The organism is Neobacillus sp. DFD-2R, assembly GCF_057747865.1.
Genome location: NZ_CM173228.1, coordinates 57,672 through 114,559 on the forward strand (window position 1 = coordinate 57,672; position 56,888 = coordinate 114,559).

The following is a 56,888-nucleotide window of genomic DNA, read 5'->3' on the forward strand; positions in this document are numbered from 1 at the left end:
TTTTAACCGTTGGTGCAGGCTTCATTGTTCTGGTTATTGCGGCGAGTTATGTTGTTTATGTCAAAAAGGATATCCATGCTGTTTAATGGAGGGGATTGGTCATGAATATATTTTTAAAAGAATTAAAGTCACATCGGAAATCGCTCCTATTTTGGAGCATTGGTGTCTTTTTAATGGTTGCATCAGGAATGGCGAAATATGCTGCGTATTCATCATCGGGCCAATCGATAAACGATCTGATGACAGATCTGCCTAAGTCGTTACGTGCCGTTTTCGGCATTAGTGCGATGGATTTATCGAAGGTTAGCGGCTATTATGCCATGCTTTTTCTTTATTTATTATTAATGGCGACAATCCATGCTGCGATGCTCGGAGCAACGATTATTGCCAAAGAAGAGCGGGACAAAACCTCTGAGTTTTTATTCGTAAAACCGGTATCAAGAAGCACGATCATTACAGCAAAATTAGTGGCAGCATTCACAAATATCGTGATTTTTAATCTCGTAACCTTTCTTTCATCGATTGTACTCATAGGCAAATACAGCAAAGGTGTGGCGCTAAATGGCGATATCGCCCTATTAATGGTCGGAATGTTCATTTTACAGCTGTTGTTTTTGGTAATCGGTAGCGCACTCGCTGCTGTAAAAAGGAAACCAAAAACGGCTGCATCACTGGCGACCGGCATCCTATTGCTCACGTATATGCTGTCGGTCGTTATTGATTTGAATGAGAACATGGACAGCTTAAAATACTTTACCCCTTTTAAATATTTTGAAGCAAAAAATATTATGTATGGCGGCGGATTGGATCGTATCTGTGTGGTCATCTCCATCGTTTTAATAACGGCACTTTCGATGGTAACCTATGTGTTTTATAAGAAGAGAGATTTGAAGGGATAATGCCAAAATAGTTTATAAAGTAAAATTAATTTCCCGGGAACGGTAAAAATTCCGCCGAACATGACGATGACAATCATGATGGCTCCGTGCCATGTTATAACCCGCTTCCACTCTATAATGTAACAAGAGGCAGCTTGACCTCCTCATTTGATTAGCCTTAACCATTCGTAACTGTCTGTCTCAATGAGGTTTTGCAGGGAAGCATTACCTCGCTTTTCTTTTACTGTTCCCATTTCCTTTTCCAGGTATAAATAGTTTATTTTGGGAACACAATAAACCGAAAGAAATAACCCATTCCAATGTAAGAAGAATCTTAAAGACCGGGATCAAGGTAACCGGTGTCATGTATACCGATGTGACAACACACCGCGATAAGGGCGGCCAGGTCGTTTAGGTGAAAAGTTATCTTTCTTAAGCTAAAAGCGCCTATTCCCCTGGGTGTGTGTTAAACGAGGTAACAATAGTGTTAATGTGATAAAATAAATTCGAATAAAGGAGGAGAAACAAATGACTCAACAAAATGAAAATAAAACATTACCGCCAAAAACGTGCTCAATTGAACGGTTAGTTACAATGGAAGAAGACGTTAAAAAAGTGCTTTCAGGAGAGAAAACCGCAACACGCAGGAACGGAAGATATGCCGATCCAGGTGAAATTATGACCCTTGAAGGACGCTCGTTTGTAGTGGAAAATGTATATTCGCAAAGCCTAGGCGAGTTAACGGATGCTGATGCGCGCCGCGAGGGCTTTGAGACGGTCGAAGACTATAAACAGTCCATTCTTTCCATTCATCCGGGAATGCCGTGGCTGCCGCAAATGAGAGTTTGGGTGCATGAATTTCGTCCTGTTCAAGATTAAATAGGTATACCATGGACATGTTCTACCGCTTTCTTGTGTATTTACATATTTTGAGTGTCATCATGTCCATTGGTCCGTTTTTTGCGTTGATTCCGATGGCTAAAAAACTGCGTAAGGCGGAAGGCGAGGTACAAAAAGTGTACCTCGATTCTTTCCGGTTTGCTGTCAGGTTAACGAAGCATGCAGGTCATATCTTAGTTGTATCAGGCATTCTTTTAGTCGCGCTGGGACCGTGGACATGGAAAACCTCTTGGATTGTCATGACCATTATCATCATGATGAGCTCGCTCTTTTTCTTGGCCCGTGCCTTCTCCCCTATTTTAAAGAAGTTTATCGATGTTGGGCATGATAGGGAACTGTTAGTAAAAAAGCTTTCTTGGACAACCATTGCCTACATCCTTCTTTTACTGTTGATGCTTTGGTTTATGGTCACAAAACCTACCCTTTGGTAGTGAACGAAGCAATAGCCTAAATTTAGTGGCTGTTGCTTTTTTATATACTAGTTTACTATTTTTTTACGTTAAAATTTGTTTAAACGCTAACGGCGAAATTATAATGAGAGTATTCCATTTCGACTTCCGAATCATTTTTAACAAGCAGGGGTGAACGATACATGAAGTTTTTATCCAAATACGCGAGGAAGTATTGGAAACTCTTTAGCGTGGCTGTATTATTTCTAACCTTCGAGGCGCTTTGTGACCTGATGCAGCCAACAATTATGTCTAAAATTATTGATATCGGCGTTGCCGGGAAGGACATCCATTATGTGTTAAAGATGGGCGGGCTTATGCTGCTCATTACCGCATTCGGTGCGGTGTCAGCTTCAACAAGAAGTGTTGTGGCCAGTATTGTTTCTCAAAATTTTGGAACGGAGCTTAGGTCCGATTTATTTAAAAAAATCCAAACCCTTTCGTTTAGTAATATTGATCAGTTTGACAGAGCCTCATTAATCACAAGGCTGACAAATGATGTGACACAGGTGCAGGTATTTGTGAATGGCTTAATGCGGGTTTTTGTGAAGGCTCCGCTTTTGGCCATTGGCGGGTTAATTATGGCATCAAGATTAAATTTACGACTATCAATTGTATTAGCGGTCGTTGTACCAATTGTTGCTTTGTTAATCATCCTTAATATGAGAATGGGATTTCCGCTTTTCTCCCGCGTTCAGAAGGCGTTAGACCGGGTAAACAGTGTAATGAGGGAATATTTATCCGGAGTTCGGGTTGTAAAGGCATTTAATCGTTTTGATGTCGAGGTTAGTAAGTTTACAAAAGCGAATAATCAATTTAGAGATCAATCAATTTCAGCTAATCGTCTAATGTCAATTTTCAGTCCCTCTATTATGCTGACCGTTAACCTTGGTATTGTGGTCGTTCTGTGGATTGGCGGCTTAGGTGTAAATACAGGCCATATTCAAGTTGGACATATCATTGCATTTACCAACTATATGACGCAAATATTATTCTCGTTAATGATGATATCGATGGTATTTAATATGTTTGTAAGAGCAAGAACGTCAGCTGTGAGAATTGGAGAAGTATTTTTGAAGGTTGATAATCAAACATGGAAAAGTGAAGCCACCTCGGTATCTACTGAAAAAGGAAGAATTGACTTTGAAAATGTCTCCTTTTCTTATGATGGAACAAGCGGTGAACCAGTATTAAAGAATATTAATCTCACCTGCTTACCGGGGGAAACGGTCGGAATTATCGGTTCAACCGGGTCAGGAAAAAGTTCGCTTGTTGGGCTAATTCCCCGCTTTTATGACGTAAGCTCCGGAACTATTAAAGTGGACGGGGAAGATATTCGTCATGTCAGTCCAAAAAGGCTAAGGGAAAAAATTGCGATTGTTCCGCAAAAAACAGTTCTTTTCACGGGAAGTGTGGAAGAAAACATTCGATGGGGAAAAGAGGATGCTAGTGAAGAAGAGGTTGTTTCAGCGGCATCCATTGCTGGAGCTCACGACTTTATTTCTGCTTCACCTGAAAGTTACAAAACAAAAATTGGTCAGGGCGGCGTTAATTTTTCCGGGGGACAAAAGCAACGGCTCTCAATCGCAAGAGCATTAGTCAAAAAACCTGAAATTTTGATTTTAGATGATAGTACAAGTGCAGTCGACGTGGCTACAGAGGCAAAAATTAAAGAAGCTTTGAAGAAATACGCAAAAGGACTCACTTGTTTACTCATTGCTCAGCGGATTACCTCTATTATCGATGCCGATAGAATAGTTGTAATGGACCAGGGGGAAATCGTTGGGGTTGGAACCCATGATGAACTAATTCACGAATGTAGGGTCTACCAGGAAATCTTCCAATCACAAATTGGTAAGGAGGTGCTATAGATGTCGAAGAGTACAGAACAAACACAAAACAATCCGCCTATGCCGGGTCCTCCGGGGAGGCCCGGTTTTGGAGGTGGAGCCTTTCGAAGAGGACCGGTTGTAAAACCAAAGAACTTTAAAGGGACATTAAGGAGATTATGGGATTATTTTGGGAAAGAAAGAAACATGCTGACATTTGTTTTTCTGTTTATTATCATCGATTCGGCACTTACCCTATCAGCACCCTACTTAATTGGTAAAGCAGTAGATGCAATGAGTTTGCATAAAGGGAAGGTTGATTTTGGATTACTCGAAATGACAATCATGACTCTAACAGCTGCCTATCTAGGAGATGCCCTTCTTACCTTTTTACAGGGTTGGTTAATGGCTGGAATATCACAACGGATTGTAAAGAACTTAAGGGATCATCTTTTTAAAAAATTGCAAAAGCTGCCCATTGCCTTTTTTGATACGCGTACACATGGGGAAATGATGAGCAGATTTACCAATGATATTGATAATGTGAGCAATACGATCTCCCAGTCAACGACACAGTTAATGTCAGGTATTATTATCATTCTTGGGTCGTTAATTATGATGATCATTTTAAGCCCCATCTTGACATTAGCCAGCATCATTACCGTCCCGCTTGTTTTTTTACTGACACGCACGATTGCTAAAAGAACAAGCGTTTTATTTAAAGGGCAGCAAGATCATTTAGGGAAATTGAATGGACATATTGAGGAAACCGTTTCGGGAATAGAGGTAGTAAAGGCATTTAATCATGAGGGGAAAGTAATTGAAGAATTTGAAGTGGCGAATACATTGCTTCGTGATGTTGGGTTAAAAGCACAAATTTGGTCAGGGTTCCTTATGCCCATCATGAATGTGATCAATAATCTTGGCTTTACCCTTGTAGCAGTTGTCGGAGGAATACTTGCTGTAAAAAGTTTGGTCACGGTTGGGGTGATTGCCAGCTTCATTACCTACTCAAGGCAGTTTGTCAGACCGCTTAATGACCTTGCGAATATTTTTAACATTTTACAATCCGGTGTGGCCGGGGCTGAGCGGGTTTTTGAGATTCTGGATGAACAAGAAGAGCCTGCCGATTTGCCGGAAGCAATTCCATTGGAATCTCCAAAAGGCCATGTCGTTTTTGAGAATGTTAGCTTTGGTTATCGGCCCGATGTGCCAATCTTAAGGAATGTTAGCTTTGAATCAATGGTCGGCAGCAGTACCGCACTTGTCGGGCCAACCGGTGCGGGAAAAACAACAATTGTGAATTTGCTAACGAGATTTTACGATGTAACGAGCGGACGAATTCTTTTGGATGGCCGTGATATCCGCGAATATACAAGGGATAGCTTAAGAAGGTGCTTTGGCTTTGTCCTTCAGGATACCTATTTGTTTTCAGGAACAATCAAAGAGAATATTAAATACGGGAAACCAAATGCAACCGATGAGGAAGTAGAAAAAGCAGCCGGGATGGCAAATGCCGATACATTTATTAAACGGCTGCCAAACGGGTATGAAACAGAATTATCAGAAAACGGCGGAAATCTCAGCCAGGGGCAGCGACAGCTGCTGGCAATCGCCAGGGTAATCTTAGCGAAACCATCCTTACTTATTTTAGATGAAGCTACGAGCAGCATCGATACAAGGACCGAGCTTCATATCCAGGAAGCACTGCTTACCTTAATGGAGGACCGAACAAGCTTTATCATTGCCCACCGTTTGAACACCATCCGTGATGCTGACACCATCATGGTCATCGACCAGGGACAAATTCTTGAAAAAGGCAATCATGATAGCTTAATGGATCAACAGGGACGATATTATAACATGTTCTTTAACCAGTTTAAGAACGTAGAAGGTGCACTGGATTAATTAAAGGAAAAAGAGGTTGACCCGTTGTATGAGTCAACCTCTTTATATGTATTATTTTTTCCATACACCATTTGCTTGGAAATAATTTACCTTCCCGTCAATCGTATACATGTTTGTCACCATTGTTCCATCCGGCTTGAAGTAATACCACAATTTGCCTTGCTGCAGCCAGCCTGATTTCATAACGCCGCTATTATCAAAGAAATACCATTTGCTCAAGTTATAAAGCCATCCTGTTTTCATCGCGCCGCTGTTGTCAAAGAAGTACCATTTGCCTCCGGTTTTAACCCAGCCCGTTTTCATAACGCCGCTATTATCAAGGAAATAACGCTTTCCGTTATACGTAATCCATCCGGTCTTCATTTGCCCATCTTTAGTGAAGAAATACCACTTACCATTAGCAAAAGCCCATCCGGTTTGCATGGCACCGCTGCTCTTATCAAAATAATACCAACTATTGTTATAGAAAAGCCATCCGGTATATTTTGTTCCATTATTAGTAAAGTAGTACCAGGTAGAGTTGTTTTGGTACCAGCCTTTCCCGCCTGTCTTTGTTTTAAAGTTTACTTTAATAGGTTTCAGGCTTATATTGTCCCAGGCATCCGTCGCATAGATATCCAGGCTATAGGATGTGTCAGGAACTAAGTTATTAATAGTAGCTGATTCCCTTTGAGAAGGGTCCCAATAATGGGAATAAATATTTTGGAGGAATTGGCCCGAATTTTTAATTACATAACGATCAATAACCGTATCATCATTTCCTTGATTCCATGAAAACGATGCAGATGTTGAGCTAACATCACTTACATTTACATTGGAATTGCCGGTGAAATAAGGGTTGTTTGTTTCTTTAACCGTTTCCTTAAAGGGAATTGGAATCGTCGTTGTTCGAATCCATGTACCATTACTGAATTCTCTTGCCTTTAACTCTACCCTGTCATTATAAACATTCACAACATACCCTTGTGAAAGAGTTGGAACAGCTCCTCCCTCATACCAAGTGTAGGATGTAGAGCTTGTATTCACCATTGTAAAGCCATCCTGATAAACACTTCTAGGGTGATTTAATAGATAATGAGAATGTCCTGAAAAAAGAATTACTTGCGGGTATTTTTTTAAGATAGGAAGTAATCTTTTTACATCATCAAATCCGGCATTCCAACGCATGCTTCCATAGACTGTATTTTTAATGGGTTGATGTAAAAATACAAAAATTGGTCTTTTTGGGTCTGTGTTTTCACCGAGTTTTTTTTCAAGCCATTGATATTGTTGATCAGAAATATAGGCTGAATCATTTACACCCGGGTCTGTTTGAGCAAGAGGCAATAATGATTGATACGATAATTCCCCTGCTAATGAGATAAAATGGTATCCTTTAATCCATTTATCAAAATAGATAGTGGAACCGGGAGCTTTTTCATAGGACATAAATCTATTTTTCAACTGTTCATCTGTCATATGAGAGGTTTTGTCATAGGTTGGCTCAAACCATTCATGATTACCCATTACCATTACTTCTTCTGCATTTGGATTTTTGTAGGTTTCCAGGATGTCATTAAATGCTTGATATTCTTCTTGAAAACCACCCTCTGTCATATCTCCGACAACAGCAATCGTATCGTAATCAGGTGCGACACTTTTAAGGTCAGTTAGGGCCCTTTTTAAATTATCACTTGCCGTTTGTTTGTTTTTATTAATATGGGTATCACTGATTACAGACATCTGCAGGTTTGGCTGCTCCGTTGTTTCTGCTTTCGTATTACTTGCTCCGGAAGAGAAAATAAGTGCGGAAACCATTATGGAAGGCAGGAGCACAAAAATTTTTTTCATTGAATAGCCTCACTTTATAGTAGTATAAAAATTCCCGTAATGATTGGTTGAAAATGATTGTTAATTGGCCTCACTTCCTAATTGTTCTTAATTAAGCTAGAAAAAAATTCCGGCAAGTTTATAGTACAATATTCTTCCGCTAAAATATAAGTAATTTCATGCTTTTTTTTTGACAAATTACTATAGCAAATTTCTGCCATAGGTTAATTAATCGCCCCAAAAATACCAAAATATGATAATGTGTATTAGTAGTTTTATTGAAAATACAAAAGGATGATCCAATCGTGAAAAAATGGAAGATGATTGTAACTATTCTTGTGCTTCTCATTGCTGTTAGTACCGGGACCATTTATTATTTTCTTAATAGTAAAGAAGATAAGACCAATGATCCTAAAGTAGCAGGAATAGTGAAAAATGATTTCAAGATTCAGTTACCCGCTGACAAACCAAATCAGGTAACTGCCGGCAAGCAAACCGAGGTAACCAAAACAGGTACTCAAGCGGGGGGATCAGAAGCTCCCACGAAAAATAGCGGGGTCAGTAATGGGATAACTCAAAGTAAGACGGATTCGACTGCGACCGGCGGGAAAAATACAAGTGTGAAACTTACAGCGGCAGCGATTATTGAGAGATATCAGCCGGCCTTTAAAAATCTTGAAAGCCAGGCTGATGGGAAGATTAATACCCTTCTGTCCTATGCTTTTGATGAATATCAAACAAAGAAGGCAAATGGCGGGGAGATTTCCTTTTTTTATTTCTATTCAAAATACAATGGCGCGGCGAAAAAATTAGAAGCAAGCACGGATGCTTCGTTTAATTATATTTATGGCTCACTCGTGAAGGATTTGGAAAAAGAAGGATATAGCGCAAGTGAAGCGCAGCCCGTTAAGGATCAGTATTCGAGCATGAAAAAAGAAAGACGCTCGGCCTTATTGAATAAGGCAATGTCACATTTTTAAAAATTGTGAAATATTTTTGAAGTATATTGTAATAAAATGTCTTTTTATGTAAAATAAGGCTAATGCTTCACTACTAATCTGGTAATCTAGCCAATTTATGGGGGAGTCAATAGTACATATAGGGGGATTAACGTGAAAAAGGTTTTTGCATTAACAAGCTTCTTGTTTCTGTTTTTACTGGGTGTGCTTCCGGCAAATGCTTCTTACGCTGCTACCGTAAGCGGCACACCTGTACTATCAGGTATTAGTTTCATCACGAATAAGGGTGAAATTAAGGCAACAGGTTCTAATAACAACTTTACATTAGACTTAGTCGGAGTTCCTGGAGATATTCAAATTTCCAAGCTGCAAGTTACTTCTGATACAGCATGGACTTTATCTGTTTTAGAAAAAAATGACCCAATCTATCTTAGCAAACCTGATGATTTTGATATCAGGTTTACCAATGGTGTGGCTTATTTAGATAAGGCAAAGGCGGTAAACTGGGCAAGCAGAATGAATAACGGGGCGGAAATACCTGTCGATGCAAATAACTATCTAATGACAGTGCAAGATTTAAGAGACTCGGCTGCATTAATAGATTCTAAATCCCTGGCAGACCTAGAATCAAATTCAGATTCAAACTATGAGCCTAAATCTCCATATCATATCGTTCTATATGCGGTTGATAAAAGTGGAAAAGAATCAACTACGAACTTAACAATCGTTACCGAAGGCTGGAAGACTGTTAACGGCAAAAGGTATTATTTTGACGAACAGGGTGCAACAATAAAAGGTTGGTTTAAGTACAACAATAAATGGTATTTCTTTGATAAAAAAACAGGTGCAATGCTTTCTAACACTTGGGTTAAGGATGGAACGAAATGGTACTTCCTTAATACTGACGGCACGATGAAAACAGGCTGGATTTACAGCGGCAAGAAATGGTACTTCCTTGATAAAAAAACAGGTGCAATGGTTACTAGCAAGTGGGTTTTAGATGGTAAAAAATGGTACTATTTGGATGCTAGCGGTGTAATGAAAACAGGTTGGGTACAGGTATCGAAAAAATGGTACTACCTGGATGCTAGCGGTGCAATGAAAACCGGTTGGGTCCAAGTATCAAAAAAATGGTACTACCTATACAGTGATGGACATATGGCGTATAGCACCACTATTAGTGGCCACAAGTTAGGTAAAGATGGTGCAAGAATCAACTAATCAAGAGGAAAAGAGAATGCAATTGGCATTCTCAGGCTGTCGAAAAACCCTCGGCAGCCTCTTATTTTATTCAATTACTTTAATGATTAACCTCGTTAATTTGTCATAATATTGTTAGTATATTGGTTTCAACATGTCTGTTGATTGGCTCCCCAGGATCTCCCCGCGGAAAGCGAGTGCACGGAGCGGAAATCAATAGACCCATTTCCAGGGGCCAACAATAAATTTTGTATTTAGATTCTGACAAAATAAAAAATTGCCGAGAAAATACCCCTTTCTCGACAATCTGAGAATGCAATTGGCATTCTCTTTTTTTTCTGAGGAAGGTATTGTCGAAATTCGTGATGACAAGTGTAAAGACAACTGCTAGAATACTATTTGTTTAGTAGGAGAACATCCCTGATTGTAAAAAGAACGATTTGGGGAATAATAGTACAATATTGGTATGAGGCAGGAGATATTTATGGGTAATAAAAAGGAAATTTCGGGAAGGAAATTGCTCGGAATTGCCGGGATGGGCTGGATGTTTGATGCAATGGATGTGGGAATGCTCTCCTTCATCATTGCGGCGTTAAAAGTGGAATGGAATTTATCAGCACAACAAATGGGCTGGATTGGGAGTATTAATTCAATTGGAATGGCCGTTGGTGCACTGCTCTTTGGCTTAATGGCAGATCGAATTGGCCGTAAAAATGTATTTATCCTTACGTTGTTATTATTTTCAATAGGGAGCGGCGCTTCTGCATTTGCCACGACTTTAACCATCTTCTTAGTCCTGCGGTTTATAATTGGCATGGGGCTTGGCGGTGAACTTCCTGTCGCCTCTACGCTCGTTTCTGAGAGTGTACCGATGGAAAAGCGGGGAAGGATTGTTGTTCTGCTTGAGAGCTTTTGGGCAGGAGGCTGGCTGATTGCTGCTCTCATCTCTTATTTCATCATCCCGAAGTACGGCTGGCAGGTTGCAATGCTTATCAGTGCGATTCCCGCCCTTTATGCTCTATATTTAAGACTTGATCTACCGGACTCTCCCCGCTTTACGGCGGTAAAGGAAAAGGAAAAAATATCAGCCATACAAGGAATAGCAAAATTGTGGTCGAAAGAACATAGCCGCCGGACTGCCATGTTATGGATTGTTTGGTTTTGCGTCGTTTTCTCGTATTATGGAATGTTCTTATGGCTTCCAAGCGTAATGGTGATGAAAGGCTTTAGCATGATTAAAAGCTTTGAATATGTCTTGATTATGACGTTAGCGCAATTACCGGGTTATTTTACGGCTGCATGGTTTATTGAAAAATTCGGGCGGAAATTCGTATTAGTTGTTTATTTGATCGGTACCGCAATCAGTGCCTATTTCTTTGGTACCGCTAATACAACCTCTTTATTAATGGTATCGGGAATCCTCTTGTCCTTCTTTAATTTAGGGGCATGGGGCGGCTTATACGCCTATACACCGGAGCAGTACCCGACCATTATCCGCGGTACAGGTGCGGGTATGGCTGCCTCATTTGGACGTATTGGCGGTGTACTGGGACCTCTGTTAGTCGGTTATCTGGTAGAGCAAAAAACATCAATTTCTATCATTTTTACGATCTTTTGTATTTCCGTTTTGATAGGAGCATTCACAGTTCTATTTTTAGGAAAAGAAACAAAAAGAAAAGAATTAGTATAATATTTATCGTGTGAGATTCCTATTCGGGAATCTCATTTTTTTCTAAATTGTTATGAAAAAAATTTTTTTCACAAAATGTTTTAAAATGATAAAATCTTAAAAAATTAACCTTTTTTTACACTAATTAAGGATTATTCACTATTAGGGTGGTAAATAGCAAAATAGTTCTTTTTTTCTAAATTATATTAAAATAATGGACAATACTACTAGACGAATAGGAAAATATTTTGTACAATGTTTTCAGAATATTATCTTTTTTTAAAACAGTAAAATAATTGGTAACAAATTTTACTGGAAAGTCTATTAAAAACAAATAGGGGGTAAAACATGAGAAAGAAGAAGGTTGCTAGTATCTTTGCATCACTATTGGTCACAGCTGGTGTAATGGCAGGATGTAGTTCTGCGACAAGCGGTAGCAGCAGCAGCGATAAGGATGGCGGAACGATTAAAATCGGGGCCGACCTTGAACTATCAGGCGGGGTTGCTTCTTACGGACAATCCATTGAGGAAGGAATCCAATTAGCTTTGGATGAAATCAATAAAAAAGGCATTAACGGAAAGAAAATAGAACTAGTTAAAGTTGACAATAAATCAGATGCAGCTGAAGCAACAAACGGCGCAATCAAGCTCGTCAGCCAGGATAAAGTTTCAGCTATTATCGGCGCCGCTACAAGTACAAACACATTGGCACAGGTACAAATTGCCCAAGATAACAAAGTTCCATTATTGACTCCAACCGGAACGAACCCGACAGTTACCTTTAAAGATGGCAAGTTAAATGATTATGTTTTCCGTACTTGCTTCATTGACCCATTCCAGGGTACTGTTGCAGCGAACTTTGCATCCAAAAAATTAAATGTTAAGACTGCGGCAGTTTTAATTGACAGCTCAAGTGACTATGCAAAAGGGCTTGCAGCCTCTTTCAAATCAGCATTTAAGAAAAATGGCGGAAGTATCGTGTCTGAAGAAGCATATGTTGCGAAGGATACTGACTTCCATGCAACATTAACACGTATTAAAGCCCAAAATCCTGCGTTTGTTTTTCTTCCGGGATATTACGAGGAAGTAGGCTTAATTCTTAAACAAGCACGTGAAATTGGCTTAAACGTTCCATTTATGGGCGGCGACGGCTGGGATTCTCCTAAACTTGTAGAAATCGCCGGCAATGGCCCGTTAAATAACACATACATCACGAACCACTATTCTTCCGGAGATTCAGATCAAAAGGTTCAAGATTTCGTAAAAGCGTACAAAGCGAAATACAGCGATAAATCACCGGATGCCTTCAATGCTTTAGGTTATGATTCTGCTTACTTCCTTGCAGATGCAATCAAACGTGCCGGCTCAAGCGATCCTAAGAAGATTCAAGAAGCACTTGCGAAAACAGACGGTCTTCAACTTGTATCCGGTACTTTAAAGCTTGATAAAAACCATGACCCGATTAAATCTGCTGTTATTCTTGAATACAAGGACGGCAAACAAGTGTTTAATACAAAGGTAAACCCTTAAATTTTATATCGGACAAAATGAATAGGGAGAATCTATGTCTCCCTATTCCAATTTATAAGAAAAGCTCAAAACAGGAGCTTAGGCTCGTCAAAAATCAAAGTTAAAGATGTAAAAATCTTTTTCAGCCCTTTTATAAGGAGTGTAGGACATGGAACTGATACAGCAGTTAGTAAACGGGGTTTCCTTGGGCAGTATTTATGCGTTAATTGCCCTTGGCTATACAATGGTTTACGGTATTGTAAAATTGATCAACTTTGCCCATGGAGATGTCTTCATGGTGGGTGCATTTATAGGGTTTTATTCTATTGTTAAATTACACATCGGATTTTTCCCGGCATTAATTATTTCAATGGTTATTTGTGCTTTATTAGGCGTTCTGATTGAGAGGATTGCTTATAAGCCGCTAAGGAATGCAACAAGAATTGCCGCACTCATTACGGCAATCGGTGTTTCGTTATTTATGGAATATGGAACGATTTATGTTCGCGGTGCACAGCCGGAAGCATATCCAAGTAATATTGTTCCGGATACAAGCATCAATCTTTTTGGGGTAAAAATTAGCAGCCAATCATTATTAATTTTAGGTATTTCTGTTTTCTTAATGATCTTACTTCAGTTTATCGTTCATAAAACAAAAATCGGTAAAGCGATGCGGGCTGTTTCACACGATATGGATGCAGCAAGACTTATGGGTATTAATGTTAATAACACCATCTCTGCAACGTTTGCCATCGGTTCGGCTCTTGCCGGAGCAGCAGGAGTCATTTTTGGAATGTATTATACCAAAATTGAGCCGTTGATGGGAATTATTCCAGGGCTTAAAGCCTTTGTTGCCGCAGTTTTAGGCGGAATCGGTATTATACCGGGTGCAATGGTAGGCGGCTTGGTATTAGGTGTAATTGAGTCACTGGTTAGTGCACTGGGCTACTCGCTATGGCGCGATGGCGTAGCGTTTGTTGTATTGATCTTAATCTTAATTTTCCGTCCGGCAGGATTATTCGGTAAAAATGTCAGGGAAAAGGTGTAGGGGAGGCTTAAGCGATGACTATTATCAAAAAGGCAAAAGGATTTTGGGGCTCAATCGTCTTAGCCGTTATTTTTTCAGTAGTGGTGCAATTCTTAATCACAGGAGAAATACTGAACCCCTTTTATGTAAACACATTAATTTTTATTGGAATTAATATCATTCTAGCAGCCAGTCTGCATTTAATCATTGGGATTACAGGACAATTTTCAATTGGACATGCCGGTTTTCTCGCAGTTGGTGCATATGCTTCCGCTATTATGACCATGAAATTGCAGCTTCCATTTCCGGTGGCATTACTGGCAGGCGGAGTCGTAGCAGCCATTGCAGGTCTTATTATCGGGATCCCGTCCCTTCGTTTAAGAGGAGATTATCTGGCAATTGCTACACTTGGTTTTGGAGAGATAGTGAGGATTGTATTTTTGAATATTGATTATATAGGCGGCGCCAGTGGGATGACGGTATCACATTTAACCACATGGCCATGGCTAATTGCTTGTGTAATCATTACACTTGTTGTCATTGTGAACTTTACAAATTCAACACATGGTCGTGCTTGTATTTCCATTCGTGAGAATGAAATTGCAGCGGATGCGATGGGAATTAATACGACTTATTACAAGGTTGCTGCCTTTGCGATCGGTGCATTTTTTGCGGGTATTGCCGGCGGATTGTGGGCACATAACTTTTACATTATTCAGCCGACAAACTTTGGTTTCTTGAAATCCTTTGATATTTTAATATTTGTTGTACTTGGCGGTTTAGGAAGTATGTCAGGTGCAGTTATTGCCGCAATTCTTTTAACGATTATTTCGACGTATCTCCAGGATTTCCCGGGATTACGGATGATTATCTACAGCCTGGTGCTGATTGTTATGATGCTATACCGTCCGCAAGGATTGTTGGGGACAAAAGAATTAACCTCTTTCTTTAAAGGTGGTAAATCCGTTAAAGGAGGAGTGCAAAATGAAAGCAAACAAACAGTTGCTTAAGGTTGACAATGTTGGAATTCGCTTTGGCGGGCTGAAGGCCGTATCTGAGGTAAATCTTTATTTAAACCAAGGGGAATTGATTGGCCTGATCGGCCCGAATGGTGCCGGTAAGACAACATTTTTCAATTTACTAACAGGTGTTTATGTACCTACTGAAGGAAGCATTGAGTTAGACGGCGAAAGATTAAACGGCTTGGCACCATACAAAATTACCAAAAAGGGAATTAGCCGTACGTTCCAAAACATTCGTTTGTTCAGTGAATTATCGGTTCTTGATAATGTAAAGGTTGCTTATCATTCCCTTGCTAAGCATTCGATGATAAGTTCCATTTTCCGCCTTCCGCCTCACTTTTCCGGTGAAAGGGAAATGGAGGAAAAGGCGATTGAATTCTTGAAAATTTTCAAGCTTGAGCCATTCATGCATGAAAAAGCGAAAAATCTGCCATACGGACAGCAGCGCCGTCTTGAAATTGCCAGGGCCCTTGCAGCTAACCCTAAGTTGCTGCTGCTCGATGAGCCTGCTGCAGGGATGAATCCGCAGGAAACGGAAGAGCTAATGAACTTAATTGCTTTGATCCGTGAAAGGTTCTCTTTAACAATTCTATTAATTGAACATGACATGCCGCTGGTTATGGGTGTGTGTGAACGGATATATGTACTTGATTCCGGCCAGTTGATTGCCGAAGGTACTCCTGAGCAAATTAGGAATAATCCAAAAGTTATCAAAGCGTACCTTGGCGAGGAGGTCTCATAATGTTAAAAATAAATGATATCAATGTTTATTATGGTAATATTCATGCATTGAAGGGTGTTTCACTTGATATAAATGAAGGTGAAATTGTGACCCTTATCGGTGCGAATGGTGCCGGTAAAAGTACGTTGTTACAAACGATCTCCGGTTTACTTAAACCAAAGAATGGTGAAATTACCTTTCAAGGGAAATCCATTACCGGAAAGGTTGCACAGGCCATTGTTAAACAGGGATTATCCCATGTTCCTGAAGGCCGTCGTGTTTTTTCCAATATGACGGTTGAGGAAAACCTTGAATTAGGGGCTTATTTACGAAAAGATAAGCAAGGAATTCGTGAGGATTTTGAAAAAGTCTATCAGCTCTTTCCACGCCTTCTCGAGCGCAAAAAGCAGTTGTCAGGTACTCTTTCAGGGGGCGAACAGCAAATGCTTGCTATGGGCCGTGCCTTGATGGCCCGTCCGCGGCTATTGCTTTTAGATGAACCTTCAATGGGTCTTGCGCCGCTTTTGGTTAAAACGATTTTCCGGATTATTGAGGAAATCAATAAAAGCGGGACAACGATTCTTTTAGTAGAGCAAAACGCCAACATGGCATTATCGATTGCCGATCGGGCATATGTCATTGAGACCGGAAGAATTGTTTTATCAGGAACAGCTGATGAACTCAATCAAAGCGACCAGATTAGAAGTGCGTATTTGGGCGGGCATTAAACAAAAAGTGGTTGTGATAAGGGGGTATCGGAATTCATTCCGATACCCTTTATTTTTTGTAACTATTAACAATTTAGTAATAAAGAATATTCCTTTTGCTGAATAGAAAACCATATTTAGCAATTGAAAAAAATTTACTGTTATAATAATTTTATATTTTATGATTAAGGATGGTGTACATGGCACAGGTCAAAACAAATGCTATTCGAATTCTCGATGCAAAAAAGATCTCATATGATGTGCTTACATACGATAACAAGGATGGAAAGATAGATGGAATTTCTGTTGCAGGAAAAATCGGCAGAAATCCAAAAGAAGTATATAAAACCCTGGTTGCTCAAGGAGCGAGCAAAAACCTATTTGTCTTTGTCATCCCTGTAGAGGGGGAATTGGACTTAAAAAAAGCAGCGAAAGCAGCCGGTGAAAAGAAAGTGGAAATGATCGCTGTCAAGGATATTCAAAAATGGACCGGATACATCCGTGGCGGCTGCTCCCCTATCGGCATGAAAAAAGAATATCAGACTTTTCTTGATGAAAGCGGTCTGCAGCTTGATTCAATCGTTGTCAGTGCCGGGAAAATCGGCGTTCAAATTGTTATAAACCCGGAGGAATTAAAAGAGCTTACCAAAGCTGACTTCGTCGACCTCCTTAAGTAATAAAATTTCATAGGCATTCACCAATGAAAGACCAATACATATGATAGGGAAACCTCACCAAATTAGGCGTTTTGCATACATTAGAGGGATAACAAATTGAAGGAGGATTTTTTCCTTGGCTTATTACAATTATCCTTATGGTTATGCTTGGACGCCTGAAGTGGCATATGAAGACTATCTACGGCAAATGCAGCACGGAACCGCGCCGGCTCATGGCGGAGGAATGCAGCACGGAACCGCGCCGACCCATGGCGGAGGAATGCAGCACGGAACCGCGCCGGCTCATGGCGGAGGAATGCAGCACGGAACCGCGCCGACCCATGGCGGAGGAATGCAGCACGGAACCGCGCCGGCTCATGGCGGAGGAATGCAGCACGGAACCGCGCCGACCCATGGCGGAGGAATGCAGCACGGAACCGCGCCGACCCACGGCGGAGGAATGCAGCACGGAACCGCGCCGACCCACGGCGGAGGAATGCAGCACGGAACCGCGCCGACCCACGGTGGAGGACAACACCACGGCTTTCCACCCCCGCCGCCGCCAATAGACCATCACCATGGTGGTTACCCGCCACCCCCACACGGTTATCCGGGAGGTCACGACCACCATGGGTATCCGCCATATGGCGGGGGACAGTACCATGGAGGTCCGCCAACAGCACCGCCGCCATCCATTATACCGCATGAAACAGCAGGGTTATATGCGGTAGACCCCGGAGGAATTCGAGGCTGTCTCTACCGGTATACCTATATTTGGTTAAATAATGGTAGAAGCTTCTGGTACTATCCAATATATGTCGGCAGAACATCCGTGGCCGGTTACCGTTGGCGCGGATACAACTGGGAATACTATGGAATGGACTTAAGAACAATCCGTTCATACAGTTGTCATTAAAAAATAGATAAGAAAAGATGGCTGATAAAGCCATCTTTTGTCTGTATCAATTATTTAGTAAAGTAATACGAATTGGAGAGATGATCAACCTAACGGCAAAAAAGAAAACACCATTCAAAAATGGTGTTTTATGGGGAAATCAACTAATTACTGTTCTATCAGGCTTGAAATAGAAACATTTTGTTTCTGATTTGGTTCATCGAGTGGATGAATGGTAGCTGTCCCATTTTGTTGATCTACATGCTCAATATAGATCCGAGTTCCATTACATATGACGTTCGCCATTGTCGATGAATTAGCAATTTCCTGTGCTCGTTGTGCGTCCATGTTCTTACCCCCTTTTTTGTAAATAACAATTACATTATTTACTTTGAACTCCTTTATATACATTCTTTTTAAAAATTGGCTATGTTAAAGTTCATTGTTGATTTAGCTCACTATGTTGATTGGAGCGGAAGGCGCGAGACTCCTGCGGGAAAAGCAGGTCAAGGGAGACCCCGCAGGCTTAATGCTTGAGGAGGCTCCCGACCGCCCGCGGAAAGCGAGTGCCTGGAGCGGAAATCAACAGGCAAGTTTAACAGAGCCTAAAAATAAGGACGGAAACGCCAAGAAGGATGAAGAGAGCAGCAATGTTTATGAGCTCCCCCTTTTGATTACAAAAGAAAGCAAAGGGAACAATAATAAAAGTAAATGAAATAAGAAGGGGGCCCGTCAAATGGGAAAAGACAAGGAATTTTCGAATGAAACCGTCGAAGCAAATATAAAAATTAACGAGCAGCTGGAGGATGGAAAGGTCCATGCCTCAACACGCGGAAGCACAGAGGCCGAAACTGCCAACCTTGAAATGCAGGATCGATTCAGAGGTGAGAAGAGACAGCCTGCTGAGGGAGTTTCACCTGCATTTGTTTATACCCCGGCTATCGAGCTAAACCCGGAAAATAAAGATTAAAAAAACAGAGACTGACTTTTTCCTTTTGTCAGCCTCTGTTTTGTTTAGCGTTTCACTTTTTACTTTTCTGTGTTCGATTATGTTTATTTCCTTTGCTATTATCACCGCTAACAAACTCATTGGCAAATTCGGCTTCAGCATTACCGGCTTGTGGTGAATTTTGATTGCGGCTTCCTTTGTTAAACTTTTTGGTCATTGTTATAGCTCCTTTCTTCTTAGCTGTCTTTAGTTTTGCAAAGTATTAAATCTTTATACAAAATAACAACCTGGAGGGAAACAAGTATTTAACATGAGCTTTACAGAGTGCTAGTAAACAATTTAAAGTAAAAGAGAACACTGAAGCAGTTAACAAGTTAGCGGCTTTGTTTTATAATTTTTATAAAAAGGCAGGTTTAGGATGAGTACAAAAAGTAACCCATTACAAAATGGCTGGACTCTGATTGCACACACGTCGTACCAACTATACTCTAACAAACATTCTTATATCCTTATCGATGATGAAAATGATGTCGTTCTTCGCTTTGCCGTACAAGAAAATGAGGTTGAGATCTTCAGTAGCAACTGGAATTTAAACTATAAAGTAAACCTTGGCTTTAAGACAATTAAGATCATGAATTCTCCTGAAGAATAAAAAAAGTGACAGGCACCTTTTAAGGGTGCCTGTCACCTATAGGATCTCAATTTTTAAAGAGTTAACTTGAGTAACTAAAAGGTCTTCATATTTTTGCTGTGCTAAATAATTTATTTCCTGTACGCCTACATTGGGATTTTCTTTTTTTGCTTGTGCAGCTAAATCTGATAATACTTGTTTTGAAAGGACAATGTACTTATATTGCAATTCTTCGGCTTTCCGGAATTTTTCTTCTCCATATGCTTGGACTATGCTTTTAGCGGAAGCATATTGCTGATATTGGTCATTATCCTTTTTCATCGCCGTTTGTATATCTGCTGCTGTGGCTTTATGCCCTTTTTCCTCAGCAATCAACGCCATGGCACGAATGCGAATGATTTGGGTAAGCAATTGGTTTTTATCATTTGCTGTTTTTTCTTGGGAATCCAAGTACGAAAGCTCTTCCTCCAGCTGCTTTCCGTTGTATTTTTTTTGAGCCGTTTCCCGGTTTATCGCAAGCTGGAGCTTATTAGCCAATTGGTAAAAGGCTAAATCCTCACCGGTAATCCAATTCCCGTTAATCGCGGCTACACCTTTTGGTTTTTTTACCACATAATCAATGACCTTTTCCGTTTTATGGCCGTCCTTTACGACTGTAAAGGCCATTTCATATTTTCCGTCCATTGGAAGTTTAACTTTCCCGGAATAGGTTCCGTTTTTTCCTTCAGTTAACTTTAAATTGTACGTGCCGTGGTCCATACTCGCCATCGACAATTCAGCGGAAATATCCAGCCCTGTTACGGCTTTTTTGTTTTCAGTCACTTTAATTTCAACGGGCATGGCTGTTTCTTTTTGATAATAAAGCGGCTTGGTGACCGCTACTTTATAATCAGGTCCTGAACTGCAGGCTGTTACCGCTGCGATTAGAAATAGAAATGTAAGAATTAACCGTTTCTTCACGATTCAATCCCTCCTAAATGATGTGTTTCTAGAAATTTCTCTACTGTGTACTTTTCCATTTTTCCATTATTTAAATAGGCCACATGGGTGCAAACCTGCTTGATCTCATCGAGGTGATGGGAGGAGAGAAGGATGGTTTTATCTTGAAGGGCTTTAAGCACCTCCAAAATTTCCTTTCTTCCCATCGGGTCAATCCCGCTCGTTGGCTCATCAAGGATGAGAATGCTTGAATCCTGGTAAAGCGTAATCGCCAAGCCAAGACGCTGCAGCATTCCTTTTGAATATTTCTTTATTTGAACATCGCGGTCATCCCAAAGACGGACCAATTTAAGTACTTGTTCAATCCGTTCGTTGTCAGGTGTTTTGCTGACAGCCTCCGCAAAGAATGTAATATTTTCAAGACCTGTCAGCATCGGGTAGAGCATGAATTTCTCCGGCAGGTAGGCAATGGCTTTTTTCCATTCGGTATTCTTCTTTGTGACAGACTTCCCGTTGATGGTGATGTCTCCCTGTTTAACGGGGAGCAGTCCAAGAAGACTATTAATAAAAGTGGACTTTCCTGCGCCATTTCGACCAACAAGAGCACATATTTCGTTTTTATGAATTTCAATAGTGATAGAGTCTAAAACGGTCTTTTTCCCAAAGGATTGCTGTAAATGGTTGACCTTGATCATTCATATCCCTCCTTACGGTGAAAAACAATGGCAATGATCGTGGAGACAATGAGCCAGAAAAATAGATTTCCAAGCAGGAAGAATCCCGGTTTCGTCCACATGAATGCTTGTAAGAGCCGTGACATATGCCCGAAGGAATAAACGCCCATCCCCGTTTCCAGATACATCCGAACGGATTGAAGCGGATTTAGGAAATAGAAGCTCGAAAATAGTTTTACATTTTCATGGGTTACATCCGGCAGGAAGGATAGCATGATAAAATCATGTAAGAAGAAAAAGTAAAACCAGACAAAAATCGTATAGCCAATGATTTGCATCCGCGAACGGCTGAAGCTTCCAATCGCCGCCCCCATTTGGATAAATATAAGCGCCATACAAACGATTGCGATAATAAAAATCAGATAGCTTTTTAGATCAAGCTGAAAATTAAACTTTAGCAAAAGCAGATAGAAAAAGAACCAAATCATCAGTGGAAGTAGGACCACTGCAAAGAGTCCAAGGCTTTTTTTGAATAAAAAACCGGGATAATTGTCCTTTTTTGTTAACAGCATGATGAGTGTTTTCTGTTCCTTTTCTTGGAAAATCGAAAAGGCACCGATAAACAAGCAAAGGATCGGAATAAAATAAATAATCGTATCAAATAAATTGATTAAGAGAACATAGAAGCCTTTATCAAATGAAAGGGCGGTGGAACGAAATAAAATACTGATTGATAGAAGAATAATGATACTTAATGCCAGCCATAATCCTTTTCCTCTTATGTTTTCCTTCCATTCCTTCCAAATGTAATGCATAGTTGATGTCTCCCTTTTATTAAAATCAATACAGCCAAAAGCCCAATTGTGATGAAAATGGCTGTTGTATGCTTGCTTTTTCCGGCTGCTAATGGATGCGGGTCATTAAACATGACTTGATCTTGTTGAAGCAGTGCATTCATTTTTTCATAAATCTTGATCGCCGGGCTTCTTAAAAATAAATACGATAATTCTTGATCCTCGATTAATTGGTATAAAGAAGAATGATAGGTGACAGGGAAGTCTCCAATCCCATCTTGGTTTAAATCAGTGAGCGGAAAGGCGCTGCCCCAATCATTTCCCTTGCCATTTTTACTCCAGGAGTTGTTTTCCCCTTTTCCGCCAAGGGTAACGGCAGGAATCGTATTTTCGGTAATTCGGTTTAACGTAAAGGTTTGATCATTGGAACTTGCCCAAAGCTCAATGCCAATTTGATTTTGGCTGATTCGATTATTTCGAATTAAATTATTTGTTGATTGATCTATATACAACCCTCGCTGGTTCATGTAAAAGGTATTGTTTTCAATGTTATTGTCATTTGCTTGCAGCAGCATTAACCCAAAGGACTGGTTTCCATAGTTTACGATAAATTGATTTTCCTCCAGTTTAAGATGATTCGAGTTCATAATCGCGGCGCCGCCAGTATTCATCGTAAAAATATTTTTCTTAAAGACGTTATTGTCAGAGTACATGTAATGCAGCCCGTATCTGGTGTTGCTAATTTTATTTTCATCGATTCGATTGTTATTGGCGTAATCGAAGAACATCCCGTCGCGGGTACCTTCAATTGTATTATTTGTTAATTGATTATTATTGGAATAAAAAACATGAAGCCCATTTCCCTGGGCGGCAATCTCGCCTTTTCCCAGCCCTTTAATATCGTTATAGCGAATGATATTATGATGGGCCTGGCTTAAATAAATACCGTGAAAAGAATCTCGGATTTGCGTATATTCCACGACATTTCCGTTTGTATAAATTTTAATCGCAGCGTACTCTTCAGGAGAGTTACGGTCCATACTGCTGTGGGTAACGGTAAGGCGGCTAAGCCTCACATTTGGAGCTTTAATGGAAATGACGTTTCCTGTTCCGTCTCCTTTTATCACGGTCTTATTTGAGCCAATAATGGTCATGCGTTTATGAATGACAATATTGCCGTCATAGGTCTTATTCTCAAGCTTCAATACCGCTCCTTCTTTCGTGGAGTCGATCATCACTTGCAAGTTTTCGGCTGCCATATTTTTCTCAGGTTTTAAGATGAAAAAGAGAGAAAAAACGAAAAGAAAGAGCGTCAATTTTTTCATTTTTTTCGATCCTTCCATAACGGAATCAGTAATAAAACAAAGGCTGCCAGAACGAAATAGGAGCCTGGGCCAAGAAGGCTGTGTGTAATAAAATTTGCCACCCGGTTTTGCCCGATGATCGGCGGAACAAATGGCGCAATTTTAATCGGTGCATGCGGGCTTAAATTGGTGCCGAAATCATGCAGTGCCCTGTGAAGGTCATAGACCCCGAGCGACCCGCCGATGATGATCAGGCAAATCAAAATATAAAGGACAATTTTTTTGCGAATCAGCGCTGTTGCCAATGTAATAAGAACTAATCCTCCAATCAGATAGGGAAGATAGGTTAGTTCAGGAAAATTCGCTTCACTGAAATTAGACATTCCGATATAGTGGTTAAGGCCGTTTACAATATCAATTTGCCCGGCCAGCTTATTCGGATAAACAATAATGTTTAAACCCTCGGGATATTGCGGGGCAATAAACACCATCTTCCACCATGGGAAAAAAAATGAAAGGCCGATTAATACTGCTGAAAGGGCAATCAGTAAGGATGAAGTAATGGATAATTTTTTGCTTTGATCATTCAAGTTAACCACACCTTTGTTCGAAAAGCGGAAGCGCCAGTCTCAGCCCCGACAAGCATAAGGCAAGCCCTGTAGGAAGGTGTGCTTTTTGCCTTCCGAAAGGGCTTGACTTATGACCTCGAGGGGCTTGGCGCTGCAGCTAGACATAATAGTGAAATCTTGTAAAAGATGAGGGTATCAATCATTTGAATTGATACCCATCACCAACTGTTAATTCTTAGGTTTTACAAGGAAGTAACCGGTCATTTCCTGGTGAAGTGCTGAACAGAAGTTAGTGCAATAAAGCGGATACGTACCGGCTTTATCAGCAGTAAATTCCAGTGTATTCGTTTCACCCGGCTGAACCTCCATGTTCAAGTTATAGCTGTTGATGGCAAATCCGTGTGTAATATCCTCATCAAAGTCAATATTGGTTAAATGGATAAATACATGATCGCCTTGATTTACTTCAATGGTGTCAGGTCGTTTGGCTGTATGGTCGAAGATAAATCTTGAACGCATCGCGATACCGTAAACATGGACCTCGTTACCATTGCGGACAATTCTTGTGTCCGTTTGTTTGTATACGGCATCCTTATTACTTGGGTCTTTAGGATAAACGTTAATCGTTTTGATTTTGTCTGCTTTAATCATCTGTGCATAGTGCGGTTCCGGATTCACCGGAGCTGTATCGATGACCCGCATTTTCTTGCCGCTGATATCGATCAATTGCATCGTTTCAGGGTGTGACGGTCCTACAGATAAAAAGTTATCCTTTGATAGCTTGTTCAGTGCAACAAGGTATTTTCCATCAGGTGAAACCGTATCGCCTTCCGCTGCAACAGAGTGTCCCGGTGAATATTGAACAGGCACACGGTCCAGTACTTCACCGGTTTTTGGATTCCATTTTACAATTTCAGAAGAGATGAACATGGTCGTGTAAGCCATACCTTTGTCATCAAATTGGGTATGAAGCGGTCCAAGAGCATTTTCAGGGTTTACTTCTCTTTCCATTACAGATTTATAGTTAAGAACAGGGATTCCGTTTCTTTCACCGGAAAAATCTTTCTTTTCTATGGCCTTAAAGGCTTTTTCAAATGAGAATACGGTCATAGAAGGCGCAAGTTTTCCTGAAGCAATAAAGTATTTTCCATCCGGAGTTACGTCAACACCGTGCGGGGATTTCGCAACAGGGACTAAATAAATACCGCCTTTTTGTTTTTCAGGGTAAATCATTTTTTGGCCGTTGACACCGGTGTATTTACCTTCCTTAACCATTTGCGCGAGTTCTTTCCAGTTGAATAGAACGATATAGTCACGGTCAGCCTGAGATGCATTAATTTCAAGCGTAGTTGTTGCTTCTTCCGTATTATAGGTTGTCATAACAGCCCAATCGGCGGAGCTTTTCTTACCTGCGTCAGATAAATCATATGACCAAGGCGGAAGTGCAACCTGATAAGCAATGTTTAATTTTTCTTTTTGTTGGTCAAAGGTAACTGCAGACATGACCCCGCGGTATTTTGTGCTGTATTGGTCAAGAGGCTGGTATTCTTGGCCGACCGGTACTGCAAAACGAGTCGGCAGGAACATGTACTCTGTGTTTTCGGTAACGAAAGCGGCACAGTGCGGGCCCGCGGTGTTGGGAACTTTGATAATATCTTTTGTGGTAAACGTTTTCAAATCCATAACTGCAGCACGGCTGTTACCGACATCGGTAGCAAACATGTATTTTCCATCATAATCGCCGTTTGTTTCAGAGAAGGCCGGATGATGGAGGTCTCCCCACGTATAACCGCCAAGCATTTTTTTCGTTCTCTCATCAAAACCGTATCCTGTTGCAGGGTCCGGTGAGAAAACAGGTATCGTTCTGATTTCCCTCATAGATGGAACACCGTAAATAAACATTTGTCCGGAGTGACCGCCTGAAGCGAATAAGTAATACTCATCCTTTTGTCCAAATGGAACATACACTTTTTCAGCATCGCTTTTGTTGGTACTATTTGCAGCTTCGGTTGTTGGCCCCGATGAAAAATTGCCAAAAGAAATGGTCGCAGCAACAAATCCGGCAATTAACCCGGTAGCGATAGGTAACCATTTTTTCATCTATTTGCACCACCTTATCTTTTATTTTGTTTCAGATGCTTTTTTAAGTAATTCTAAAACCTGCTTACGTTGATCATCCGTTAAAGGATTTTTGCCGAGGACACCGGACATTACCGCTGAGTTTGGTTGTTTCAGGAATTCCTCAATCGGCTTGCCGTGTTTATCCGCTACCTCAACAAAGGCATGCGATAGGTCGGGACCTACTTGCCCGCCTTTTAGGTTTAGTGCTTCAACAGAGTGACAGCCAAGGCAGCCTCTCTTGGAAAGGATGTTGTCTGTGTCAGCCGGCGTTGTCGATGCAGTCGACGCAGAAGATGCTTCCTTTGAATCCGTTTTTTGATCTGTCGTGGTCGTTGTTGTTTCGGTACTTGCCGTTACCGGCTGCTTTCCGGAATCATGCAGGATCACTTCGAACACCAAATAACCAAGACCAAAGCCAAGTACTACACTTATAACAAAGCTGATAATTGACTTCTTCATACTTACCCTCCTTTTAATCTCTAATGAACAATTTCATCGTATTCCGTAAGGAACTCTAAAAATGTGATTTACAACACACCCTATAACTTGTTCTGTGAACGATTTGTGAAGCGGCTTGTCATATAGCGGTTTCAAAAAATTGAACGTTTTGTGAATCTCGTCACTTCTTCATGGTAGTAAGTTGTTTACAATGGATAGCAGGGAGTTCGTAAAGCGTTGAAGGGGAGAGTATGAAAAGTTTGCTTAAGGCGGTGGGAAGAATGATTCGAGTCGATTGTTTAAAAGATCCGCATTTAATGGTCCTACAAGAGCTGAAAACAGAGGATTTTTTACGGAAGATAGTGATTTTCAAAGATTTATCACAACAGTCGATCAAAAGGATTGAAAAACGAATTCAATCCTTTTCATTTAAAAAAGGGGATCAAGTCATTTCAGAGGATGATACGGCAAGGGGCGTTTACTTTGTTCATTCCGGTGCGGTGAAGCTGACAAAGCAGGATGAAAACGGAAATGAGGTCATTGTTTGTATCAAACAAAAAGGCGATCTATTTGCCGAGGCGTGTTTGTTTACGCAAAAAACAGAAAACTGCCCTGCAACAGCCACAATGCTGCAGGATGGAAGGGTACTATTTTTAGACAAAATAGTGCTGGAAAAGGATTTATATGACGATCCTGAGCTCGCGATACAAATGATCCGTTACATGAGTGATTCATTGCGGGATATGACAGCGCAATTTGTACATTGCTGCAACCTTAATTGAAATGTAAAAAAAAGCCCTTCTTATGTGAAGGGCTTTAAGGCTATTTTTCAAATTTATACGTCCAAAAACGTTCGTTTGTGATCCATTTCATGACATCGGGGTCTTTACTTTTCAGTTTTTCCGCCATATTATTAAACATTTGCTCCGTTTGCGAACGGTGTGCCCTAATGGCGGCCAGCTTTTTCTCGGCAACAGGGCTGATATTGTTTAAAATATTCGGTTCGCCAATCTCTTGCTCGCAATTTTTTGCAAAAGCAACACAGTGTAAGGCAGGCCTTACTGCAGCAGGCATTTTTTCCACAGCCCGAACGACGGCCGCACCGGTCGCATCATGATCGGGATGGACGCTGTAGCCCGGATAAAAAGTAATGATAAGCGACGGGTTTAACTCATCGATTAAACCGGAAATCACCTTCGTAAGCTTTTCCTCATCCTCAAATTCAATCGTTTTATCGCGAAAGCCAAGCATTCTTAAATCCTGGATTCCCAAGACTCCGGCAGCTTCCTTTAATTCTTCTTTTCTTATTTTTGGAAGATTTTCTCTATTGGTAAATGGAGGATTTCCCATGTTACGTCCCATTTCACCTAATGTTAAACAAGCATAGGTAACAGGGGTTCCATTCTCTACGTGGGTCGCGATTGTCCCCGAAACTCCAAATGCTTCATCATCCGGATGGGGAAAGACAACCAGTACATGGCGCTCTTTTTCCATAATTCATTCTCCTTTCCAGTCTTTACTTAACTTTGAGAATTGTCCGGCTGCAGCGCCCGGCGGCTAGTGTACTTCGCTAAACGGGGCGCTTGCGCTTTTCTTATTCAAACGGGCTTGTGCTAATTTCTAAAGCGACAGCCAGTTTGCCATCATGGTCATGACCGGCCATAAGCAGTTGGTCTTGTTCATTAATTTCAAAATGGGTGATGCCTTCTGCATATACCCATCCAAGGTTTATTTTCAAACCCACGCGATAGGGGCCATTTCCCGTTATTTTCCCTAACTCATAACGGACACGTGCATTGCGGATATAAGCACCTGCTGAAAAGAAGGATTGATCATTATGTGAGGCGTAGGCACCGTTTGTGGTCTCAAGATGAATGTAAACATCTTTATTGGCGAAGCGGTTAATGGCTTCTTGAACGCTTTTTACATCAATTGCTTCCATAGACACAGACTCCTTTCCCTTCATTAAAAATATATGATATCTAAAGTACTAGTGTAATTAATAATGTAATAATCATACTAAAATCGTTTCGAAAAAGCGAAAGCAATGCTTATAAAAAAATGGAGGTGCTTGTTGGATAATGAAGATTTTTCTGAAAAATGATTCCATGTTCGTGGTATCATGAATATTGATTTGGCACAATGCTAAGAAGGGGTGCTTTTAGGTGAAAGCTGCGGCAATTATCTTATCAGGTGGGAAATCAAGCAGAATGGGCACAAATAAAGCTCTTCTCAAAATAAATGAAAAACCGAATATCGAAAGAATTTTAGTGGAATTAAAGCGGTTCTTTGATGATATCATTCTCGTTACCAATGAACCTGAGAACTATCGGTTTTTAGGCGTGAAAATGGTATCGGACCATTATCCGGGTATGGGTCCCCTTGCCGGGATTCATGCCGGACTTACCGCTTCAGAGTATGAAGTGAATATTGTTGTCGCCTGTGATATGCCGTTTGTATCAGGGGAGCTTGCTGTTGAACTTATAAACAAATGCAGCCGGTATGATGCGGTTGTACCCGTAATAGCCGGAAAGCAGCACCCTCTTTTTGCTGTCTTTCATAAGAAGATAGCCGGAGTTGCGGCAGAAAGAATTGAGAATGGTCAGCTCCGAATGAAGCAGCTGCTTGAGGGGCTGAACGTTCATTACGTAACGGAAGAGGATTTTCAGGCTGATAACAGACTGGATTTACAACGTATTTTTTTTAATATGAATCATCCTGATGAATATGAAGAAGCAAAAAAATGGGCCGAAATTCACCAAGGAAGGATATAAGACTATTTTTCAAAGTGTTGAAAAGGCATATGCCTTTATTGAGGAGAAGGAAACTGGAATCATTTGCTTGACCCGTAGAAAAAGCAATATACTATTTCATACGTGAACAATAGCATTGCGGCTATGCGGTCGTGGAGAATGCCGCGCCGAAATGCTTGCTGAAGAGGTGAAAAAATGAATTACGCGATTTCAAAAGAACCAATCGATATCCAATCAGTTATAGATAAAGTGATTCAACGTGAAGCCGGAGCGATTACCACCTTCATCGGGACGGTCCGCGAGTTAACAAAAGGGAAGAAAACACTGTTCTTAATTTATGAAGCATATGAAGCGATGGCAGTGAAAAAGCTTGAACAAATCGGCACCGAGATTGAACAGCGCTGGGAAGGCGCTAAAGTAGCCATTACCCACCGGGTCGGGAAGCTGGATATTACCGATGTGGCCGTAGTGATTGCCGTTTCGACACCCCACCGTGCCGATGCCTATGAGGCGAACCGCTATGCGATTGAACGGATTAAAGAGATCGTCCCAATTTGGAAAAAAGAGCATTGGGAAGATGGCGAAGAGTGGATGGGAAATCAACTGGAAACGGTTGTCTATCCAAAAGGGCATCCGGAGGAGAGTGATTTACATGAATAAGGTGCTATTTTTTGCCCATCTGCGTGATGCCGTCGGCGAAGAATTTTTGATGATCGAGGCAAAAGGAAAAACAGTTGCAGAGTTAAAAGCGGAGCTGGACGCGAGCTACGGCCTGCCTAAGATGGATACGGTTATGACAGCGATTAATGAAGAGTTTGCCGCGAACGATGAGGTCATTCAAGCCGGTGACGTGATTGCGTTCATCCCGCCGGTAAGCGGAGGCTGAGCTTAAGCTTATTGTTATTTTTGAGACGGCGGTTTTGGGAAAGGGGAAATGTAAATTGAATGAACGGTATTCACGGCAAGTCCTCTTTTCGGGAATCGGTAAAGAGGGTCAGGAGAAAATCAGCTGTAAATCTGTACTGATAATTGGCGCAGGAGCTCTTGGCTCAGGAAATGCCGAAGTGCTTGCCAGGGCCGGGGTTGGAAAAATTACGATCATCGACAGGGATTATGTTGAAGCAAGTAATCTTCAGCGCCAGCAGCTCTATACGGAAGACGATGCGGCGGAAAAACTTCCGAAGGCCGCTGCCGCCCGGAAACGATTAAAGGAGATTAACTCCGAGATTGAGGTGGCTGCGATCATCGGCGATGCGACACCGGCATTGTTAGAAGAATTGATCGCCGGCATTGATTTAATGATTGATGCAACCGATAATTTCGAAACCCGGATGGCGATGAACGATGTCTCACAAAAATACAATGTTCCTTGGATTTATGGAGCTTGTGTCGGCAGCTTTGGAATGAGTTTTTCGGTAATCCCGGGGAAAACTCCTTGTTTAAATTGCTTGCTGCGATCAATACCTTTGCAGGGAATGACCTGTGATACAGGCGGAATTATTTCCCCTGCCGTACAAATGGTCATTGCTCACCAAACAGCAGAAGCGTTAAAAATATTAGTCGGCGATTGGGATGCCGTAAGGACTACGTTTGTCAGTTTTGATGTATGGCGAAACCAATATACCGGTTTAAAAATGTCAAAGGCCAAGTTTGCCGGTTGTTTGTCATGCGGATCTGAGCGAACCTATCCGTATCTCGACAAGGAAAACATGACAAAAACAACGGTGCTCTGCGGCAGGGATACGGTGCAAATCCGTCCCTCCGGTCAGGGCGAGATTTCACTTGAACAGCTGGCAGGACAGCTTAGTTCCCTTGGATATACAGTTAAAGGAAATCCTTATTTGTTGTCTGTTGAAATGAGTGATGAGCGGATGGTTATTTTTAAGGACGGGCGTGCGTTGATTCACGGTACAAAGGATTTGACACATGCCAAGTCGCTTTATCAGCGGATTTTAGGGTGAGATTTTGGGCCCGTACCAGGTCACGGTACGGGTTTTTTGCATTTTTTCGGTACCTGAAAAAATCTCTTTTCTTCCGGCACTGCCTGCATGATTCCGCGAATTTTTGTTAGAATTCCGCTAGATTCATCATTAATTCGGCGGATTTTAGGATTATTCCCGCTAGCTATAGCTATCATTCCTCCTATTTCACAATTATTTCCGCAAAGTTCACAATTAGTTTTTTATAGAAGGCTTGTTTATAACATTTGAAAGCAGCAATCTTCGAGAAAAACGCTTACAAAATCCGACGTGTTTCACGTGGAACAAAGCGAAGATTGTCGAGTGTCTAATAGCTCGAAAAATAGGCGATACTCATGTAAGATGAGAAGGAGTCTAAAATCAGGGGTGCCATAAAAGTGAATATATCTGTTCAAAAACTATTATCGAAAATAGAAGAAGAATTAATGCTTGCGAAAAACAGTCCCAAGGAAGAAAACTTGCGGGAAAAAGTGTACTCTATTAAAATATTATGCGAGCTTATTCTTGATGAAAAGCAGGAAAAAAGCGGACAGCCATGGAATGCTGCTGTCAATCAGCAGCCGGTAATCACACAGCAAGCCGTTGTGATCCCGTCACCGGTTGTCCCGCAGCAAGCAGTTTATCAGTCTGCTGCATTAAATCAACCGAAAAAAATGGATTTAGGCAAAGAAGCAAACGGGGACTCGTTATTTGACTTTTGAGAAAAGCGGAAGCTGGACAAAGAAAAGCTGAAGCGCCAGTCTCAGCCCCGACAAGCATAAGACGAGCCCTGTAAGAAGGCGCTCTTTTTGCCTTCTGAAAGGGATTGGCTTATGACCTCGAGGGGCTTGGCGCGGAAGCTGGACAAAGAAAGGTGAGAGAACATGAAGGTTTTTATTATTATTGGCGCGATTAATGCCTTTTTGGCAGTCGCCCTTGGTGCCTTTGGGGCACACGGCCTTGCAGATAAGTTAGGACCAAAGTATTTGGAGATATGGAAAACGGGCGTCACCTATCAAATGTTCCATGCGACAGGCATTCTAGTCATCGGCCTTATTCTTGGCAAAGTTGCCGGCAGCTCGCTATTCACATGGTCCGGATGGCTGATGTTAATTGGAATTATCCTCTTTAGCGGCAGCTTGTACATTTTAAGCGTTACAAAAATCGGCATTTTGGGCGCCATTACGCCTCTAGGCGGGGTTAGCTTTTTAGCGGCTTGGATCCTCATTGTTATTGGTGCGGTTAAACATTTATAAAAACATAAAAAGGCATAGGCAAAGTCCCATGCCTTTCTATGTTTTATCTAGGTGGATAAGTACCTAAACCGGGAGAACTTCCATATGGATATTCATACTCAATTTCTTCACTAAAGGTAATGTAATCGACGGCAACCATCGGAATGAGATAACGTGTACCTGATTGCGGATCGCTTAAGATAACATGATCTCTTCCTGCTGCTTCGATAATCCCTTTAAAGGTTTTGGCATTCCACTGGCTATTGCCCTCGAAGGTCGCATAAACAGTGACCAATTTTCCTTTGTTTAAACGGAGAATATTTTCAATATAGGATTGCTCGATTGGCAGCTGACCGGGCAATTGACCGGCACTTGAAGCCGGAGCTTGCGGTACGGCCCCCGCCGGTGGAAACGTCGGTGTGGCGGGATAATACGGTTGCTGCCTTAAATAAGGCTGAGCTTCCTGTTGTGCACCCGCTCCAGGGTAAGGCTGAAAACCTTGTGGATTATAATATTGACTCATCTTTTTCCCTCCTAAAAAAATGAAGTAAACATCTGGCCCAACATTCTATAAATACTCCTTTAACCCCCAAATGGTTAAAGTGGCGAAGGAATAATCCCCATCCTCACCTCTCTTTGATGAGATCCATCGGAGCTATTGCTTAGACTCGCTGTTTAAATAGTATGAGGGAATGTACGAATATATGACTTGAGCAGAGGGGAAAAGAAAAAAGTCCCCAGCATCGACTGAGAACTTTTTGGAGAAAGGGCCTAGACATGAAGAAAGCTTGGAACCCGTTCTTCTTCTAATAGGTTCCCAACAAAGAAAGCTCCGAATTCACCATATCGGGCACTGACTTCATCAAAACGCATTTCATAAATAAGCTTTTTAAATTGAAGGACATCTTCCGCAAAAAGGGTAACACCCCATTCATAGTCATCAAAACCAACTGACCCTGTGATGATTTGCTTTACCTTACCTGCATATGTACGGCCAATCATTCCATGGCTGCGCATCATGTTGCGGCGCTCTTCCATCGGCAGCATGTACCAGTTATCATTGCCTTGACGACGCTTATCCATTGGATAGAAGCAAACATGCTTTGTTTTTGGAAGCGTTGGATAAAGCCGGGCCAGGATTTGCGGATTTTGGTATGGATCCTCACCTGCCGGTAAGTAGTTGCTTAGTTCCACTACGGAAACATAGGAATGAGCAGGAATAGTAAATTCCGCCAGTTTCGTTTTGTTAAACTCTGTTTCAATTTGATTGAGTTCTTCCATTGTCGGACGTAATATCATCATCATAAAATCAGCTTTTTGACCAACGATTGTATATAAAGCATGGCTGCCTTCTTTACGCTCCTGCGTCGCGTTCCACTTTTCAACTAGACTTAAAAACTCGTGGATTGCTGCTTGGCGTTCGTCGCTTGAGAGCATTTTCCATGTAGTCCAATCAACCGTACGGAAATCGTGCAAACAATACCAGCCGTCAAGCGTTTGCGCTGCTTCACTCATTATAATCACTCCTAAATAATAATTCTCCTTATTAACAATCATAACTATAACATAGTTTGACCAAGTGATGCCTGAATAAAACACCTGACCTAGTGAGAAATGGATAATTTTAAAAAAGTAGTAAATAGTAAAAACTAGTGAAAATGAAATGAAATTTTTTGAAAACAAAAACATTTTAATGTAACCGCTATCTGTGAGGGATATCCTTGAATTTTTATACAGGTAAAGTATGCTAGTAGAGGTAGATTTATTAAGGGAGGATTTAAACGTGAGTGACTTATTTGAAGGATTAAAACAAAAAATTTCAGGCCGTGAATTGAAAATTGTTTTTCCGGAAGGATTAGATGAGCGGATTTTAAAAGCAGCAGGCCGTCTTGCTGAGGAAAAACTATTGACACCGATTCTTATCGGAAACATTGAACAGATTCAAGCAAAGGCACTAGAGCTTGGCGTCTCTTTAGATGCGGCTGAAATATATGATCCAAACAGCTTTGCGGGAATGGAAGAGCTTGTAGCGGCATTTGTCGATCGCCGCAAAGGCAAAGCAACTGAGGAAGATGCCCGCAAAATTTTATTAGATGAAAATTACTTTGGTACAATGCTGGTTTATTTAAATAAAGCAAACGGTCTTGTCAGCGGTGCGGCTCACTCCACGGCGGATACCGTTCGCCCTGCATTGCAAATCATTAAAACAAAACAAGGCGTTTCGAAAACATCCGGTGTATTTATCATGGTTCGCGGCGATGAAAAATATGTTTTCGCGGATTGTGCCATTAATATTGCGCCGGATAGCAATGATTTAGCGGAAATTGCGATTGAAAGTTCGAAAACAGCGAACATGTTTGATATCGAGCCGCGCGTGGCGATGCTCAGCTTTTCAACAAAGGGTTCAGCTAAATCACCTGAAACGGAAAAAGTGGCGGAAGCAGTGGCTGAAGCAAAACGCCGTGATCCATCACTTGTTTTAGACGGTGAGTTCCAATTCGATGCGGCATTCGTTCCATCTGTAGCCAAAAGCAAGGCACCGGATTCGCCAATTCAAGGGGATGCGAATGTATTTGTTTTCCCGAGCCTTGAAGCAGGAAATATCGGCTATAAAATTGCCCAGCGCTTAGGCGGATTTGAAGCGGTAGGTCCTATCCTGCAAGGATTGAATCGTCCGGTAAACGATCTTTCCCGCGGCTGTAACGAAGAAGATGTCTACAAGCTTGCATTGATTACTGCAGGGCAAGGATTATAATCATTGAAGAGCCGGTCCGGTTGGGCCGGTCTTTTTAGCTATGTTAATGCTCATTGTTGAATTAACTCAAAATGTTGATTGGAGCGGAAGGCGCGAGACTCCTCGAAAATGCTATCGCATTTTCTTCGTGCGGTGAGTATTCGTGGAAGCTTATTCAATGTCCTGCGGGAAAAGCAGGTCAAGGGAGACCCCGCAGGCTTAATGCTTGAGGAGGCTCCCGACCGCCCGCGGAAAGCGAGTGCCTGGAGCGGAAATCAACAGGCAAATTTAACAGAGCCTTATGTTAAAATAAATACATCAATCGCTAAGGAGTTAATCACATGGAAGGTTTGCTGCGTCAGCCGCAATGGCGAATTATCGATCAGTCTGCGGTGGGCATTCATTTTCAAGCATTACAGTCATTTGGTACGGATGATACTTTGTGTGCCTCGGTTGGAGCAGATAAAGCACCGGCTACAGCGCGTACATGGGTTCACCACAACACTGTGGTGCTGGGAATACAAGATACAAAACTGCCATTCTTAAAAGACGGGATTCAATTTCTGACGGAACAGGGCTATCAGTCTATTGTTAGGAATTCAGGCGGTTTGGCAGTTGTTCTTGATGAAGGGGTCCTCAATATTTCTTTGATTTTACCGGAAACGGAAAAAGGAATTGATATAAACCGAGGCTACGATACAATGTGGCTGTTAATCCAAAATATGTTTGCCGACTTCAATAAACAGATTGAGGCACGGGAAATCGTCGGTTCTTATTGTCCCGGAAGCTACGATTTAAGTATTAATGGTAAAAAATTTGCCGGCATCTCTCAGCGCAGGTTGAAAAAAGGTGTCGCCGTCCAGATTTACCTTTGTGTTAATGGCAGTGGCAGCGCTCGGGCTCACCTGGTAAAGCAATTTTACGAGATTGCCAAAAACGGTGAACAAACGAAATTTGTATTTCCGGAAATTGTTCCGGAGGTAATGGCCTCCCTGTCGGAGTTGCTTGGTCAAGACCTTACAATCGCGGACGTGATGCTGCGGCTATTACAGCAGTTAAAAATGGGCAGCGATTTTCTCTACGCGGGGCAGTTAAATGAATATGAGCTTGAATTATTTCCCGGTTATTATCAGCGGGTTATTGAACGAAATGAAAAAATGAAAGAAATGTAAAAAACCGTAAGCCCGGAGGGATTTACGGTTTTTTTTATAAACGAGATGCTGTGCTTTTTCTCTTCTCCCAAGGCTTCTCTCTCAAATAAATAGAAAATGATTGAACTTTGAGAATTGTCTAGCTGCAGCGCCCGGCGGCTAATGTACTTCGCTCTTCTCCCTCCGATAAGTTAACATCGAATCGCTTTGCTCTCCGTGTTTCCTTTATCTCAGTCGAAGCGCTCCGGTCCTGTCGTACGCTAAACGGGGTGCTTCCGCTTTTCTTATTCAGCTACTTTTTCCAGGTTTCCGTTACGGTCCATTTTGAATTTCGTAGCCGGACGCTCTTCTTCTTCAAATAAAACAAGCTTTCTGGCACGGTTCATGATTTTCATTAAGGTCTCGTAATCTTCCTGAATGGTTTCGGAGTTTTGCTCAAGTCCCTCAATTTTTGCTGCCATTTCTTCATTTTGCTTGCGTAATTCGGCAATTTCTCTCTTCAATCTTTCATTCTCACTTTTTAGTGCTTCATTTTGCAGATTGGAATGATTAAAGTTTTGCAAATAATCAATTACATTATCAAGTGAAAGACCTGCAGCAGATGGTCTGTAGCTTTGCGCAACGGGTTTTACATATGTTTCTGCAGCCGCCTCTGTTGTCAGATCGGACATTTCGACTGTCTCTAAAGGCATTTCGCCTTGCATTGGAATTACTTCCAATTCTTCCGTGCCCGTTACCGGTGGATTGTAAAGTAATTTTTTCTTTCCGCCTTGATCTTTTCCTAAAATTCTTTGTCGTTGTTTCCGCTGTTTTTTCGATAATTGCAACGCTTTTTCATAGCGGTGGCGCACTACTGCATTCCATCTGAAGCCACAGGCTGCAGAAGTCCGGTTTAGCTTATCCCCAACCTCCTCGAAAGCATTTAGCTGCGTACTGCCTTCTCTTACATGGCGCAGGACTGTCTCGGCCAAAAGTAGATCGTTTTCATCTGTCCATGCATCTTGACGAACTTTCATTTTATCAACTCCCTTAAAATAGTTACGATTAACTGTGCCGGCTCCAATTCCGGCAAGTTTTTAAAAGTTCTAGTCTTATGATGGACAAGTTTTTCAAGCTTTATACCAAAATGGTTGCAAGGATAGTAGATTTTTTTAAAGAGTTTACTAATGCAGTTGTACCTTGCATTCAAAGATAAGAAAATGTAAAATACCTAAGGAGTTAAATCGTAAAATAGTTGGATAAAATAGTGAATAGTAAATAGATTGACCGTAGAAAGGGTTGTAACGAATGTCTAATGAATTTCGCGTTTGTGATGATTGTCAGGCCGTAAATTTAAAGACATTAATCCCTCGCTTAAAAGAGCTTGATCCGGATGCCGAAGTGAAAATCGGCTGCCAATCCTATTGCGGGCCAGGACGGAAAAAGACCTTTGCATTTGTTAATAATCGTCCGGTAGCTGCCTTGACCGAAGAGGAATTAATGGAGAAAATTAATAAAAAGATAAAGTAGTCACCTTAGATAATCTACCTAGGTGATTTTCTTTTTTTTTGTAAACCGAATGTCGAAATTTACTGCAGAATTTTGCTGAAAACCGGGTGAATTTTGGGATATAATAGAAAATAGTAAAAGAGGAAGAGGGTTACTAATGGCATATTCGGCGGAAAAACTGAGTGAAGAAAAAGTTTTTAAAGACCCCGTGCACCGCTACGTCCACGTTCGCGACCGCGTCATCTGGGATTTAATAGGGACGAAAGAGTTTCAGCGATTGCGTCGGATCAAACAGCTGGGAACCACCTTTTTGACCTTTCACGGGGCAGAACACAGCCGATTTAACCATTCTCTCGGAGTTTATGAGATTGTCCGCCGCATCGTCGACGATGTTTTTGACGGCAGGCCGGAATGGAACAGCAATGAGCGCCTCTTGACCCTATGTGCGGCCCTTCTCCACGATTTGGGACACGGTCCTTTTTCCCATTCCTTCGAAAAAGTGTTTGGCTTCGACCATGAGGATTTCACGCGCGCGATTATTTTAGGAAATACCGAAGTGAATGGAGTACTGACAAAGGTGAGTCCTGATTTTCCTGTAAAAGTAGCCGAAGTCATCGCGAAAACCTCTGAAAAAAAGCTCGTCATCAGTTTAATTTCAAGCCAAATCGATGCTGATCGGATGGATTATTTGCAAAGGGATGCCTATTTTACCGGTGTCAGCTACGGACAATTTGATATGGAAAGAATTTTACGGGTGATGCGGCCGCTTGAAGATCAGGTTGTGATTAAAAAGAGCGGAATGCATGCGGTTGAGGATTACATTATGAGCCGCTACCAAATGTACTGGCAGGTATATTTCCATCCTGTGTCCCGGGGTGCAGAGGTTATTTTGACGAAAATCCTCCACCGGGCCAAGCATTTATATGAGCAAAACTATACATTTAAACACGAGCCGTTTCACTTTTACTCGTTTTTTACAGAACAAGTGACATTAGAAGACTATTTAAAATTAGATGAGTCTGTGATTTTATATTATTTTCAAATTTGGCAGGAGGAAAAAGACCCGATCATCAGCGACCTCTGCGGGCGTTTTGTGAATCGGAATCTGTTCAAGTATGCCGAATTCGATCCTGCAAAAGAATACAAAAAGCTCGCCGAACTGACGTCTCTTTTTAAAAAGGCAGGGATAGACCCTGAATATTATTTAGTTGTCGATTCATCATCGGATTTGCCGTACGATTTTTACCGTCCCGGAGAGGAAGAGGAGCGGCTCCCGATTCATTTGCTGATGAAAAACGGGGAGTTGAAGGAGCTTTCCCGCGAGTCGGAGATTGTTGATGCGATTTCGGGGAAAAGGAGAACCGATCACAAGCTGTATTATCCGGCTGATTTTCTTGAGGATGATTCTTCGAAAAAGAATGTTAAGAAGCAAATTCGGGCCCTTCTGGAATTGCATGAGAGATCTGTTTAGAATGAGTAGGAGATGACGAATATTGTTAAGTGATCACGCGAAGCTGATGCAGGCCATTTTGGTTTCCGGTGAAATAATCGGGAGAAAAAAGCTGCAAAAGATGATTTATATTGCAAAAAAAGTTGATTTTCCCTTTCAAGAGAGGTTCCAGTTCCATTTTTACGGTCCATATTCGGAGGAATTGACGTTACGAGTGGAAGAGCTTTGTAATATGGGATTTTTGAATGAAGTGAAGGAAAAAAAGGGCGGATACTTTCAATATCGCTACACGCTGACCGAGCCTGGAAAAGAGTTTTTGAGTTTAAACGGGATTGAGATGCCATTTTTACAAGATTGCCTGGAGGATATGAACAGCCAAAATGCTAGATTTTTGGAGCTGGTTTCGACGGTTTTATATTTTGATAATCTTGCAAAGAATGAAGTGGCGAACAAGGTGTTTACGTTAAAAAGCAGCCAGCGCTATACAGAGGCGGAAATTGATGATGCCTATAACTATATTGAAACGTTAAAAGAAAAGGCTAAACTCCAATAAGGGGCTTAGCCTTTGTGTTTTATTTATCGCTCTCTCTTACGCCGGCAACTGCGTAATGGTTTTTGGACATTTCCTCGATAAAAACAACGACTTTTTCCTTTGGAGCACCGGTTGTTTCGCTGACAGCATCGGTCACTTTTTCAACTAGCGCCTTTTTCTGCTCTTCAGTACGCCCTTCGATCATTTTTACGGTAACATATGGCATTCTAATTCCTCCTTTTGATGTAACTGATAGTAGTTTTTCACAAAAAAGAAAAAAGTGCAAGGACGGTTGCTACAGTTAACATTTTCACTTTACATACGGTTTCATGTATACTTATAGGATAGATTTCACTGTTCTGCTGTAATAAGAAAGTTTGAAAATAGAGAGTTAAGCGGTGCGTTTGTTGCCCGTAAAGGAAGGGGATACGGTATTGAACTTGGCATATCCATTAAGGGAGATTCCCTATGTGGCGATTACGTTAATGGTGGCTTTTACGTTTCACGAATTTGCCCATGCTTTTGTTGCTTATAAGTTCGGTGATATGACGGCTAAAAAGCAAGGACGCCTGACGTTAAATCCGCTTCAGCATTTAGACCCGATTGGAACGTTGTTAATTTTTATTGCGGGATTTGGCTGGGCCCGGCCTGTACCGGTAAACAGACATTTTTTTAAAAAGCCGCGCCTTGCCGGAATTCTTGTTTCCATTGCCGGTCCACTGAGCAACTTAATTTTGGCTTCACTTGGGTTTATTATTTGGTACGGATTGGATAAAGCGGGTATGGCGCTTACTGATAACTTTCAGGAATTTCTTAACTTGTTTATTCAATTAAATATTGTTCTGTTTATTTTTAATTTATTGCCGTTTCCTCCATTGGACGGATACCGGGTGATTGAAGATTTAGTTTCGAACAATCTTCGGGCAAAAATGACGCAGTATGAATCCTATGGGTCCATCATTTTTTTAATTTTAGTGATAACACCGCTCGATCGCTATACGATACAGCCGTTTTTCTTTGTAGTGGTTCCGTGGATTGCGGGCGGATTAGATCATTTCTTTCATCAATTGTTTTTCTAGGAATGCTTATAAAGTGGTAATCAAGGAGGGTAATGAAAGCTATGGAAGAAAAAAAGAAAAAAGTGGGTTTTAATATTATAAAAAGTGACCCGACAGATGGCCATCGCGGCTACGGGAAGGGTGCGCTGAGCCTTGACAATGTTTCACCGGTCATCATTGATGTAGATGCCGGTGAGGCGGAGATTGATGTTGGCGCCATGCACGCGAGAAGTGCGGTCGAGAAAGGGATTAAATTTCTTGCTGTGAAAGAGGATGTGCCAAACGGCAAACCGTACTGGCTTGTCTGGGTTACGGTTGACCGGGATGAGCGGGGCCCCTATTATGCAGGGGTGACGGCCTGTGAAATGACCGTTGACCGCGAAATTCGCCGTGGTTACAAATCACTTCCGGAGCACGTGAACCGCATGGATAAATCACTAAAACGCCATATTATCGTTGACCAAATGGATGAGAAATCGAAAAAAGTATTAGCTGATTTTTTACGCGGCCACAATGATGTCCTCTGGAACAATTCATCTGAAGAATTGAAAAAAGGCTTATCGGCAGAATAAGAAATTTTGTACGATTATATTCAAAATTAAAACTGGTATTCTCTTGTAGTTTTTCTGGAAAATGGGTAAAGTTAAATAGTGTGAATACACGTAAAACTAGGACACGAAAAGCTCCGGATGAAAATCCGGAGCTTTTCCATTTGTCCGTGTAAAGCGGCTTTGCTGGGGGCTGACCGCGTTACGTTGGTAAGTTTGATCCAATGGGGACCGGTAATCTAGTTGCCCCATTTGAAGATCCGCTTGTACCAAGGCACTTTAGTACCCGACTTTTGTTTGGATGGGTCGGAGTCGGAACGTTTTAGATGATCAGTGCAATATTCCGTCGGCTCTGTGCCGGCAACAAAGTAGGTATACCGGCGAACGGGACAATCGTCTGTAGCAAGCTTGCCGTTTGTTGGGTCAACATAAACGCCGACAACGCCTTCTTTTGGCGGCTTAAACGCTTTAACCGGCTTACCCTTAAGGGCTTCCTCCATAAAATTGGCCCAAATGTTTTTGGCATATGATTTTTCAGCTGTTAGATCAATCGGTTTTCCAACATCGTAGCCTGCCCATACAGCAGTAACGAGCTGCGGTGAAAAGCCGATCATCCAGCTGTCCGTTTCCGTTGAGCCTGATTTTCCTGCATACGGACGAGTAATGTCCTTGGCCACGGTACTACCTGTAACCGTTGCATAGCCGTTTAGCTTCGGATCAAATATCCCCGTCAACATTTGTGTCATTACATAGGCTTTTGCCGGATCCAAAACCTGTTCATCCGCTTGTTCATTTTCGTATATCACATTTCCATTGTAATCTTCGACTTTTGTTATCAAGGTCGGATTTATTTTTTTCCCGCCGTTGGCAAACAGGCTGTAAGCGCCGGCCATATCAATCACGCGGACACCTGATGTCCCCAGTGCAAGCGATGGAACCTTGGCCATCTTCGTTGAAATCCCAAATTCCTTAGCGGTATTAATTAAGGATTCTTCTCCTAAATACAAGTGCGTTTTGACGGCAAAAATATTATCAGATACCGCAAGTGCCTGGGCCAGAGTGATTTCGCCGTTTGCATATTTATTGTTGAAATTATGCGGCGTATAGTCAGGAGTTCCATCATCAAAATGGAAGGTCGTATACTCACTCCTCATGGTCGTGGAAGGCGTAAAGCCTTGCCCTAGCGCGGCATAGTACAAGATTGGTTTAATGGTAGAGCCGGGCTGTCTGATTGCCTGAACAGCGCGGTTGAATGGACTTTTTCCATAGTCCCTGCCGCCAACCATTGCTTTGACATAGCCATTTTTCGGATCCATGGCGACTAAGGCAGTTTCGATTTCCGACGTATTGGACACATATTTCTTCACTTGTTCTTCTGCTGCTTCCTGCTGTTTGATGTTAAGTGTTGTAAAAACTTTTAAACCGCCGAGAGTAATCGTGCGGTCATCTAAATGCAGTTGGTTTTTAAGGGCATTTTTTACAGCATCCTGAAAATAGGGAGCCACTTTCACTTCTTGATTGGAATGCACACCCACAATCGAAAGGGCCTTTTGGGCAGCTGCTCTTGCCGTTTCTTCCTTAATGTAGCCATTCTTCACCATACTCTGCAAAATAATCGACTGGCGGGTCTTGGCATTTTTCATCGACACAAGCGGCGAGTATATCCCTGGTCCTTTCGGAATCCCAGCAAGCATAGAAGCTTCGGCAAGGGTTAATTTAGATGCATCCTTACCAAAATAATAGTGACTGGCCGCTTGAACACCATAAGCACCGTTACCGTAATAAATCGTGTTAAGGTAGCCTTCAAGAATATCTTTTTTGGAATAATTCATTTCGAGACGGATCGTATAAAACGCCTCTGATAACTTCCGTTTCCATGTTTTATCATGTTCGAGGAAGAGGTTCCGGGCGTATTGCTGTGTAATGGTGCTTGCGCCCTGCACCTTTCCAAATGCCCGGACATCGGCGATCATTGCACCGGCAATTCGTTTATAATCAAAGCCATTATGATCATAAAAATTCTTATCCTCAATCGAAATTGTCGCATCCACTAAGCTGGGTGAAATTTCATCTAAAGGAACCCAGTAGCGCTTTTGGCCGCTATTGCTTTCACCGATCAACGTTCCATCATCGGAAAAAAATAAGGTCGATTGGGGAACAGCGAGCGGCGGTGCACCTAATATCTTTGCATAGGCAAGAACGCCAAAGAAGAGAATCAGCATACAAATCATGCCTATCAAACTGATGATGATTAACGCACGCAAATATTTTATTGTTTTTCGAAACCCTTGATCAGTCATGATTTCCACTAATATCACCCCTTTGTTTTTCCTGTTTCTAAAAAAACTTCTAGTAGTAGTATGAAAAAAATGGAACGGTTTTAAACATTTTCCTTAGGAAAATGAAAAAATAATTGTAAATTTGCTAGATTCCACTAGACTTTTTCTCATGTTTGTAATTCAATAGTTTGGGTAGTATAAAAATGAAATGAAACTAATTCATATGCTTTTGATGTATCGTGGGGACAATCCCCCTTTAGTTTTGAGTGAATATGAGATAAAGATGGAAGGAAGATGAACATGGGAATTTGGTTTACAGAAAAGCAAACCCAAAATTTTGGGATCACAATGAAGGTAAATAAGACTTTACATACAGAGCAAACGGAATTTCAAAAGCTTGATATGATTGAGACAGAAGAGTGGGGCAACATGCTTTTACTTGACGACATGGTCATGACATCCGTAAGAGATGAATTTGTTTACCACGAAATGGTGGCACACGTGCCGTTATTTACGCATCCAAACCCTGAAAACGTCCTTGTTGTCGGCGGCGGCGATGGCGGAGTTATCCGTGAAGTATTAAAGCACCCAAGCGTGAAAAAGGCGACACTTGTTGATATTGATGGAAAAGTAATTGAATACTCTAAAAAGTTTCTTCCTGAAATTGCAGGAATGCTAGATGACCCGCGTGTTGATGTTCAAGTAGACGACGGCTTCATGCATATTGCAAACAGCGAAAACGAGTACGATGTCATCATGGTTGACTCCACGGAACCGGTCGGTCCTGCAGTAAACCTATTTACAAAAGGATTCTACGCCGGTATTTCAAAGGCATTGAAAGAAGACGGAATCTTTGTCGCACAATCTGACAATCCATGGTTTAAAGCCGAATTAATCCGCAACGTGCAAAGAGACGTAAAGGAAATTTTCCCAATTACCCGTCTGTATGTAGCGAACATCCCTACATACCCAAGCGGTTTATGGGCATTCACAATCGGTTCAAAGAAATACGATCCATTAGAAGTAAGCGAAGACCGCTTCCACGAAATCGAAACAAAATACTACACAAAAGAACTCCACAAAGCAGCCTTCGTACTGCCTAAATTTGTCGGCGATCTAGTAAAATAAAGCAAGTTTGTCATGCACTGTCTATTCCGTGTGGACAAAACGGAGTTTTGTCCACGAACGGTGCCTGTCACCATTAAGGAGGTTTTATGATGCGTTTTGATGAGGCGTATTCGGGGAATGTGTTTATTAAGAGCCATCCGAGTTTTGAAGAGAGTAAGGCGGTATTGTACGGGATGCCGATGGATTGGACGGTTAGTTATCGTCCGGGTTCGCGTTTTGGTCCAACCCGCATCCGCGAGGTGTCAATTGGTCTTGAGGAGTATAGCGCCTATCTCGACCGTGAGCTTGAGGATGTTAAATATTTTGATGCGGGCGATATTCCGCTTCCATTCGGAAATCCCCAAAAAAGTTTGGATTTGATTGAGGAGTTTGTCACGAAGCTTCTCGATGCAGGGAAGTTCCCGCTTGGTATGGGTGGCGAGCATTTAGTTTCTTGGCCTGTTATGAAGGCTGTTTATAAGAAATACCCGGATCTTGCGATTATCCATATGGACGCCCATACAGATTTGCGCGAGCAGTACGAAGGTGAGCCGTTGTCTCACTCGACGCCAATTCGCAAAATTGCCGAGTTAATCGGGCCGAAAAATGTGTACTCTTTTGGAATCCGCTCCGGGATGAAGGAAGAATTTGAGTGGGCGAAAAGCGTGGGCATGCATATTTCGAAATTTGATGTTCACCAGCCATTGAAGGAGATCCTGCCAAATCTCGTCGGCCGTCCGGTGTATGTAACGATCGATATCGATGTATTGGACCCGGCACATGCACCTGGAACAGGAACAGTTGATTGCGGCGGAATCACCTCCAGAGAGCTGCTTGCTTCAATTCATGAAATTGCCCGCTCCGGTGTGAACGTGGTCGGCGGCGACCTAGTTGAAGTGGCGCCAATTTACGATCCTTCTGAGCAAACAGCAAACACTGCCAGCAAATTAATCCGTGAAATGATTCTCGGCTGGGTAAAATAGATTCTTTTTGGTGCCTATTCCGCTTATGGATAGGCACCTTTTGAATTGTTACGACTAAATGGTTATAATAGATAAAGCGTCTTCGGGAGCTCGAAGAAAAGAGTAGGATGATAACAATTTAGAAGAGCTTTACTGAGTTCCTTTTTATAAAGAAAAAAATAAGGGAGTGCTGTTCGTTTGTCGATCCCTGAAATACCCGTAAAAATCAAGGTGAAAACGACCATTGATCAACAGGATAGTTTTGAGTTGACGGTATTTGGTCGCTATTATAAAAAAAACAATGCTGCTTTTCTTCAGTATGAGGAAGTGACGGAAGAGGGAAGCGTTCGTACAATTGTCAAAGTGACTGCTGATGAAGCGTTGATTTTACGAAGCGGCGCGGTGAAAATGCGATTGCCTTTTAGATTAGGTAAGAAGGTGAAGGGCAGCTATGAGATGCCGTTTGGCCGATTTGAGACGACGACTGCAGCGAAACGGATTGAACATTCAGATGGTGCTATCGATATTCTTTACGATTTTTCGATGCAAGGAAGTCAGGCAGGTACATACCATTTAGAAATTACCTTTCAGGAGGATAGAAAATGAATATTGTTGAACAAGTCCAAAGTAAAATAAAGGAAGAAATTAAGGCAGCGGTGTTGAAGGCAGAGCTGGCGACTGAGGATCAGATTCCTGATGTGATTCTTGAAATCCCTAAGGAAAAGGCCCATGGCGATTACTCTACTAATATGGCAATGCAGCTTGCACGTGTGGCCAAGAAGGCACCAAGAATGATTGCGGAAGCTTTGGTGAGCAATTTTGACCGTTCGAAAGCATCAATTGAAAAAATTGAATTAGCCGGTCCCGGATTTATCAATTTTTACATGGATAATAGCTATTTAACGGAGCTGATTCCGACGGTCCTTAAAGCAGGAGAAAAGTATGGGGAGACGCAAGCGGGCAACAGGCAAAAGATTCAAGTTGAGTTCGTGTCCGCGAATCCAACAGGCGACCTGCACCTTGGACATGCCCGCGGTGCCGCCGTCGGCGATTCACTTTGCAATATTTTGGCAAAGGCGGGCTATGATGTGTCCCGCGAATACTATATTAACGACGCCGGAAACCAAATAAACAATCTCGCACTTTCTGTAGAGGCGCGTTATTTCCAGGCGCTTGGTCTTGAGAAAGACATGCCCGAGGATGGCTACCATGGTGCGGATATTATCGGCATCGGTAAAGCCTTGGCCGAAGAATTTGGCGGTAAATATGTGAACGTTTCGGATGAGGAACGGTTTGAATTTTTCCGCGAGTACGGCCTGAAGTATGAAATGGAAAAGCTGAAAAGGGACCTTGCCGAATTCCGCGTGGCCTTTGATGTATGGTACTCGGAAACGTCCCTTTATAAAAATGGCAAAATTGATGAGGCTTTGAAGGCTTTACGTGCGAGCGGCTATATTTACGATGAAGAGGGCGCAACATGGCTCCGTTCTACCGATTTCGGCGACGACAAGGACCGCGTGCTAATCAAGCAGGACGGCTCTTACACATATTTGACGCCTGATATTGCCTATCATAAGGACAAGCTTGACCGCGGCTTTGAAAAATTAATCAATATTTGGGGTGCGGATCATCACGGCTATATACCAAGGATGAAGGCGGCGATTCAGTCATTAGGCTATGATAAGGATGCCCTCGAGGTCGAAATTATCCAGCTTGTCCATCTTTATAAAGACGGTGAAAAAATGAAAATGAGCAAGCGGACCGGTAAAGCTGTAACCATGCGTGATTTGGTCGATGAGGTCGGCCTCGACGCGGTGCGTTACTTCTTTGCGATGCGCAGCTCGGACACTCATATGGACTTTGATTTGGATTTAGCCGTTTCTGAGTCCAATGAAAATCCTGTTTACTATGCACAGTATGCGCACGCACGGATTTCCAGCATTTTGCGCCAAGGTGAGGAACAAGGTGTTAGGGTGGAGCAGGATGCAAATTTTGCATTAATCCAATCGGAGAAAGAAATGGACCTATTGAAGAAGCTGGGCGAGTTTCCGCAAGCTGTTAGTGAAGCAGCGGTGAAGCGTGTGCCGCATCGCATCACAAATTATATCTTTGAACTTGCGTCGACGTTCCACAGCTTCTATAATGCAGAAAAGGTGCTCGACAGCGAATATCCGGAGCGTACCGGGGCCCGCCTCGCGTTGGTCAAGGCAGTGCAAATCACGTTACGAAATGCACTTGAGCTAATTGGCGTTTCGGCTCCTGAAAAAATGTAAATTTAAGGTTCAGGCTCCCTTCTTTAGGTGGAAGGGGGCTTTTTTTACGGCTTTTTGCGGAAATATCGTGGGAATTGGCGGGATTAAGGTAGAAACTCGCAGAATTCCGGTCAAACCTCGCGGAATAATTCTGAAAGTCGGCGGAATTCCCGATTCAAGATCGCAGCATGAACTTAATAAAAAAGGGTATGCGGAATAAATAGGAGTTCTCGCGGGAAAAAGGTAGAAACTGACGGAATAATTCTGAAAGTCTGCGGAATTCCCGATTCAAGATCGCAGCACGAACTTAATAAAAAAGGGGTATGCGGAATAAATAGGAATTCTCGCGGGATTAAGGTCAAAACTGGCGGAAATATTCCAAAAGTCGGCGGAATAAAACCGGTAGTCCGCGGAATGAATGACAATTACGGCGGAATCAATCGAAACTCCTAAAAAATCACAAAGTTTAACCTGAAAAAAATTGAATAGTACCTTAAAAATGGTAAATATTAATAAAGAAATATCCTGGAGGAGTGAACCGAATGAATATAGGAAGAGCAAAGGAAATTGCGGAGTCACCTGAAATCATCAATGTCACCTATGATGGAACGCCGGTGATTATTCAACACGTCGATGAAGCATCAAAAATGGCAAGAATCTACTCGCGGAAAAATCCTGAGGACGAACGGGAAGTACCCGTATTAAATTTAATTGAAGAAGTCTAAAAAAGTCTCCAAGTCCGGGGACTTTTTTTAAAGTATAAGTATAAATTTTTGACTTTGAGAATTGTCCGGCTTCACAAGGAAGGGCTTCGGCAGCATTTGCATCGCACGAAGAAAAAGCGGTATCTTTTTCGAGGAGCGCCCGGCGGCTGGTGTACTTCGCTCTTCTCCCTAAAGATAAGTCAACATCGAATCGACTTGAGCTCCGTGTTTCCTTTATCTCAGTCGAAGCACTCCAGTCCTGTCGTACGCTAAACGGAGCACTTGCGCTTTTATTAAATAAAAAAGCATCGGATCATAACCCGATGCTTATTACCCTTAATTATGCTGCTTATTAGGCAGCTTTTTCCCCGGATTTCCATCCCCTTGATGCTTTTTATTCTGTTCCTGCTTCTTTTTATTTTCATTCATTTTGGCAACAAACTCATGTGTATTCTCCATCCTATTCCCTCCTTGGCTATTGTTACTTTAACCATTCTGCCTTGAAAAAATGCATTCGTTCTATTCGTTTAAAGCCTCTTATTTTTAAATTATAAAAACAGCGAAAGAGCGCCGGCGAGGCTTTCTTTAACCGACCTGAGAAGGCTGGGCTTATTTAAATCCTTTAGCGTCAATGGCCGCGAATCAAGAATGTCCTTTCTTAAAACATCGGTCAGCCTGCCGATAAATTCCCTGTCATAGATCAGGCAATTAATTTCCTTGTTTAAAAATAAACTTCTTTTATCAAAATTAGCTGTTCCGATATCGCAAATTTTGTCATCAATCACAATTGTTTTGGCATGGTAAAAACCGTTTTTATATTGAAAAACCTGGATACCTTCTTTCAAAAGCCTGCGCAAATAGCGGAATGAAGCCTCTTGAACAAGCATATGATCAGCTGTATAGGGGACAACGACCGAAATCTTTATCCCTTCCCGCGCCTTCTTAATCAACTCCTGGAAAAGCCTATTGCTCGGTATAAAATAGGGTGTGCCAATTGTGATGGAATTTGTTGCCTTTTGAATCAAGTTGATAAACGATGCTTCGAGATGGTTGGCCTCTGTGGGAATAAATTGATGGCGAACACTTCCCTTCGGCAATTTGGGAAAGTAGACGGAAGAACCTAATAAATCTTCCTGTGCATATTCCCGCCAATCAATTAAAAACTCACTTTGTAAAAAAGTGACGCTTTCGCCTGTAATTTTTAAATGATAATCACGCCAAGGGCTCAGTTTAGGGTCTTCGTCAATATATTCTTTGCCGATATTAAAACCGCCCAGATAGCCAATTTCACCGTCAATGATCGAAATTTTGCGATGATTGCGCACCTGGGAGGAATAAAACAGAAACGGAAACTTGAGCGTATTGCTAAAGGCAAAGCGGACACCCGCTTCACGCAATGACGACACGATTTGCTTCGTGATCTGATAGCTCCCAATCCGATCAAGCAGCAGCCTGACTTCAATTCCCTCAGCCGCTTTTTCTTTTAAAATATCTAAAAATTCATAGCTAAAAGCATCCGCTTTGACAATATAAAATAATACGTGTATATGTTTTTTGGCCCGTTTCAATTCGTAAAAATAATCGGCGAAAAGTTCTTTGCCATGAGGAAAAATATCAAAATTGCCATGGATCATCGGGGTTTCACTTTTTCTGACAAGGGAGAGATGCTTCCTCCTTCCTAACGAAAAATCGATGAAGAACCATAGGATGATAAGAAGTATAAGTCCGAAAAAAATGAGTGCGAAATTCATTTGAATCTTTTCCTCCAATCCGTTCTGTTAGGTTTGCCAAAAGCAAGCTGTTCTATGAGTAGTCACAAATCTGAAAAAAAGTCATTGACTGAATGCTCATTCATAATATAATAGAGATAAGTATATGTTCTGAAAATTTAAAAACGATTAAATTTTCTACGACTTCACAAAGGGGAAGGGGCGTTTTGAATGAACGGGCTTTTGTGGGTAAACCTTATTGCCTTCTTAGTTGTAACCGCTTACGCGATCAGTTTGTTCGTTTATGTGGTAAAAACTCGAGTGGCATTCATTAAGCTTGGCAAAAAAGTCGAGTTTGACAACAATGTCAAAGAGCGGCTGCACAAAATTTGGGTCAATGTGTTTGGACAGAAGAAACTATTAAAAGATAAAAAAAGCGGCGCTATTCACGTCATGTTTTTTTACGGCTTTATTCTTGTCCAATTTGGCGCGATTGATTTTATTTGGAAGGGGATCCATCCTGGCTCACATCTTCCGCTCGGCCCATTATATTCAGGATTTACATTTTTCCAGGAAATTGTCACGCTTGTCATCCTGATAGCAGTTGTCTGGGCGTTTTACCGCCGCTATATTGAAAAACTCGTCCGTTTGAAACGGAATTTTAAATCCGGTCTTGTACTGTTGTTCATTGGCGGCTTGATGCTGTCCGTCCTTTTGGGGAACGGGATGGGAATTATCTGGCACGGTGATGAAGCTTCTTGGACAGAGCCAATTGCCTCACTAATTGCAACCGCTTTCTCTTGGATTGGGAAACCGGCCGCCATTGCGATATTCTACATCGCTTGGTGGATGCATTTACTATTCCTGCTGTCATTTTTAGTGTATGTCCCGCAATCAAAACATGCACACTTAATTGCGGGTCCTGCCAATGTTTATTTTAACCGCCTGGAAAACCCGGGGAAATTGAAAAAAGTTGATTTTGAAGATGAATCGCAGGAATCCTTTGGTGTGGGAAAAATTGAAGATTTTACGCAGCTGCAAATGATTGACTTTTATGCCTGCGTAGAATGCGGCCGCTGTACCAATATGTGTCCCGCAACAGGAACAGGCAAAATGCTTTCACCAATGGACTTAATCGTGAAGCTTCGTGATCACTTAACAAATTACGGTGCGGCTGTTACCTCGAAACAGCCATGGGTGCCAACCTTTGCATTTGCAAATACAAAAGGAAATCAAATTGCTCTTGCGGCAAGCGGCCGGGGGGCTGAAGAAGCAGCGGCTACACTCACTTACAATCCAAGCTTAATTGGCGAGGTCATAACCGAAGAGGAAATTTGGGCTTGTACAACCTGCCGTAACTGTGAAGATCAATGCCCGGTTATGAATGAGCATGTAGATAAAATTATCGACCTCCGCCGTTTCCTCGTGTTAACAGAAGGGAAGATGGACGCTGATGCCCAGCGGGCGATGACGAACATCGAACGTCAAGGGAACCCATGGGGCTTAAACCGAAAGGAACGTGAAAATTGGCGCGAAGCGCGCCTTGATGTTCATATTCCAACTGTAAAAGAAATGAACAAGGCGGGCGAAGAATACGAATACCTATTCTGGGTGGGCTCAATGGGCTCTTATGATAACCGCAGCCAAAAAATTGCTCTTTCTTTTGCAAAATTAATGAACGAGGCCGGCGTGAAATTTGCCATCCTTGGAAATAAAGAAAAGAACTCCGGTGACACACCTCGTCGGCTCGGTAATGAGTTCTTGTTCCAAGATCTTGCCGTTAAGAATATAGAGGAATTTGAAAAGGCTGAGGTCAAGAAAATCATAACGATTGACCCGCATGCCTATAATATTTTCAAAAATGAATACCCTGACTTCGGATTACAGGCAGAAGTATATCACCATACGGAAATTCTTTATCAGCTGGTAAAGGAAGGAAAACTGGTTCCAAAGCACGCTGTTAACGAAACGATTACCTTCCATGATTCCTGCTATTTAGGCCGTTACAATGACGTTTACGATCCACCGCGGGAAATCCTGAAATCGATCCCCGGCGTGAAGCTTGTCGAGATGGAAAGAAACCGCGAAAAAGGGATGTGCTGTGGTGCCGGCGGCGGTTTAATGTGGATGGAGGAAGAAACAGGACACCGCATTAACGTGGCGAGGACAGAGCAGGCACTTGCCGTAAATCCTTCCGTTATCAGTTCAGGATGTCCATACTGCTTAACAATGCTTTCAGACGGAACAAAAGCGAAGGAAGTGGAAGAAAAGGTTTCCACCTACGATGTGGCCGAATTGCTTGAAAAAGCGGTTTGCGGGGAACCAACTGCACGAGTTTCATAAAAAATGGTAATAGCAGAGGTTGAGTGCTTTTTCACGAATTCATAAAATTTTAGGAATTTTGTGTAAAACATTTCAACTTCTACTATTTTTTTTGTAAAATAGAAACAGGGAATAAAAACGCTTACATCTTTCTTGTCGTGGGCATGGGCTATTTTAAGAAACCAAAATGCCTGCGTTAATTTTTCATTCAATTTCGAGCGAGCGTTCAGTCGCCTTGAATGAAGGGATATTTCTTTGTTTATGTATGACTGAATATTAAGAAAAGGGAGAGTGTTTAGAATGGGAAGAACGGTTATTTTAAGTGGGGTAAGAACACCTTTTGGAAAGTTTGGCGGCGCGTTGAGTAACTTTAGTGCATCAGAACTGGGCGGAATAGCCATTAAAGAAGCGTTGAACCGTGCAGAGGTTAGCTCTGGGGATGTACAGGAAGTCCTAATGGGTACTGTTTTACAAGGCGGACAGGGGCAAATTCCATCACGCCAGGCTGCACGGCATGCTGGTTTACCATGGGAAGTAAAAACCGAAACAATCAACAAGGTTTGCGCCTCAGGAATGCGCAGTGTCACGTTAGGCGACCAGATCATTCGTGCCGGTGATGAAGAGGTCATCGTGGCAGGCGGCATGGAATCAATGAGCAATGCACCATACATCCTTCCAAAAGCAAGGTGGGGCTTACGGATGGGTGATTCACCTATAAAGGACTTAATGATCCATGACGGATTAAGCTGCAGCTTTACAGGCGCCCATATGGGAACGTACGGGAACTCTACGGCAAAAGAAATGGAAATCAGCCGTGAAGGGCAGGACCAATGGGCATTCAGAAGCCATGAACGGGCGATTGCCGCAATGGAAAGCGGGAAATTTGCGGAAGAAATCGTTCCTGTTGAAGTACCGCAGCGAAAAGGGGCGCCGGTCGTGGTGGAGCATGACGAATCACCGCGCAAGGACACCTCATTGGAGCGGCTCGGAAAATTAACACCTGTTTTCAATTTTGACGGAACAATTACAGCAGGAAATGCCCCCGGTGTCAATGACGGTGCGGCTGCCCTCGTGCTGATGAGCGAAGAGCGTGCCGTTCGTGAAGGCAGAACACCTGAAGCTTATATTATTGGCCACGCAGCAATTGCCGTCGAAGCAAAGGATTTCCCGCAAACGCCCGGCATTGTCATTAATGAATTATTAAAGAAGACAGGTAAAGGTCTTGAGGAAATCGATTTGTTTGAAATCAACGAAGCGTTTGCCGCAGTTGCCTTAGCGAGTGGAAGAATTGCCAATCTTGACTATGAAAAGGTCAATGTCAACGGCGGTGCGGTTGCACTCGGACACCCGATCGGAGCAAGCGGAGCCCGCATCATCATTACGTTAATGCATGAATTAAAGCGCCGGGGCGGCGGAATCGGAATTGCGGCTATCTGCAGCGGCGGCGGTCAGGGCGATGCAGTGATGATTGAGGTCCCGAAGGCATAATTTTTTTAAACTAGGCTTTGTTCAAGATGGAGCGGAAGGCGCGAGACTCCTCGAAAATGCTATCGCATTTTCTTCGTGCGGTGAATATTCGTGGAAGTTTATTCAATGTCCTGCGGGAAAAGCGGGTCAAGGGAGATCCCGCAGGCGCGTTATGTGCCGAGGAGGCTCCCGACCGCCCGCGGAAAGCGAGTGCCTGGAGCGGAAATCAACAGGTAAGTTTAATAGAGCCCTAAAATAAAATTCCTTAATAGACAGGCGGAGGGGAAAAAATGAAGGTTGCAAAAGTAATGGTTATCGGTGCAGGACAAATGGGGTCCGGGATTGCCCAGGTTTGTGCCCAAGCAGGCTATCAAGTGTTATTAAATGACATTCAAGGGGAATACGTTGAACGCGGCTTAGGAGTAATCAATAAAAACCTTTCCCGAAATGTAGAAAAAGGAAAGCTGACAGAGGAGCAAAAACAGAAGGTGCTAAGCAGCATCTCACCTTCTACAGATTTGAATGATGCCCGTGAGGTCGACCTTGTGATCGAAGCGGCCGTTGAAAATATGGAAATCAAAAAGAAAATTTTTGCGCAGCTCGATGAAATCGCACCTGAGCATGCAATCCTGGCCAGCAATACGTCTTCCCTGCCAATTACGGAAATTGCAGCGAGCACCAAGCGTCCGGAAAAAGTAATCGGCATGCATTTTATGAATCCGGTTCCGGTTATGAAGTTGGTGGAAATTATCCGCGGTCTGGCAACAGCGGATGAAGTGTACCAAGTAATCGAAGACATGACAAAAACATTAAGCAAGGTACCTGTTGAAGTGAATGATTTTCCCGGCTTTGTCTCCAACCGCGTGCTCATGCCGATGATCAATGAAGCGATTTACACACTGTACGAAGGTGTTGCCACAAAAGAAGCCATTGACGAAGTGATGAAATTAGGGATGAATCACCCGATGGGGCCGTTAACACTAGCTGATTTTATCGGCTTGGATACATGTCTTTATATTATGGAAACGCTTCAAGAGGGCTTTGGCGATGATAAATACCGCCCATGTCCGCTGCTTCGCAAATATGTAAAAGCAGGCTGGCTCGGCAAGAAAACAGGCCGCGGTTTTTACACGTACGAATAATCGGGCTTTTACATCATTCCTTCAAGGGGAGATTAACGTGAATCTTACTTTTACTGCGGAACAAGCAATGATGCGCAAAATGGTCAGGGATTTTGCCAACAGCGAAATTGCCCCATTTATTGAAAAGATGGAAAAGGGCGAATTTCCTCGGGAAATAATTCGCAAAATGGGCGAGCTCGGCTTAATGGGCATTCCTGTCCCTGAAAAATACGGCGGAGCGGAAATGGATTTTACGTCTTATATTATCGCCATCAATGAGCTTTCTAAGGTCAGTGCGACTGTGGGAGTCATTCTTTCGGTTCATACATCAGTGGCGACTTACCCAATTCTTTATTTCGGCACGGAAGAACAAAAACAACGGTACTTGCCAAAGCTTGCTTCAGGCAAGTATTTGGGTGCGTTTTGCTTAACGGAAGCGGGCTCCGGTTCGGATGCCGCCAGCTTAAAATCCCGGGCAGTTAGGAAAGACGGCCACTTTTGTATAAATGGCTCGAAGGTTTTTATTACGAATGGCGGAGAAGCGGATGTCTATATTGTGTTTGCATCGACGAATCCGGAATTAAAAAGCAAAGGTATTTCCGCATTTATTGTTGATAAAGACACGCCGGGTCTGGTCATCGGCAAAGATGAAAAGAAAATGGGCTTGCACGGTTCAAGGACAGTGCAGTTAACGTTTGAGGACATGTTGGTACCGGTTGAAAACATGCTTGGCCAAGAAGGGGATGGTTTTAAAATTGCCATGGCCAACCTCGAGGTCGGCAGGATCGGCATCGCCACTCAGGCGCTGGGGATTGCGGAAGCCGCATTAGACGCCGCAACCGCCTATGCACAGGAACGCCGCCAATTTGGCAAACCGATTGCCGCCCAACAAGGAATCGGTTTCAAGCTTGCTGATATGGCAACAAGTGTTGAGGCTGCAAGGCTATTAATCTATCGCGCAGCTGATTTACGGATGAACGGCTTGAAATGCGGGAAGGAAGCATCAATGGCAAAAATATTTGCATCGAGAACAGCGGTCGAAGTATCAACGGAAGCAATCCAAGTGTTCGGAGGGTACGGATATACAGAGGATTACCCGGTCGAACGCTACTTTCGCGATGCCAAAATTACGGAAATCTACGAGGGTACGAGCGAAATTCAGCGGATTGTGGTGAGTAAGTATCTTTAAAGTTAAGAATCCTAATACATCAATATAATGGAGGACAAACCAATGAACTTTAGATTATCCGAAGAGCATGAAATGATCAGGAAAATGGTTCGGGATTTTGCGAGAAACGAAGTAGCGCCGACTGCCGCTGAACGTGACGAAGAAGAACGCTTTGACCGTGAAATTTTCGACAAAATGGCGGAACTGGGCTTAACCGGAATTCCTTGGCCTGAAGAGTACGGCGGCATCGGCAGTGATTATTTAGCTTATTGTATCGCCGTTGAAGAGCTTTCCCGCGTTGATGCATCGACCGGTGTTATGCTCTCTGCCCAT

At 42.2% G+C, this 56,888-nt stretch carries 63 protein-coding genes (2 of these 63 cut by a window edge); 43 read left to right on the plus strand and 20 right to left on the minus strand.

What is annotated here, in order from left to right; all coding sequences use genetic code 11:
• The 6 genes from AC3ANV_RS00280 to AC3ANV_RS00305 all read left to right on the plus strand — a co-directional run.
• On the plus strand, positions 1-86 hold the final stretch of the coding sequence (locus AC3ANV_RS00280; protein ID WP_488311713.1) for an ABC transporter permease subunit. The gene continues 712 nt to the left of window position 1, outside the view; only the last 86 of its 798 coding nucleotides appear in the window; the start codon falls outside the window, past its left edge; it ends in the stop codon at positions 84-86.
• A 15-nt stretch (positions 87-101) separates the two neighbouring features.
• The gene (locus AC3ANV_RS00285; RefSeq protein WP_488311714.1) at positions 102-899 is read left to right on the plus strand and encodes an ABC transporter permease subunit; all 798 of its coding nucleotides are present in this window, start codon (positions 102-104) and stop codon (positions 897-899) included.
• Between the two features lie 507 nt (positions 900-1,406).
• Positions 1,407-1,757, plus strand: coding sequence for an ASCH domain-containing protein (locus AC3ANV_RS00290; RefSeq protein WP_488311715.1), 351 nt, complete (start codon positions 1,407-1,409; stop codon positions 1,755-1,757).
• Between the two features lie 17 nt (positions 1,758-1,774).
• Positions 1,775-2,209 carry a DUF2269 family protein gene (locus AC3ANV_RS00295; RefSeq protein WP_488311716.1) on the plus strand — a complete coding sequence of 145 codons (435 nt, stop codon included), beginning with the start codon at positions 1,775-1,777 and terminating at the stop codon, positions 2,207-2,209.
• Between the two features lie 161 nt (positions 2,210-2,370).
• On the plus strand, positions 2,371-4,098 hold the full coding sequence (locus tag AC3ANV_RS00300; RefSeq protein ID WP_488311717.1) for an ABC transporter ATP-binding protein: 1,728 nt from the start codon (positions 2,371-2,373) through the stop codon (positions 4,096-4,098).
• Entirely contained in the window at positions 4,099-5,964 is a 1,866-nt protein-coding gene (locus AC3ANV_RS00305) for an ABC transporter ATP-binding protein (RefSeq protein WP_488311718.1), read from the plus strand.
• A 51-nt stretch (positions 5,965-6,015) separates the two neighbouring features.
• Here the strand turns inward: AC3ANV_RS00305 and AC3ANV_RS00310 are convergent, their stop codons facing one another.
• On the minus strand, positions 6,016-7,794 hold the full coding sequence (locus tag AC3ANV_RS00310; RefSeq protein WP_488311719.1) for a metallophosphoesterase: 1,779 nt from the start codon (positions 7,792-7,794) through the stop codon (positions 6,016-6,018).
• Positions 7,795-8,078: 284 nt separating this feature from the next.
• Between AC3ANV_RS00310 and AC3ANV_RS00315 the strand changes: the two genes are divergently transcribed.
• The 10 genes from AC3ANV_RS00315 (at position 8,079) to AC3ANV_RS00360 (ending at position 18,159) form a co-directional block, all read left to right on the plus strand.
• On the plus strand, positions 8,079-8,753 hold the full coding sequence (locus tag AC3ANV_RS00315) for a hypothetical protein (protein WP_488311720.1): 675 nt from the start codon (positions 8,079-8,081) through the stop codon (positions 8,751-8,753).
• 132 nt (positions 8,754-8,885) lie between these two features.
• On the plus strand, positions 8,886-9,953 hold the full coding sequence (locus AC3ANV_RS00320; protein ID WP_488311721.1) for a hypothetical protein: 1,068 nt from the start codon (positions 8,886-8,888) through the stop codon (positions 9,951-9,953).
• Positions 9,954-10,416: 463 nt separating this feature from the next.
• Positions 10,417-11,622, plus strand: coding sequence for an MFS transporter (locus tag AC3ANV_RS00325; RefSeq protein WP_488311722.1), 1,206 nt, complete (start codon positions 10,417-10,419; stop codon positions 11,620-11,622).
• A gap of 327 nt (positions 11,623-11,949) precedes the next feature.
• Complete coding sequence (locus AC3ANV_RS00330) at positions 11,950-13,131, plus strand: ABC transporter substrate-binding protein (RefSeq protein WP_488311723.1); 1,182 nt, start codon at positions 11,950-11,952, stop codon at positions 13,129-13,131.
• Between the two features lie 148 nt (positions 13,132-13,279).
• Positions 13,280-14,158, plus strand: a complete 879-nt coding sequence (locus AC3ANV_RS00335; RefSeq protein WP_488311724.1) for a branched-chain amino acid ABC transporter permease — start codon at positions 13,280-13,282, stop codon at positions 14,156-14,158.
• Positions 14,159-14,172: 14 nt separating this feature from the next.
• Complete coding sequence (locus AC3ANV_RS00340) at positions 14,173-15,147, plus strand: branched-chain amino acid ABC transporter permease (RefSeq protein ID WP_488311725.1); 975 nt, start codon at positions 14,173-14,175, stop codon at positions 15,145-15,147.
• On the plus strand, positions 15,122-15,901 hold the full coding sequence (locus AC3ANV_RS00345; RefSeq protein WP_488311726.1) for an ABC transporter ATP-binding protein: 780 nt from the start codon (positions 15,122-15,124) through the stop codon (positions 15,899-15,901). Before AC3ANV_RS00340 ends, AC3ANV_RS00345 begins: the two co-directional genes overlap by 26 nt.
• Entirely contained in the window at positions 15,901-16,608 is a 708-nt protein-coding gene (locus AC3ANV_RS00350) for an ABC transporter ATP-binding protein (RefSeq protein ID WP_488311727.1), read from the plus strand. The genes AC3ANV_RS00345 and AC3ANV_RS00350 overlap by 1 nt, the downstream gene beginning before the upstream one ends.
• A gap of 179 nt (positions 16,609-16,787) precedes the next feature.
• Entirely contained in the window at positions 16,788-17,264 is a 477-nt protein-coding gene (ybaK, locus tag AC3ANV_RS00355; RefSeq protein ID WP_488311728.1) for a Cys-tRNA(Pro) deacylase, read from the plus strand.
• Positions 17,265-17,379: 115 nt separating this feature from the next.
• Positions 17,380-18,159 carry a hypothetical protein gene (locus AC3ANV_RS00360; protein WP_488311729.1) on the plus strand — a complete coding sequence of 260 codons (780 nt, stop codon included), beginning with the start codon at positions 17,380-17,382 and terminating at the stop codon, positions 18,157-18,159.
• Between the two features lie 147 nt (positions 18,160-18,306).
• Here the strand turns inward: AC3ANV_RS00360 and AC3ANV_RS00365 are convergent, their stop codons facing one another.
• Positions 18,307-18,486 carry a small acid-soluble spore protein H gene (locus AC3ANV_RS00365; RefSeq protein WP_488311730.1) on the minus strand — a complete coding sequence of 60 codons (180 nt, stop codon included), beginning with the start codon at positions 18,484-18,486 and terminating at the stop codon, positions 18,307-18,309.
• Between the two features lie 181 nt (positions 18,487-18,667).
• Between AC3ANV_RS00365 and AC3ANV_RS00370 the strand changes: the two genes are divergently transcribed.
• Positions 18,668-18,853: a hypothetical protein gene (locus tag AC3ANV_RS00370; RefSeq protein ID WP_488311731.1), complete on the plus strand. Its 186-nt coding sequence runs from the start codon at positions 18,668-18,670 to the stop codon at positions 18,851-18,853.
• Positions 18,854-18,874: 21 nt separating this feature from the next.
• Complete coding sequence (locus tag AC3ANV_RS00375) at positions 18,875-19,108, plus strand: hypothetical protein (RefSeq protein ID WP_488311732.1); 234 nt, start codon at positions 18,875-18,877, stop codon at positions 19,106-19,108.
• A 52-nt stretch (positions 19,109-19,160) separates the two neighbouring features.
• Here the strand turns inward: AC3ANV_RS00375 and AC3ANV_RS00380 are convergent, their stop codons facing one another.
• Positions 19,161-19,304 (minus strand): hypothetical protein, encoded by a 144-nt coding sequence (locus tag AC3ANV_RS00380; protein WP_488311733.1) that lies wholly within the window; start codon positions 19,302-19,304, stop codon positions 19,161-19,163.
• 201 nt (positions 19,305-19,505) lie between these two features.
• Here AC3ANV_RS00380 and AC3ANV_RS00385 point away from each other — a divergent pair, with 201 nt between their 5' ends.
• A complete protein-coding gene (locus tag AC3ANV_RS00385) occupies positions 19,506-19,739 on the plus strand; it encodes a hypothetical protein (protein WP_488311734.1) in 234 nt (77 codons plus the stop codon).
• A 36-nt stretch (positions 19,740-19,775) separates the two neighbouring features.
• On the opposite strand, the gene AC3ANV_RS00390 is transcribed toward AC3ANV_RS00385, so the two are convergent.
• The 7 genes from AC3ANV_RS00390 to AC3ANV_RS00420 form a co-directional block, all read right to left on the minus strand.
• Positions 19,776-20,678 carry a FixH family protein gene (locus AC3ANV_RS00390; RefSeq protein WP_488311735.1) on the minus strand — a complete coding sequence of 301 codons (903 nt, stop codon included), beginning with the start codon at positions 20,676-20,678 and terminating at the stop codon, positions 19,776-19,778.
• Positions 20,675-21,352, minus strand: coding sequence for an ABC transporter ATP-binding protein (locus AC3ANV_RS00395; RefSeq protein WP_488311736.1), 678 nt, complete (start codon positions 21,350-21,352; stop codon positions 20,675-20,677). Before AC3ANV_RS00395 ends, AC3ANV_RS00390 begins: the two co-directional genes overlap by 4 nt.
• Positions 21,349-22,146, minus strand: a complete 798-nt coding sequence (locus AC3ANV_RS00400) for an ABC transporter permease (protein WP_488311737.1) — start codon at positions 22,144-22,146, stop codon at positions 21,349-21,351. Before AC3ANV_RS00400 ends, AC3ANV_RS00395 begins: the two co-directional genes overlap by 4 nt.
• A complete protein-coding gene (gene nosD, locus AC3ANV_RS00405; RefSeq protein ID WP_488311738.1) occupies positions 22,110-23,450 on the minus strand; it encodes a nitrous oxide reductase family maturation protein NosD in 1,341 nt (446 codons plus the stop codon). The genes AC3ANV_RS00400 and nosD overlap by 37 nt, the downstream gene beginning before the upstream one ends.
• The gene (locus tag AC3ANV_RS00410; RefSeq protein WP_488311739.1) at positions 23,447-24,019 is read right to left on the minus strand and encodes a hypothetical protein; all 573 of its coding nucleotides are present in this window, start codon (positions 24,017-24,019) and stop codon (positions 23,447-23,449) included. Before AC3ANV_RS00410 ends, nosD begins: the two co-directional genes overlap by 4 nt.
• Positions 24,020-24,226: 207 nt before the next feature.
• Positions 24,227-26,098: a Sec-dependent nitrous-oxide reductase gene (nosZ, locus tag AC3ANV_RS00415; RefSeq protein WP_488311740.1), complete on the minus strand. Its 1,872-nt coding sequence runs from the start codon at positions 26,096-26,098 to the stop codon at positions 24,227-24,229.
• Between the two features lie 21 nt (positions 26,099-26,119).
• Complete coding sequence (locus AC3ANV_RS00420; protein ID WP_488311741.1) at positions 26,120-26,578, minus strand: c-type cytochrome; 459 nt, start codon at positions 26,576-26,578, stop codon at positions 26,120-26,122.
• Between the two features lie 230 nt (positions 26,579-26,808).
• Between AC3ANV_RS00420 and AC3ANV_RS00425 the strand changes: the two genes are divergently transcribed.
• On the plus strand, positions 26,809-27,339 hold the full coding sequence (locus AC3ANV_RS00425; RefSeq protein ID WP_488311742.1) for a Crp/Fnr family transcriptional regulator: 531 nt from the start codon (positions 26,809-26,811) through the stop codon (positions 27,337-27,339).
• Between the two features lie 40 nt (positions 27,340-27,379).
• On the opposite strand, the gene bshB2 is transcribed toward AC3ANV_RS00425, so the two are convergent.
• Together bshB2 and AC3ANV_RS00435 are read right to left on the minus strand one after the other, a co-directional pair.
• The gene (bshB2, locus tag AC3ANV_RS00430) at positions 27,380-28,051 is read right to left on the minus strand and encodes a bacillithiol biosynthesis deacetylase BshB2 (RefSeq protein WP_488311743.1); all 672 of its coding nucleotides are present in this window, start codon (positions 28,049-28,051) and stop codon (positions 27,380-27,382) included.
• A gap of 100 nt (positions 28,052-28,151) precedes the next feature.
• A complete protein-coding gene (locus AC3ANV_RS00435) occupies positions 28,152-28,499 on the minus strand; it encodes a YojF family protein (RefSeq protein WP_488311744.1) in 348 nt (115 codons plus the stop codon).
• Between the two features lie 223 nt (positions 28,500-28,722).
• Between AC3ANV_RS00435 and mobA the strand changes: the two genes are divergently transcribed.
• The 4 genes from mobA (at position 28,723) to AC3ANV_RS00455 (ending at position 31,271) form a co-directional block, all read left to right on the plus strand.
• On the plus strand, positions 28,723-29,331 hold the full coding sequence (mobA, locus tag AC3ANV_RS00440) for a molybdenum cofactor guanylyltransferase (RefSeq protein WP_488311745.1): 609 nt from the start codon (positions 28,723-28,725) through the stop codon (positions 29,329-29,331).
• A gap of 174 nt (positions 29,332-29,505) precedes the next feature.
• Positions 29,506-29,970: a molybdenum cofactor biosynthesis protein MoaE gene (locus tag AC3ANV_RS00445; protein ID WP_488311746.1), complete on the plus strand. Its 465-nt coding sequence runs from the start codon at positions 29,506-29,508 to the stop codon at positions 29,968-29,970.
• Positions 29,963-30,196, plus strand: a complete 234-nt coding sequence (gene moaD, locus AC3ANV_RS00450; RefSeq protein WP_488311747.1) for a molybdopterin converting factor subunit 1 — start codon at positions 29,963-29,965, stop codon at positions 30,194-30,196. Before AC3ANV_RS00445 ends, moaD begins: the two co-directional genes overlap by 8 nt.
• A 55-nt stretch (positions 30,197-30,251) precedes the next feature.
• A complete protein-coding gene (locus AC3ANV_RS00455) occupies positions 30,252-31,271 on the plus strand; it encodes a thiazole biosynthesis adenylyltransferase ThiF (RefSeq protein ID WP_488311748.1) in 1,020 nt (339 codons plus the stop codon).
• Positions 31,272-31,291: 20 nt separating this feature from the next.
• On the opposite strand, the gene AC3ANV_RS00460 is transcribed toward AC3ANV_RS00455, so the two are convergent.
• On the minus strand, positions 31,292-31,447 hold the full coding sequence (locus tag AC3ANV_RS00460) for a hypothetical protein (RefSeq protein ID WP_488311749.1): 156 nt from the start codon (positions 31,445-31,447) through the stop codon (positions 31,292-31,294).
• A gap of 219 nt (positions 31,448-31,666) precedes the next feature.
• Between AC3ANV_RS00460 and AC3ANV_RS00465 the strand changes: the two genes are divergently transcribed.
• Both AC3ANV_RS00465 and AC3ANV_RS00470 read left to right on the plus strand, forming a co-directional pair.
• On the plus strand, positions 31,667-31,990 hold the full coding sequence (locus AC3ANV_RS00465) for a YwdI family protein (protein WP_488311750.1): 324 nt from the start codon (positions 31,667-31,669) through the stop codon (positions 31,988-31,990).
• A 162-nt stretch (positions 31,991-32,152) separates the two neighbouring features.
• Positions 32,153-32,524 carry a DUF423 domain-containing protein gene (locus AC3ANV_RS00470; protein WP_488311751.1) on the plus strand — a complete coding sequence of 124 codons (372 nt, stop codon included), beginning with the start codon at positions 32,153-32,155 and terminating at the stop codon, positions 32,522-32,524.
• A gap of 43 nt (positions 32,525-32,567) precedes the next feature.
• On the opposite strand, the gene gerQ is transcribed toward AC3ANV_RS00470, so the two are convergent.
• A complete protein-coding gene (gene gerQ, locus AC3ANV_RS00475) occupies positions 32,568-33,026 on the minus strand; it encodes a spore coat protein GerQ (RefSeq protein ID WP_488311752.1) in 459 nt (152 codons plus the stop codon).
• A 248-nt stretch (positions 33,027-33,274) separates the two neighbouring features.
• Entirely contained in the window at positions 33,275-34,018 is a 744-nt protein-coding gene (hemQ, locus tag AC3ANV_RS00480; RefSeq protein WP_488311753.1) for a hydrogen peroxide-dependent heme synthase, read from the minus strand.
• A 268-nt stretch (positions 34,019-34,286) separates the two neighbouring features.
• Here hemQ and pta point away from each other — a divergent pair, with 268 nt between their 5' ends.
• Positions 34,287-35,258 carry a phosphate acetyltransferase gene (gene pta / locus AC3ANV_RS00485; protein ID WP_488311754.1) on the plus strand — a complete coding sequence of 324 codons (972 nt, stop codon included), beginning with the start codon at positions 34,287-34,289 and terminating at the stop codon, positions 35,256-35,258.
• Between the two features lie 320 nt (positions 35,259-35,578).
• Entirely contained in the window at positions 35,579-36,409 is an 831-nt protein-coding gene (lipL, locus tag AC3ANV_RS00490; protein ID WP_488311755.1) for an octanoyl-[GcvH]:protein N-octanoyltransferase, read from the plus strand.
• Between the two features lie 263 nt (positions 36,410-36,672).
• Here lipL and AC3ANV_RS00495 read toward each other — a convergent pair whose 3' ends face one another.
• Complete coding sequence (locus AC3ANV_RS00495) at positions 36,673-37,404, minus strand: RsfA family transcriptional regulator (RefSeq protein ID WP_488311756.1); 732 nt, start codon at positions 37,402-37,404, stop codon at positions 36,673-36,675.
• Positions 37,405-37,675: 271 nt separating this feature from the next.
• On the opposite strand from AC3ANV_RS00495, the gene AC3ANV_RS00500 reads away from it, so the two are divergent.
• From AC3ANV_RS00500 to AC3ANV_RS00510, 3 genes are all read left to right on the plus strand, one after another.
• On the plus strand, positions 37,676-37,897 hold the full coding sequence (locus tag AC3ANV_RS00500) for a YuzB family protein (RefSeq protein ID WP_488311757.1): 222 nt from the start codon (positions 37,676-37,678) through the stop codon (positions 37,895-37,897).
• Positions 37,898-38,033: 136 nt separating this feature from the next.
• A complete protein-coding gene (locus AC3ANV_RS00505; RefSeq protein ID WP_488311758.1) occupies positions 38,034-39,347 on the plus strand; it encodes an HD domain-containing protein in 1,314 nt (437 codons plus the stop codon).
• A gap of 22 nt (positions 39,348-39,369) precedes the next feature.
• Positions 39,370-39,879: a YwgA family protein gene (locus AC3ANV_RS00510; RefSeq protein WP_488311759.1), complete on the plus strand. Its 510-nt coding sequence runs from the start codon at positions 39,370-39,372 to the stop codon at positions 39,877-39,879.
• A 19-nt stretch (positions 39,880-39,898) separates the two neighbouring features.
• Here the strand turns inward: AC3ANV_RS00510 and thmT are convergent, their stop codons facing one another.
• Positions 39,899-40,084, minus strand: coding sequence for a 2-hydroxymuconate tautomerase (gene thmT, locus AC3ANV_RS00515; protein WP_488311760.1), 186 nt, complete (start codon positions 40,082-40,084; stop codon positions 39,899-39,901).
• A gap of 259 nt (positions 40,085-40,343) precedes the next feature.
• Here thmT and AC3ANV_RS00520 point away from each other — a divergent pair, with 259 nt between their 5' ends.
• Entirely contained in the window at positions 40,344-40,937 is a 594-nt protein-coding gene (locus AC3ANV_RS00520) for a site-2 protease family protein (protein ID WP_488314354.1), read from the plus strand.
• 41 nt (positions 40,938-40,978) lie between these two features.
• Complete coding sequence (locus tag AC3ANV_RS00525) at positions 40,979-41,488, plus strand: YwhD family protein (RefSeq protein ID WP_488311761.1); 510 nt, start codon at positions 40,979-40,981, stop codon at positions 41,486-41,488.
• A 215-nt stretch (positions 41,489-41,703) separates the two neighbouring features.
• On the opposite strand, the gene AC3ANV_RS00530 is transcribed toward AC3ANV_RS00525, so the two are convergent.
• Entirely contained in the window at positions 41,704-43,773 is a 2,070-nt protein-coding gene (locus tag AC3ANV_RS00530) for a transglycosylase domain-containing protein (RefSeq protein ID WP_488311762.1), read from the minus strand.
• 270 nt (positions 43,774-44,043) lie between these two features.
• Here AC3ANV_RS00530 and speE point away from each other — a divergent pair, with 270 nt between their 5' ends.
• The 5 genes from speE (at position 44,044) to AC3ANV_RS00555 (ending at position 48,789) form a co-directional block, all read left to right on the plus strand.
• Positions 44,044-44,871: a spermidine synthase gene (gene speE, locus AC3ANV_RS00535; RefSeq protein ID WP_488314355.1), complete on the plus strand. Its 828-nt coding sequence runs from the start codon at positions 44,044-44,046 to the stop codon at positions 44,869-44,871.
• Positions 44,872-44,960: 89 nt separating this feature from the next.
• A complete protein-coding gene (speB, locus tag AC3ANV_RS00540; RefSeq protein WP_488314356.1) occupies positions 44,961-45,833 on the plus strand; it encodes an agmatinase in 873 nt (290 codons plus the stop codon).
• 177 nt (positions 45,834-46,010) lie between these two features.
• Positions 46,011-46,418: a YwiB family protein gene (locus AC3ANV_RS00545; RefSeq protein ID WP_488311763.1), complete on the plus strand. Its 408-nt coding sequence runs from the start codon at positions 46,011-46,013 to the stop codon at positions 46,416-46,418.
• Positions 46,415-48,085 (plus strand): arginine--tRNA ligase, encoded by a 1,671-nt coding sequence (argS, locus tag AC3ANV_RS00550; RefSeq protein ID WP_488311764.1) that lies wholly within the window; start codon positions 46,415-46,417, stop codon positions 48,083-48,085. The genes AC3ANV_RS00545 and argS overlap by 4 nt, the downstream gene beginning before the upstream one ends.
• Before the next feature lie 521 nt (positions 48,086-48,606).
• Positions 48,607-48,789, plus strand: coding sequence for an H-type small acid-soluble spore protein (locus AC3ANV_RS00555; RefSeq protein WP_488311765.1), 183 nt, complete (start codon positions 48,607-48,609; stop codon positions 48,787-48,789).
• 315 nt (positions 48,790-49,104) lie between these two features.
• Here the strand turns inward: AC3ANV_RS00555 and AC3ANV_RS00560 are convergent, their stop codons facing one another.
• Together AC3ANV_RS00560 and cls are read right to left on the minus strand one after the other, a co-directional pair.
• Entirely contained in the window at positions 49,105-49,227 is a 123-nt protein-coding gene (locus AC3ANV_RS00560) for a DUF4023 family protein (protein WP_488311766.1), read from the minus strand.
• 89 nt (positions 49,228-49,316) lie between these two features.
• Positions 49,317-50,519 (minus strand): cardiolipin synthase, encoded by a 1,203-nt coding sequence (gene cls, locus AC3ANV_RS00565; RefSeq protein ID WP_488311767.1) that lies wholly within the window; start codon positions 50,517-50,519, stop codon positions 49,317-49,319.
• 189 nt (positions 50,520-50,708) lie between these two features.
• Between cls and AC3ANV_RS00570 the strand changes: the two genes are divergently transcribed.
• The 5 genes from AC3ANV_RS00570 to AC3ANV_RS00590 form a co-directional block, all read left to right on the plus strand.
• Positions 50,709-52,820 carry a (Fe-S)-binding protein gene (locus tag AC3ANV_RS00570; protein WP_488311768.1) on the plus strand — a complete coding sequence of 704 codons (2,112 nt, stop codon included), beginning with the start codon at positions 50,709-50,711 and terminating at the stop codon, positions 52,818-52,820.
• A gap of 279 nt (positions 52,821-53,099) precedes the next feature.
• The gene (locus tag AC3ANV_RS00575) at positions 53,100-54,287 is read left to right on the plus strand and encodes an acetyl-CoA C-acetyltransferase (protein WP_488311769.1); all 1,188 of its coding nucleotides are present in this window, start codon (positions 53,100-53,102) and stop codon (positions 54,285-54,287) included.
• Between the two features lie 269 nt (positions 54,288-54,556).
• Entirely contained in the window at positions 54,557-55,408 is an 852-nt protein-coding gene (locus tag AC3ANV_RS00580) for a 3-hydroxybutyryl-CoA dehydrogenase (protein ID WP_488311770.1), read from the plus strand.
• A 37-nt stretch (positions 55,409-55,445) separates the two neighbouring features.
• Entirely contained in the window at positions 55,446-56,576 is a 1,131-nt protein-coding gene (locus tag AC3ANV_RS00585; RefSeq protein WP_488311771.1) for an acyl-CoA dehydrogenase, read from the plus strand.
• Between the two features lie 42 nt (positions 56,577-56,618).
• Positions 56,619-56,888 carry the beginning of an acyl-CoA dehydrogenase gene (locus tag AC3ANV_RS00590; RefSeq protein ID WP_488311772.1) on the plus strand. The gene runs 870 nt beyond the window's last position, so only the first 270 of its 1,140 coding nucleotides appear in the window; its start codon is at positions 56,619-56,621; the stop codon falls past the right edge of the window.

Bases quoted from the DNA above. Each gene is read 5' to 3' on its own strand.
- AC3ANV_RS00445 (WP_488311746.1), top strand. From the start codon at position 29,506: ATGAATTACGCGATTTCAAAAGAACCAATCGATATCCAATCAGTTATA.
- AC3ANV_RS00295 (WP_488311716.1), top strand. From the start codon at position 1,775: ATGTTCTACCGCTTTCTTGTGTATTTACATATTTTGAGTGTCATCATG.
- AC3ANV_RS00365 (WP_488311730.1), bottom strand. From the start codon at position 18,486: ATGGACGCACAACGAGCACAGGAAATTGCTAATTCATCGACAATGGCG.
- gerQ (WP_488311752.1), bottom strand. From the start codon at position 33,026: ATGAGTCAATATTATAATCCACAAGGTTTTCAGCCTTACCCTGGAGCG.
- hemQ (WP_488311753.1), bottom strand. From the start codon at position 34,018: ATGAGTGAAGCAGCGCAAACGCTTGACGGCTGGTATTGTTTGCACGAT.
- AC3ANV_RS00345 (WP_488311726.1), top strand. From the start codon at position 15,122: ATGAAAGCAAACAAACAGTTGCTTAAGGTTGACAATGTTGGAATTCGC.
- AC3ANV_RS00580 (WP_488311770.1), top strand. From the start codon at position 54,557: ATGAAGGTTGCAAAAGTAATGGTTATCGGTGCAGGACAAATGGGGTCC.
- AC3ANV_RS00285 (WP_488311714.1), top strand. From the start codon at position 102: ATGAATATATTTTTAAAAGAATTAAAGTCACATCGGAAATCGCTCCTA.
- AC3ANV_RS00330 (WP_488311723.1), top strand. From the start codon at position 11,950: ATGAGAAAGAAGAAGGTTGCTAGTATCTTTGCATCACTATTGGTCACA.
- nosD (WP_488311738.1), bottom strand. From the start codon at position 23,450: ATGAAAAAATTGACGCTCTTTCTTTTCGTTTTTTCTCTCTTTTTCATC.
- AC3ANV_RS00370 (WP_488311731.1), top strand. From the start codon at position 18,668: ATGCTTGAGGAGGCTCCCGACCGCCCGCGGAAAGCGAGTGCCTGGAGC.
- AC3ANV_RS00300 (WP_488311717.1), top strand. From the start codon at position 2,371: ATGAAGTTTTTATCCAAATACGCGAGGAAGTATTGGAAACTCTTTAGC.
- AC3ANV_RS00305 (WP_488311718.1), top strand. From the start codon at position 4,099: ATGTCGAAGAGTACAGAACAAACACAAAACAATCCGCCTATGCCGGGT.
- speB (WP_488314356.1), top strand. From the start codon at position 44,961: ATGCGTTTTGATGAGGCGTATTCGGGGAATGTGTTTATTAAGAGCCAT.
- moaD (WP_488311747.1), top strand. From the start codon at position 29,963: ATGAATAAGGTGCTATTTTTTGCCCATCTGCGTGATGCCGTCGGCGAA.
- AC3ANV_RS00460 (WP_488311749.1), bottom strand. From the start codon at position 31,447: ATGATAGCTATAGCTAGCGGGAATAATCCTAAAATCCGCCGAATTAAT.
- thmT (WP_488311760.1), bottom strand. From the start codon at position 40,084: ATGCCATATGTTACCGTAAAAATGATCGAAGGGCGTACTGAAGAGCAG.
- AC3ANV_RS00425 (WP_488311742.1), top strand. From the start codon at position 26,809: ATGAAAAGTTTGCTTAAGGCGGTGGGAAGAATGATTCGAGTCGATTGT.
- nosZ (WP_488311740.1), bottom strand. From the start codon at position 26,098: ATGAAAAAATGGTTACCTATCGCTACCGGGTTAATTGCCGGATTTGTT.
- AC3ANV_RS00340 (WP_488311725.1), top strand. From the start codon at position 14,173: ATGACTATTATCAAAAAGGCAAAAGGATTTTGGGGCTCAATCGTCTTA.
- AC3ANV_RS00380 (WP_488311733.1), bottom strand. From the start codon at position 19,304: ATGACCAAAAAGTTTAACAAAGGAAGCCGCAATCAAAATTCACCACAA.
- AC3ANV_RS00310 (WP_488311719.1), bottom strand. From the start codon at position 7,794: ATGAAAAAAATTTTTGTGCTCCTGCCTTCCATAATGGTTTCCGCACTT.
- cls (WP_488311767.1), bottom strand. From the start codon at position 50,519: ATGAATTTCGCACTCATTTTTTTCGGACTTATACTTCTTATCATCCTA.
- AC3ANV_RS00335 (WP_488311724.1), top strand. From the start codon at position 13,280: ATGGAACTGATACAGCAGTTAGTAAACGGGGTTTCCTTGGGCAGTATT.
- AC3ANV_RS00395 (WP_488311736.1), bottom strand. From the start codon at position 21,352: ATGATCAAGGTCAACCATTTACAGCAATCCTTTGGGAAAAAGACCGTT.
- AC3ANV_RS00350 (WP_488311727.1), top strand. From the start codon at position 15,901: ATGTTAAAAATAAATGATATCAATGTTTATTATGGTAATATTCATGCA.
- AC3ANV_RS00420 (WP_488311741.1), bottom strand. From the start codon at position 26,578: ATGAAGAAGTCAATTATCAGCTTTGTTATAAGTGTAGTACTTGGCTTT.
- AC3ANV_RS00375 (WP_488311732.1), top strand. From the start codon at position 18,875: ATGGGAAAAGACAAGGAATTTTCGAATGAAACCGTCGAAGCAAATATA.
- AC3ANV_RS00470 (WP_488311751.1), top strand. From the start codon at position 32,153: ATGAAGGTTTTTATTATTATTGGCGCGATTAATGCCTTTTTGGCAGTC.
- lipL (WP_488311755.1), top strand. From the start codon at position 35,579: ATGGAAGGTTTGCTGCGTCAGCCGCAATGGCGAATTATCGATCAGTCT.
- AC3ANV_RS00575 (WP_488311769.1), top strand. From the start codon at position 53,100: ATGGGAAGAACGGTTATTTTAAGTGGGGTAAGAACACCTTTTGGAAAG.
- AC3ANV_RS00555 (WP_488311765.1), top strand. From the start codon at position 48,607: ATGAATATAGGAAGAGCAAAGGAAATTGCGGAGTCACCTGAAATCATC.
- ybaK (WP_488311728.1), top strand. From the start codon at position 16,788: ATGGCACAGGTCAAAACAAATGCTATTCGAATTCTCGATGCAAAAAAG.
- AC3ANV_RS00505 (WP_488311758.1), top strand. From the start codon at position 38,034: ATGGCATATTCGGCGGAAAAACTGAGTGAAGAAAAAGTTTTTAAAGAC.
- AC3ANV_RS00525 (WP_488311761.1), top strand. From the start codon at position 40,979: ATGGAAGAAAAAAAGAAAAAAGTGGGTTTTAATATTATAAAAAGTGAC.
- AC3ANV_RS00325 (WP_488311722.1), top strand. From the start codon at position 10,417: ATGGGTAATAAAAAGGAAATTTCGGGAAGGAAATTGCTCGGAATTGCC.
- AC3ANV_RS00560 (WP_488311766.1), bottom strand. From the start codon at position 49,227: ATGGAGAATACACATGAGTTTGTTGCCAAAATGAATGAAAATAAAAAG.
- AC3ANV_RS00500 (WP_488311757.1), top strand. From the start codon at position 37,676: ATGTCTAATGAATTTCGCGTTTGTGATGATTGTCAGGCCGTAAATTTA.
- AC3ANV_RS00435 (WP_488311744.1), bottom strand. From the start codon at position 28,499: ATGGAAGCAATTGATGTAAAAAGCGTTCAAGAAGCCATTAACCGCTTC.
- AC3ANV_RS00495 (WP_488311756.1), bottom strand. From the start codon at position 37,404: ATGAAAGTTCGTCAAGATGCATGGACAGATGAAAACGATCTACTTTTG.
- bshB2 (WP_488311743.1), bottom strand. From the start codon at position 28,051: ATGGAAAAAGAGCGCCATGTACTGGTTGTCTTTCCCCATCCGGATGAT.
- speE (WP_488314355.1), top strand. From the start codon at position 44,044: ATGGGAATTTGGTTTACAGAAAAGCAAACCCAAAATTTTGGGATCACA.
- AC3ANV_RS00570 (WP_488311768.1), top strand. From the start codon at position 50,709: ATGAACGGGCTTTTGTGGGTAAACCTTATTGCCTTCTTAGTTGTAACC.
- argS (WP_488311764.1), top strand. From the start codon at position 46,415: ATGAATATTGTTGAACAAGTCCAAAGTAAAATAAAGGAAGAAATTAAG.
- AC3ANV_RS00385 (WP_488311734.1), top strand. From the start codon at position 19,506: ATGAGTACAAAAAGTAACCCATTACAAAATGGCTGGACTCTGATTGCA.
- AC3ANV_RS00520 (WP_488314354.1), top strand. From the start codon at position 40,344: ATGGTGGCTTTTACGTTTCACGAATTTGCCCATGCTTTTGTTGCTTAT.
- AC3ANV_RS00400 (WP_488311737.1), bottom strand. From the start codon at position 22,146: ATGCATTACATTTGGAAGGAATGGAAGGAAAACATAAGAGGAAAAGGA.
- AC3ANV_RS00290 (WP_488311715.1), top strand. From the start codon at position 1,407: ATGACTCAACAAAATGAAAATAAAACATTACCGCCAAAAACGTGCTCA.